This is a genomic window from Vibrio owensii CAIM 1854 = LMG 25443 (assembly GCF_000817815.1).
GTDB lineage: Bacteria > Pseudomonadota > Gammaproteobacteria > Enterobacterales > Vibrionaceae > Vibrio > Vibrio owensii.
The window spans coordinates 1-45,067 of sequence record NZ_JPRD01000054.1; the positions used below are offsets into that span (position 1 = coordinate 1).

Below are 45,067 nucleotides of genomic sequence, written 5' to 3' on the forward strand. Positions count from 1 at the left end.
GTGAACGGCATTAGAGCCGAAGCTCTGGTTTTTTTATGTCTTTAGCAGCGCGATTTAAGCACCTTCGTTGTGCAGTTCTAGGTTTGCTAAATCTTGCTGAATCTCGAGTTGCGTTTTCGCATCATCGTTGCGCAAGCCATCAAGGAAATCTAGATATTGCTGATCGATATCACCTGTCACGTATTCACCGTTAAATACAGAGGTATCGAATTGCGTGATGTCTTGATTGCCAAGACCAACCGCTTCAACCAAGTCATCCAAACGCTGATAAATCAGTGCATCTGCGCCGATTTGCTTACAGATAGTTTCGTTATCACGGCCATGTGCAATCAGCTCTGTTGCGCTTGGCATATCGATACCGTAAACGTTCGGGAAGCGCACTTCAGGAGCCGCTGAAACCATAAACACTTTGTTCGCACCGGAATCACGAGCCATCTCAATGATCTGCTCTGAAGTGGTACCACGAACAATAGAATCATCGACAAGCAGTACGTTCTTATCTTTGAACTCAGAACGAATAGCATTCAGTTTACGACGAACTGATTTCTTACGTTGCTGTTGACCCGGCATGATAAAGGTACGGCCGACGTAACGGTTTTTCACGAAACCTTGGCGGTATGGTTTGTCAATGGCTTGTGCAATTTGCAGCGCAATATCACACGATGTTTCAGGAATTGGGATAACCACGTCGATATCAAGATCTGCGTAATCTTCGCGGATACGGTCACCCAGCTTTTTACCCATTTCAACACGAGCGCTGTAAACCGAGATCTTATCAATGAATGAGTCTGGACGAGCGAAGTAGACGAATTCAAAGATACATGGGTTCAGTTTTGGATTGTCGCCACATTGCTTGGTAAACAACTCGCCTTCAAACGTTGCGTAAATCGCTTCACCTGGTGCGACATCACGAACAAAGTCAAAACCAACCGCATCAAGTGCTACAGATTCTGAAGCCACCATGTACTCTGTTCTGCCTTCGACTTCACGCTTACCTAAACATAAAGGGCGAATACCATGTGGGTCACGGAAAGCAATCATACCATGACCGATGATCATCGCTGCGACAGCATAAGCGCCGCGGATTGTGCGGTGTACATTCGTTACAGCGCGGAAAACGTCATCCGCCGTTACGTTACCTTTTACCGTATCGATCTCATGTGCAAGTACGTTTAGAAGTACTTCTGAGTCTGAAGTGGTGTTGATATGGCGGCGATCTTTTTCAAACAGCTTCTGACGAACTTCATGAGCGTTAGTCAGGTTACCATTGTGGGCAAGTGTAATACCGAAAGGAGAGTTTACGTAGAAAGGTTGAGCTTCAGAGGCACTTGAACTGCCAGCGGTTGGGTAACGAACGTGACCGATACCAACCTCACCTTGTAAGCGTTGCATGTGTCTTGCTTCGAACACATCCTTCACTAAACCGTTCGCCTTACGCAGACGAAAACGATTGCTTTCTATGGTACAAATACCAGCGGCATCTTGGCCACGATGCTGTAACACCGTTAACGCGTCATAAATAGACTGGTTTACAGGCGTTGTGCCCACGATTCCAACAATACCACACATGTCCTAATCCTCGATTTGCGACAGTAGCTGGCACTACTAGATAGTGCCAGACAGAAAACTTGATGTTGCTTTTAAATGCTCGAAGAATGGGGCGATGATACGGCTGAACTCAGGGACCAACTGTGACTCTTTCCACCAATCCGAGCTTGGGAATGCAGTAAACGCATCCATAAAAAACAGCACCGCAGAAACAATCAGTACTCCGCGTAAACCACCAAACACCACACCGAGAATTCGATCGGTACCTGATAGCCCTGTTTTTTGTACCAGTTGACCAATGACGTAATTCACCACTGCACCAACCACTAAGGTTGCGACGAATAACGCCGCAATTGCGGCTCCGTTTCGAAACATTTCATCTTCGATGTTGGTGAAGTACACCGCCAATTTGGCGTAGTAGTTGCTGGAGATAAAAAATGCTCCAAACCAAATCACCAAAGACAAAGCTTCTTTAGCAAAACCGCGAACTAAACTGATCAGAGCTGAAAATCCGATCACACCTAAAATGACAAAATCTAACCAATTCATGTTTTCTTCATCTTAAGTTGGCGCGCATTTTAACAGAAAAAATGCTGACGCAAACGTTTTCTTATGGATTTAATGGCTTAAATTTAAGCAATTGACCTTTTGAGCCTGTAATTTTTTGTAATTCCTTGACCTGTCGTTCAAGTTTACTTTTTGATACATCAGGACCAACAATCACTCGAGTAAAAGCTGTCTCTTTTTTTACATGAGCTTGGTAACCACGCTTCTGTAAATCCTCTACTAATGCAACAGCATTCTCATGATTTTTCAGTGCCATCAACTGAATGATCCAAGCAGAATCTTCATATTGATTTTTTTCTTCAACTGGACGAACCGCAACTTCCACCTGTTCAGGTTGTTTCGTTTCTTCTGGTTGGGTAACTGGCTCTGGTTCTGGCTCCGAAACGGCGACTTGAGGCTCTTCAGATTCATCTACCGTTGCCGTAACCGGAGATTCAGGCAAAGAGACATCATCTTCTACAGGCTCTAGTATCTCGAAGTTCTCCACATCGCTATCAAGTTCAGGTTTGATAGGAATACTGGCAAACTCTTCTTTGTAGTGCAGTTTCTTACCATCTAGTACGTCTGGAAGTACGATGACCCCCACCGCCACTAGAATGATGGTGCCGACTAAACGACTTTGGAATTTACTTGCCATCAAATTACCTTTGATTACTCATTATTTGATTGCCAATGCTCCAACACTTCGCCCACTGTATGGAATGAACCAACCACCAAAATAACATCGGCTTGAGCGGCGTGTTTCTGTGCGCTCTCAAACGCTTCGACTGGGGTTTGGAACTGAACTTGACCTTGAGGTAAGTATTGGCACAGTTCATCTGCTGTCGCCGCGCGTGGGCCAGTTAGCGATGCTGGGTACCATTGTGTTGCAATTGGAGTTAATGCTTCGATTGTTGCCTTGATGTCTTTATCGTGCAGCATCGCGACCACAACGTGGATATTCTTATCCGCGTATTGGCGTTTCACCTTCTCAACTAAGTATTCAGCTGAGTGAGGGTTGTGCGCGACATCAAGAACGATTTCTGGGCCCGTTTGCAGAACCTGCATTCGGCCAGCTAGACGAGCATTATTCAAGCCATTAACGATATTAATGTCAGTGATTTGCAATTCTGAAGCGCCAAGTGCCATTAAAGCTGTTGCTGCATTTGGTAGCGGTAGCGATGGAACTGGTAGGTCTTCTAATGCAAATGCACCACTGGTCCACTTCCAGCCTTTCTCAGTCAATTGGTAATCGAACTGGATGCCAACTTGGAAGAACTCAGCTTGAATGTCATCAGCGTGCGCAGCAACGGTTGCTGGCGGCGTTGGTTGGCCACAAATCGCAGGTTTACCAGCACGGTAGATACCCGCTTTCTCAAAGCCAATTACATTGATGTCATCACCAAGCCAATCCACATGGTCGATAGCCAAGCTGGTAATAACAGAGACATCATGATCCACAACGTTTGTTGCATCTAAACGCCCGCCGAGGCCAACTTCTAGCAGAACTACGTCGACTTTCTCAACTTGGAAAATACGAAGTGCGGCTAACGTACCGAATTCAAACAAGCTTAGACTAATATCGCCGCGTTGCTGCTCAACGTAATCAAACGCTTCACAGTGTTTGCTGTCCTCTGCATCCACGCCATTGATGCGCACACGTTCGTTGTAACGAATTAGGTGTGGAGAGCTGTATACCCCCACTGAGTAGCCTGCATCTAACAGAATGGCTTCCATCAATGCACACGTCGATCCCTTGCCATTAGTGCCGGCAACAGTAATCACAGTAGGAGCAGGTTTGGTGAGGTTGGCTTTTTGCGTTACCGCTTGAACACGGTCTAAGCCAAGGTCGATAGCTGAAGTGTGGAGATTTGTTAAATAATCAAGCCACATCGTTAGAGAGGATGTGGCTTGAGGAATAGAGTTTTGGGTCATCTAACTTTAACCATTAATTTCTTTGGTTTTTATGTTAGCTGATACTTTACCCTTTTTCGTCCGCTTCTGGTACAGAATATGGTTCTTCATTTGGAGATTCGTTAGCCGAAACCACCATAGGAGACTTGTGGTTAGTTAGCTTAGCCACTAGACCACCCACACGCTGACGCATTTCACGACGGTCAACGATCATGTCAATCGCACCGTGCTCAAGAAGGAACTCACTACGTTGGAAGCCTTCAGGAAGGTCTTCACGTACTGTCTGTTCGATTACACGGCGACCTGCAAAGCCGATAAGTGCTTTAGGTTCACCAATATTGATGTCACCTAGCATTGCCAAACTCGCAGATACACCACCCATTGTTGGGTCAGTCAGTACAGAGATGAATGGTAGGCCTTTGTCAGAAAGACGCTCAAGTGCTGCACTGGTTTTCGCCATTTGCATTAGAGACATCAGTGCCTCTTGCATACGCGCACCGCCACTTGCTGAGAAACAAACAAGCGCACAGTTGTTTTCAATTGCTGCTTCTACCGCTTTAACAAAGCGTGCACCAACAACAGAACCCATTGAACCGCCCATGAAAGAGAATTCAAACGCACACGCCACTAATGGCATGCCCAGTAATTCACCTTGCATTACGATCAGTGCATCTTTCTCGCCGCTGCTCTTTTGCGCTGCAGAGATACGCTCTTTGTAGCGTTTAGAATCTTTAAACTTCAGTTTATCTTGTGGCTCAAGTTCAGTGCCAAGCTCTACGCGTTCACCTTCATCTAAGAATGTTTCTAGACGACGACGCGCTTTCATGCGCATGTGGTGATTACACTTAGGACAAACTTCTAGGTTGCGCTCAAGCTCAGCATGGTACAGAACCTGCTCACAAGAAGTACATTTGGTCCACACGCCTTCAGGAATAGAGGCTTTACGTGAACTTACTAGGTTGCTTTTCTCTAAAATCTTTTCAAGCCAACTCATGGAAGACCTTTTCTCTCAACTCTTCCGCTTCATTGCGAAAGATATAAATTCGGGAATATTGCGGATGGATTAAAACATATCTTGCCGCGACTGTAGATAAAAAACTGGTTGTACCTATTTTTGATATCATTAATAACGCACAGTTTCTGCACGTATCCAGTCTAAAGTACCGATATTTTGAAACAAAATCGCAAATTTAGTTCAAATTATCTGGCAAAAACAGCGGACCGATCGGAACTTGTGGCAATCCAAACTCTTCTGGGTAATCCACATCCACTAAGTACAGACCTTCAGCTTTCGCCGTTGCACCTGCTAATTTGCGGTCTTTTGCTTCAAGTAGCCACTTGATCCATTCTGGTTTTTCTTCGCCACGACCTACCTTGATCAGGCTACCAGTAATGTTACGCACCATATGGTGGACAAAAGCATTCGCTTTAATATCAATCACGATGTAATCACCATGGCGGGTCACATTAAGGTGCATCAAGTTGCGGAATGGGCTCAACGACTGGCAATGCGCAGCGCGGAATGAACTAAAGTCGTTCTCACCTAACAGGTACTGACCTGCTTCATGCATTTTCTTCTCGTCTAGCTCACCGTGATAGTGGCTAACGCCAGAATTTAAAATACCAGGACGCAATGCGTGGTTGAAGATGATGTAGCGGTAACGACGTGCGGTTGCTGAGAATCGAGCATGGAAATCATCGTTCACTTCCACTGCCCAGCGGACAGCGATATCACTTGGCATGTTCGCGTTTGCGCCCATGGTCCAAGCCACCATTTTACGACTCACGTTGGTGTCAAAGTGAACGACCTGACCAGTGCCATGTACGCCAGCATCGGTACGACCAGCACACTGTACTTCGACAGGGTGGTTCGCGACCACAGATAATGCTTTCTCTAGCTCTTCTTGGACACTTTTCACGTCTCTTTGGCGTTGCCAACCAAAGTAGTTTGTACCGTTGTATTCGATACCTAATGCGATTCTCATTTTAACCTTCGAACTCTAAAATGGGGCGGGAAGTATATACGTAAGTCCTTCCAGATACAAAAAAGGGCAGCGTTTGCTACCCCTTTTTACTTATCGACCGTTAATCGTGTCGATGAGAGTTTTAGCCTCTCTGCGAATATCGTCCTCACCGTAGACGATCGCTTCCTCTAACAGTTTAATCGCGCCTTGAGGATCGTTCATTTCAAGGTAGATTTTTGCTAGGTCGAGCTTACCTGCGGCTTCTGCATTGGTATCGACATCAACATCACCAATATCGCCAATCACATCCGGAAACTCATTCAAACCCACATCGAGTTTGAGCTCTTGCTCTTCAAACTCACCACCGTCTTTGTCTACCTGAGCCATCAACTCATCAATGGTCATGAATTGATTTTTCTTCGGATCAAAATCGGTTAGGTCGTCTTGCTCACCCCAGTTTTCTTGCGCGATCTCAGGCTGTGCAAGTGCTTCTGATGAACTCCACACTTCACGCTGGTCTTCTGGAACCTCTGCCGTTGATGAGGTGTTTTCTGGCGACAGCTTAAAGCCATCCCAATCGTCACCAACATCCAGCATGGTTTCAAAGTCCATACCTGCACTTGCAATGGTGTCGCTGTCTAACTTGCCATCAAATACTTCAGATTCAGCATTTTCAGACAACAAGTTCGCCATCGCAGACTCTTCAAAGTCATTTAATTCCGACTCTAGGTCATTGCTCGGCTCAGGCTCTAAATCGGCACTGAAAGCTTCTGGTTGCGCGAAGACCTCAAACAGAGCGTCATGGTCATTCTCTGCTTGTTGTACAGCTTGAGAGACTTCTGAGTGCTCTTTAACAACCTCAGGTTCAACAGTGTCAGAGTCAGAACTTGCTGCCTCTTCTGTCACTGATGCCAAAGCATCTTCCTCATTGAACTCTGGTAGTTCAAAGTCATCGAAGTTGAACTCTTCTTCTTCCGCGACTGGCGCTTGAGGCTCAGCGATTTCAGATTCCGCTATCGCAGGCTCTTCGGCCATTGAAGCTAATGCATCTTCTTCGTTGAACTCCGGAAGCTCTAACTCATCGAAGTTGAACTCTTCTTCTGCTTGCGCAACTGGCGCTTCAGGCTCTGCGATTTCAGATTCCGCTGGCGCAGGCTCTTCGGCCATTGAAGCCAGTGCATCCTCTTCGTTGAACTCAGGAAGCTCTAACTCATCGAAGTGGAACTCTTCTTCTGCTTCCGCAACTGGCGCTTCAGGCTCAACGATTTCAGATTCCGCTAGCGCAGGCTCCTCGACCATCGAAGCTAATGCGTCTTCTTCGTTGAACTCCGGAAGCTCTAACTCATCGAAGTTGAATTCTTCTTCCGCTTCCGCAACTGGTGCTTCAGGCTCAGCGATTTCAGATTCCGCTAGCGCAGGCTCTTCGGCCATTGAAGCCAATGCGTCTTCTTCGTTGAACTCCGGAAGCTCTAACTCGTCGAAGTTGAACTCTTCTTCTGCTTCCGCGACTGGCGCTTGAGGCTCCGCGATTTCAGATTCCGTTAGCGCTGGCTCTTCGGCCATTGAAGCTAATGCATCTTCTTCGTTGAACTCAGGAAGCTCTAACTCATCGAAGTTGAACTCTTCTTCTGCTTCCGCAACTGGCGCTTGAGGCTCAGCGATTTCAGATTCCGCTAGCGCAGGCTCTTCAGCCATCGAAGCCAATGCATCTTCTTCGTTGAACTCTGGAAGTTCTAACTCGTCGAAGCTGAACTCCTCTTCATCAATAGCCGATTCAGTCGAGCTTGCCGCTACGGGTTCTTGTTCAATTTTGTTTTCAGGTTCTATCTCATCAACCAGCCAATCTTCCTCTTGAGGAATTCCAAATTCGTTTTCAACCGTATTTGGTGTTGGCGTGAACGCTGGAGCCGGCTCAGTTTCCGGTTCGACCATCGTTTCTTCTTGTGGCTGAGACGCTTCCGTTAAGCTTTCTGCTTGAGGATCTAACGCTTCAGAAACTTCAGCTGAATACTCTTCAATTGTATTTTCTGCTAGTTCGTTACCTTCAACCGATGGTTCAGCCGGAGCTTCTGATTGCTGCTCCGCATTCTCACTTGCTACTGGCTCTTCACCAATTAAAGCATCAAGTTCTGCTGCAAAGTCTGAACGCTCTTGCTCATCTGGTAAGAGCGCTTCGTTGTTACTTTCGAATAGCTCATCAAGCTCCGTCATTAACGGATCATGCTCTTGGGAAACGTCCTCAAGGTCGCCTAAGAAATCTTGGCTATCAAAATCATCAATTGATTCTGGTTGCTCCTGTTCAATCGGCTCACTTGGAAGTTCTGCCTGAGTTTGGTTATCAACTTCAGGTTGGTTCTCACTCAGCAGAGCATCAATATCCAAACCAGAATCGAGACCAAGCGCTGCTTTTTCCTCTTCCAGATCGGCAGCAGGCTCAACATCTGTCATTGGCTGAGGTTGTTGAGCACTCTCTTCAGCTTCTGGCTCTAGATCATCAAAGCCTAACGAAGCAAGGAGATCGTCGTCACTAAGCTTGTTTTCTGCTTGCTCTAACTCGTCATCTTCACGAATCAGTTCATCAAATGGATCGATTTCACTGCTTGTTTCGTCCTGCTCTTCTTCTACACTCTCGTCGCTAAGCAGTTCGTCCAGCAGGTCAACGCTGTTTTCATCAATGTCTTCTAGAGAATCGTCACCATCGAAGCCCGACAGCTTTTCTAGCTCATCAAGCGGGTCAAAGTCATCATCGGATGAATCTTCATCATCGAAACCAATGAGGTCATCAAGTAGATCTGTGCTGTCTTCGTCGATGGTTGGCTCTTCGCTTAAACCTGCGATGTCTTCCAACTCTTCAAGGGGATCAAGTTCGTTAAGTGGTTCGCCATCGTCTTCACCGATCAACTCATCAAGTAACGCTGATGCTTCTTCTTCACTTGAATCGCTTTCAGATAAACCAGATAACGTTTCTAGCTCATCAAACAAATCATCATCAGTGTCTTTTGGCGTTGGCTGTTCATACTGTGCAAGCAACTTGTCGATGTCGTCATCTGTCGCTTCACCCGCAGAGAATGCCGTTTCAGATACCGTTGGCTTATCATCTTCAACGTCTAAGTTGAGATCGTCACCATCAAGGTCAGCAAACAGATCATCGAGCATTGCTTGATCAAGCGTATTACTTTGTAACTCTTCCGCGGGGTCATCAGCCGCGAGTAATTCAGCAAAGGCGTCATCAGACATTGCATCAGAGCCGTCTTCGTCAGAAAGATCGAAGCCTGCATCATCATCGTCATCGAGCACTTCAAGCTCAGGCGTCACCTCATCGAGTGCGCGCTCCATCTCTTCAAGACCAAGGGCTTTTTCTTCGCCATTGACTTTGATGCCATTACTAGAAGAGTCAAACTCATCGAAACCAACATCCAGCTCGCCATCATCGCCAATACCCGCGAATGGGTCTTCGCCATCGTCGCCTTCTAGATTGAAGTCGAGGTCATCGTCATCGAGGTTACCGAAAACGTCCTCTTCTTCAGGCTGTTGTTCTTCTTGTTCGAATAGGTTTTCTGTTTCGTCGTCATCGCCGAACAGGTCATCATCTAGGCTTAGCTCTTCATCTAATTCGTCAGCAGCCGCTAAACCGATTGGCGCCGCAAGAGGATCAACGTTTTGCTGTTCTTGTGCAGCCGCTTCTTCCTCTTTCGCTTTAGAGCGTCGACCAAGTAGCATAACGACTAGCAACGCAATCAAAGCACCAGGAATCAATGCCGCAAGACCGACAAGCCAACCATTCGACAAAATTTTGTCCATGGTGCTTGGTTGCATGCGTTGTTGCTCAGCGACACGCTGGCGTTCCTCTGCCAGCAGTTTTTCTACTTCCGAGCGAATGCGTTCTTCATCGTTGAGCGAGGTTTTTAGCGTTTCGACTTCACTCTGTACTTCAGAAAGCATCAAACGCAGGCGATGATTCTTCTCTTCTAAAGATTCCAATTCACTTTGCGAGCCTTGCAGCTTGTCTTTCAGCGCACTGACTTGCTTCTCGCCTTCTGGTGAGGTGATCACTGCAGGCACTGGCGTCTCAGGTTTTACCACTTTTACCAGATCTGGTTTCGGAGCTTCTGGTTTCGCAGCCTCTGGTTTTGGATCTGGCTTTGCGGTTTCAACCACTGGTTTTGGCGGCTCAACTTTCGGTTTTACAGGTTGAGTAGGCGTTGCTTTTGGCTGAGTGAGTCGAGCTTCATGCGCTTTCATAATGGCAACAGCTTGCGCAGTTGTTGCGCTTTGCACTTGCTCCAGAGAAGGGACACGTAATCGACTACCAGGAATCAGTTCGTGGATATTCTGTTTATCAAACGCTTGAGGGTTGATTCTATAGATGGCGAGCAGCGTTTGTTGTACGGAAACATTTCGAGAAGGTCGCAATTGAGAAGCGATCGACCATAAAGTCTCATTTTGACCTGTCGGGCCAAAGAAGCGCGACGGTTGGTCATTTTTAGGTGGAGCGGGCAACGCTCGTTCAATCTCCTCAGCAAAGCTCGGAGACGCTTGCACTTCACCAGAGGGTCCTACAAGACGAATACCTTCGGCTTGAACCAATGACGATGTCTGAGTCACGCTCATCAGCACAAGGGCTGCTAACAAACGCTTATAATTTTGACGCATAGAAGGCTCAGTTTGGTGCTAGTAACAATTTGAAATAGTGATCGGTTAAATATATCGGATATAGCCCTCAAAACTATAGCTTTGAGGGTAAAAAATGTGTGGCTCTCACCATATTCGTACTAATCTCACACAATTTTACGCTATTCGAACAAAAAAGCCTCGCATAGTGCGAGGCTTTAAGGTTCTTAATGTGGTCGACTTAGTAGTAATCGCGAATCAGAACTTCTGCAATTTGAACTGCGTTGGTTGCTGCGCCTTTACGAACATTATCGGCAACAACCCATAGGTTCACGCCACTGTGATGGCTGATATCGTTACGAATACGACCAACCATTACATGGTCTTTGCCGCCCGCATCACGAACTTGTGTTGGGAAGTCTTCACCGTGGAATACTTCAATACCATCTGTTTGCTCAAGTAAGTTAATCACTTCTTGTGCATCGATTGGTGAGCGAGTCTCAATATGAACCGCTTCTGCGTGACCATAGAATACAGGTACGCGTACACAAGTTGGGTTTACTGTGATTGATGGGTCGTTAAAGATCTTTTGCGTTTCCCACACCATTTTCATTTCTTCTTTGGTGTAGCCGTTTTCCATCATCTGGTCGATTTGTGGAATACAGTTAAACGCGATCTGTTGAGAGAATTGCTTCTTGTCAGCAGGTAGACCATTTAGTAGCTTCGCTGTTTGACCTGCTAGCTCATCAATACCTGCTTTACCTGCACCCGATACAGATTGGTAAGTTGAAACGTTAATACGTTCAATGCCCACTGCATCATGAATTGGTTTCAGTGCCACCAGCATTTGGATGGTTGAACAGTTCGGGTTTGCAATGATATTGCGGTTACGAAACTCTGCAATCGCTTCTGGGTTTACTTCTGGCACAACCAAAGGAATGTCATATTCGTAACGGAAGTTCGACGTGTTATCGATAACGATAACGCCTTCATCAGCGGCAATTGGTGCCCATTTTGCTGACAGTTCGCCACCAGCAGAGAACAGTGCGATGTGCGCTTGAGACCAATCGAATTCTTCTACGTTTTGAACACGTACCGTTTTACCATTGAAGCGGTAAGTCTTGCCTTCACTGCGCTCACTCGCAAGTAGGAAGATTTCACCTACCGGGAATTTGCGCTCTTGAAGCACTTCCAAAATTGTTTCACCGACCGCACCGGTCGCACCTAATACGGCAACATTGTATTGCTGGCTCATTGACTTACCTCAACCTGAAAACCTAGTTCTGCTAATGGTGCAAGATTGCATGTTTCGTTACCCATTAGCGTGACAGCGCTGTACTCGCGGCGATCCCAGTAGTTTTTACGCATCAGGTCAAAAGAGCCAGGCTTACTGATTTCGCGGCGGAAAAGAGCGTCATCTTTACGCACATCATAGATTAACTGCGTGATGTTGTGCAGCGTTGCTTCATCCCATGCTCTGTCCAATACCATAGTCGGGACAGGCGCGGTCGGCAGTAAATCGCTGGCATGCGCACGTAATTCGTTATTTAAGAACTCACAGTAGCTGTTGAAAATCATCGTCGTACCGCGAGCTTTCCCTTCCAGACCATAGCCTGCAACGTGAGGGGTTGCGAATGCTAGCAGAGGCAGAAGCTCCATATCAACCTCTGGTTCAAATTCAAATACGTCGAGTGCCGCTGTAAAGCCGTCGTTTTTCAGCAAACGCTGCTTCAGCGCTTGGTTGTCCACAACGGGACCGCGCGCCGCATTAATAAGAATTTGATCGCTGCGAAGACCATTTAACACCTTCTCATCAATCAAATGATGCGTTGGGTGTGGACCATCTTTAGTGATAGGTGTGTGCAGCGTGATGATGTCAGAACGTTCGATAAGCTCTGCTAATGGAGTGAAACTGCGAGAATCGCCCTCTTCTTGTTTGAATGGGTCATTGATAAGCACGTTGATGCCCATGCCTTTCAAACATTTCTCAAGGTAACTGCCCACTTGGCCCGCACCGATGATGCCAACGGTTTTATCGAAAACGGAGAAGCCTTGCTGTTTTGCTAGCACCATCATGACGCTGAACGCATACTCAGCAACACCCACTTTGTTACATCCTGGTGCAGCGGTGAAGAAAATGCCTTTCTCTTTTAAAAGTGCTTGGTCAACATGATCCATACCTGCCGTTGCTGTACCAACGAACTTCAGCTTGTTTGCTTTGCTGATCAGTTCTGCGTTTACTTTGGTAACTGAGCGAATCATTAGTGCATCTACATCCACTAAATCATCGGCTGTCAGTGTACGACCGGGTTTTAGAATCACTTCACCGAGTTGGCTGAATAGCTCTTCAGCGTACGGCATATTTTCATCAACAATAATTTTCATAGCGCCAGCGTTTAACATCCATTTGTATGAGTTCGTTTATTCGCAAGATGCGAAGCTAAAGCGATTGTGCCCTTTTCTTGAAAAATCTCAACAACTATACCCAAGTGACTTTCAAAAGCAGGTTTCAGAAAAGAAAAAGCCCGGCTAAATTAGCCGGGCAAAGTTCCAGAACAAAAGGATCCTATCCCGCTCTCCTTGGGATAGAGTCTGCGTCTGTTCGATCAGTTTGACTGATCAAGCTCTGGAAACTGGTTTGTTGGTCCGTTTACGCCGTATGGGAAACCACAGTGATATTCCGACCAACAAATTCAGTTAGCTTTGGGTCGCTTACGCTTGGTACTTTTTGATTACCAATGTCGCGTTTGTACCACCAAAACCAAAGCTGTTTGACATAACTGTCGTGAGCTCAGCGTCACGAGCTTCCGTTACGATGTCTAGACCTTGTGCTGCTTCATCCAAGTTAGAGATGTTCACACTTGGCGCAATGAAGTTGTTGTCTAGCATTAGCGTTGAGTAAATCGCTTCGTGAACGCCAGCTGCACCTAGTGCGTGACCTGTCATTGCTTTTGTTGCAGAAATCGCAGGGCTGTTGTCGCCGAATAGCTCTTGAATAGCGCCTAGCTCTTTCACGTCACCTACAGGAGTAGAAGTACCGTGTGTGTTGATGTAGTCGATAGCGTCAACATCTTGCATTGCCATCTTCATACAACGAACTGCGCCTTCACCTGATGGTGCTACCATGTCGTAGCCATCAGAAGTCGCGCCGTAACCGACAATTTCGCCGTAAATTTTCGCGCCACGTGCTAGTGCGTGCTCTAGTTCTTCGATAACTAGCATGCCGCCGCCACCAGAGATAACGAAACCGTCACGGTCTGCATCGTAAGTACGAGAAGCTTTTTCTGGCGTTTCGTTGTACTTAGTAGATAGTGCGCCCATTGCATCAAACATCATAGTTTGAGACCAATCTAGCTCTTCACCACCACCTGCAAATACGATGTCTTGTTTACCAAGTTGGATAAGCTCCATCGCGTGACCGATACAGTGTGCAGACGTTGCACAAGCTGAGCTCATTGAGTAGTTCACACCACGAATCTTAAATGGTGTTGCAAGACACGCAGATACTGTTGAAGACATAGTACGTGGCACCATGTAAGGACCTACGCGTTTTACGCCTTTCGCACGCATCGTGTCAGTTGCTACTGTTTGGTTTAATGCAGAAGCACCACCAGAACCAGCAACGATACCTGTACGATCGTTTGAAACTTGTTCTTCAGATAGACCAGCGTCTTCAATTGCCTGCTGCATTGATAGGTATGCATAAGCAGCCGCATCACCCATAAAGCGCATCTGCTTACGGTCAATAAACTCTGCAGGGTTGATTTTCAGATCACCCCACACCTGCGAACGCAGACCGTTTTCTTTAAACTGCTCAGACGCAGTGATGCCAGATTTGCCCGCTTTAAGAGACGCTAGAACTTCTTCGACGTTGTTACCGATACTTGAAACAATACCCATACCGGTGATTACGACTCGTTTCATTATGACATTCCTATAATTCAAAAATCCGCTAGATAATAACTAAGATAGTCAACAAAAGTGGTCAGCTTTCCCAGAAATTCGTACAATCGCCGAATTCTAACCGCGCCAAATCACATATTTGCACCATTATGACTTCGATTAAAAACGCAGAACTTGGTTGGAACGAAGCTGGTACACCGGTTTCTGACCAATTTGATGATGTTTATTTCTCCAACGTAAACGGTCTCGAAGAGACGCGTTACGTGTTCCTCAAACAAAATCATCTACCAGAAAGATGGCAGGAATTTGACCAAAGACGTTTTGTTATTGGTGAAACCGGATTTGGCACAGGGTTGAACTTCTTAGCCGTGTGGCAATGGTTTACCGAATTTCGTCGCGAATATCCAGAGGCAACGCTAAAAGAATTGCATTTCGTTAGCTTTGAGAAGTACCCACTGAGCAAAGCTGATCTAGAAAAAGCGCATCAATCTTGGCCAGAGTTGGCAGAATTTGCGGAAAAGCTGCAACAGCACTACCCAGCGGCTGTGCCTGAGTGTCATCGCATTGTTTTAGAAGACGGCGCTATCACGCTCGACCTTTGGTTTGGCGATATCAAAGATTGCATGCCGCTTGTTCCTTATGCTGAGCAAGGCTTGATTGATGCTTGGTTCTTAGATGGGTTCGCTCCAAGCAAAAACCCAGAGATGTGGAACCAAAACCTGTTTAATGGCATGGCAAAATTGGCGAAACAGGATTGTACGGTCGCAACCTTCACGGCAGCAGGCTTTGTGCGTCGCGGCTTAAACGAAGCGGGCTTTGTAATGAAGAAAGTCAAAGGCTTCGGCACCAAGCGTGAAATGATCGCAGGTTCGATGGAGCAACGTGAAGCGCACTCAAATCACCTACCTTGGTTCAACCGCACTGCATCGACCAATCATGATTCCATTGCGATTATTGGTGGCGGCATCGCTAGCGCGGCTTTGGCTAAAACGCTGGTTCGCCGCGGTCAAAATGTCACGCTTTATTGCAAAGACGCTCAACCTGCAGAAGGCGCATCAGGCAACCGCCAAGGTGCTGTGTACCCATTACTAAATGGTCCACACAAAGGCGTTTCACGCGTGTTCGCTCCGGGCTTTTTGTTTGCCCGTCAGTTTGTTGACCAAGCAGCGCAAGATATCCAATTTGATCACGATTGGTGTGGCATTACTCAGCTGATGTGGGATGACAAATCCGCAGACAAGTTAGAGAAGATGCTCGCAGGCAATTTCACGCCAGAGTTAATTCACAAACTATCTGCAGAAGAGACGGCGGAAAAAATAGGCTTGCCGATTGATATGGCATCGGTTCATTACCCTCTTGGCGGTTGGTTATGCCCTGCTGAATTGACTCGTGGTTTGATTGCTCAACTAGAAAGCACCGAGCTTTTTGAAGTGAAGTTCGAACATCAAGTTGAGTCGCTCACTTGGGATGAAGCGCGCAAGGTTTGGGTATTGAAAGCGAACGATCAAAGCTTTGAACATTCAACTGTCGTGGTTGCCAATGGCAGTGAGTTCCAAACACTAAGCCAAACTGCCGATCTACCAATGGGTCAGGTAAAAGGTCAAGTTAGCCACGCCCCTGCAACTGAAACGCTGTCTAAGCTGAAAACAGTATTGTGTTACGACGGTTACATGACACCTGTTAACCCGAATAATCAGCACTTGTGCATCGGTGCAAGTTACGACCGCAGTCACCTAGACTACGAGTTTGACGAAGAAGCACAAACAGATAACGCCGAGAAGTTGGTGAAGTGTTTGCCGAACCAAACTTGGACAAAAGAAGTGGATACCTCTGGGAAATTATCACGCCAAGGTATTCGCTGTGTTAGCCGTGACCACCTGCCATTTGTCGGTAACGTAGGCGACTTTGAAACCATCAAAACGCAATATGCAGATCTGCAAAATCAACAAGAACAAGACGTTGAAGCGATTCACCAGTTCCCTAACCTATTCTGTTTCCTTGGCTTAGGCTCTCGTGGTTTGAGCTCTGCGCCTTTAATGGCCGAGGTGTTGGCATCACAAATCTGTGGCGACCCGTTACCACTGCCTGTTGATGTGCTGACTGAGTTGCACCCAAGTCGTATGTGGGTTAGAAAACTGCGTAAAGGTAAAGCGATTACTGAGTTGTAACGTGTTTCGAGTGCGTAAAGAACCCCTCCTAGCCTCCCCTTAAAAAGGGGAGGAACAAGTTCTTAGCTCCGCATTAGTCCTCCCCCTTTCTAAGGGGGAGTTAAGGGGGGTTACAAGTGTTTAGTTCAACGCCGCCACGGCCGCTTTCACCTGCTCTGCAATTTCCGCATTACGGAACTCACCCGCTTCCAAATCAAAGTTATCGTAGAAGCTTGGAATAGATTGCGATGCTTTCACTTCAGCACCAAAGTAAGGCGCAGAGCCTGTCGCCGCAGCGAGTACCGTTTGTGCACCACCAGGGCCAGGTGAAGTCGCTAAGTACACCGCGGGTTTATTTTGGAATACGTTGCGATCAATGCGTGTCGCCCAATCGAATAGATTCTTATACGCCGCTGGGTAAGAGCCGTTATGCTCAGCAAAAGAAATCACCAAAGCGTCCGCGGTTGCGATGTCAGCAAGAAACGCTTTTGCGCCTTCCGCCTGACCGATTTCTTTCTCTTTGTCTTCACTGAACAAAGGAACATCGTAACTATTGAGGTCTAACACTTGAACTTCTGCACCTTCGACAAGGTTAGCAGCGTAAGTTGCAAGGGTTTTATTGATAGAGGTAGAGCTAGTGGAAGCGCCAAATGCGATAATTTTCATGGTTGTAATCCTTTGTTCACGTTTTGTACTAACAAGAGTAAAAGGTGAACGGGTGTGCTACAACCACAAAAATTTTAAGGAGAGATTCGAAAATTTCGAAGGAGTTTATTTCAACTCTTTTTGCTTCAACCAGAAGCTTAGCGCTGCCAATCGAAGCATATATAACTGAATGAGACTTAAGCTTGCGCTTGAAGCTCTTGCCATAGATCACTCACGATCACGCGATCGGCTGGCGTTAGTTCTGAACGTGCTTCTTCAAGACTGTTTTCGATGCGAGATTTAAGCTCAGTTACATCGTTAATGCCTTCTTCTTCACACGCTGCAGCAGACAGAGAAATGTGACCACGTAAATAACCACCAGCAAACAGTTCATCATCCGATGCTGTCTCAATGCGAGCATCAATCAGTTCTAGTAGTTTTTCTTCAAATTCAATAATCATGGCGTTTCTCTGAGGTTATTTAACGATAAAGTCAGATGGTTCCAGCGGCTTGGTTTGGTAAAAGGCACGCAACGCATCCGATAGCATTTTCACGCGAGGCGGAAGACCGTTTTCTAGAATACCCATTACTTCATTGTGCACTTTGTGCATAAAACCAAGACGATCTGGTTCAAAATCGCCGTGTAGATTGTCACAACTGACGTTAAAAGGGAAGTCAGCACTTTTCGCTAGAATCCACTCGTAAGCTTGAGGGCGAATTTCAACTTTTTCGAACTCAGCTTGAACTTCTGCTGTGCGACCATCAGGCTCGTACCAGTAACCAAAATCTTCCAGCAAACGACGCTCTGGCCCTGCTACGCACCAATGGGCAATCTCGTGCAGTGCTGACGCATAAAAGCCACGAGCAAAAATAATCCGATGATGCGGGTGTTCTTCATCTGCTGGTAAGTAAATTGGCTCATCGCCGCCTAGCTCTAACTCAGTGTTAAAAGGCTCAAGAAATGTGTCATTGAAAATAGCGATAAGGTCTTGATATTCGTGGTTCATCATCGATTCTGTACGTCAAATTGATATGCGGTGCGCATTGTCGCTGTTTTTCTTACACAGGTAAAGCCACACAACATGTTTGGTTATTAGCTGAGTTAATCTGAAAGTCGCTTTCTCCATACAATTTCTCATTCGTCACAGATCACATTTCCCACTACACTCACGCCTTATTTTTACGCTTAACGATGGCGACTTCAACGCCACTTGAAGCGAGATTCTTTTTGGGTTTAAGCCTCTCCCCAAGGTTTAAATCTTGTTGGTAAGTTTTGCTGCTGTTTTCCTTAATCTCAAGGACCATGACAGAGCCCCTTTATTTGAGTGTCCCCTTATGCTGCTAAGTGTGTTGTATATCATTGGTATCACGGCTGAAGCCATGACTGGTGCATTGAGTGCCGGCCGAAGAAAAATGGATTGGTTTGGTGTTATGTTGGTAGCCAGTGCAACGGCTATCGGCGGTGGTACGGTGCGCGACATTCTTCTTGGTCACTACCCATTAGGTTGGGTGAAGAATCCAGAATTTTTGGCAATCACTTGTGTAGCTGGCGTTCTGACGACTGGCTTAGCGAAATGGGTGATTAAATTCAAAGGGCTATTTATCCGTTTGGATGCACTGGGCTTGATCGTATTTAGCATCATCGGCACCAAAGTCGCGATTGGCATGGGCTTACACCCTGGTATTTGTATGGTGTCTGCACTAGTAACAGGCGTATTTGGTGGTTTGCTACGTGATTTGATTTGCCGTCAAACACCGCTTGTGTTGCATGAAGAGCTTTACGCCTCTGTCGCACTTATCGCATCAGGTTTGTACCTAGCGCTACTTGAGTTCAACGTACCAGACGTAACGGCGACGATTGTGACTCTGATTACTGGTTACATGCTGCGAATGGCGGCAGTACGATTCAAATGGCGCTTGCCTTCATTCCACTTGGAAACCGAAGGGTCGATTCACTGATTCGAATCGAAAGCTATTGAAAAGAAATGAAAAAGGCTGCTCACTGAGCAGCCTTTTGTGTTTCTATCGAGTTAAGTTTCAAACTTAAATCTTTGGAGTCTCGGTTTGTACGCCATGGTTTTGACCACGATGACGTAGCAAGTGATCCATAACGACAATAGCCAGCATCGCTTCTGCGATAGGCACGGCGCGGATACCCACACATGGGTCATGACGACCTTTAGTGATCAACTGAGTTGGTTCACCTTCTTTAGTGATAGTCTCACCCGGAACCGTAATGCTTGAGGTTGGTTTAAGCGCGATGTTTGCAACAATATCTTGACCAGTAGAGATACCGCCAAGAATACCGCCAGCATGGTTGCTACCGAAGCCTTCTGGCGAAAGCGTATCACGGTGCTCACTGCCTTTTTGGCTCACCACGTCAAAACCGTCGCCGATTTCCACGCCTTTCACCGCATTGATGCTCATTAGCGCGTGCGCAATGTCTGCATCCAAACGATCAAATACTGGTTCACCAAGGCCAACAGGTACGTTCGTTGCCACAACCTGAATTTTTGCGCCAATAGAGTCGCCTTCTTTTTTCAGGTCACGGATAAGTTGATCAAACGCTTCTACTTTGTCTGCATCAGGGCAGAAGAACGCGTTGTTTTCAATTTCATTCCAATCCACTTTATCGATTGAAACGTCACCCATTTGCGACAAGTAAGCGCGGATTTCCACACCAAACTCGTCTTTCAGGTATTTCTTAGCGATTGCACCAGCCGCCACACGCATTGCCGTCTCACGAGCAGACGAACGGCCGCCACCTCGATAGTCGCGCACACCGTATTTTTGGTGGTAAGTGTAATCAGCGTGTCCTGGACGGAACTTGTCTTTGATGTCTGAGTAGTCTTTAGAACGTTGGTCTGTATTCTCGATCATCAGACCAATTGAAGTACCGGTGGTTTTACCTTCAAAAACGCCAGAAAGAATTTTTACTTCGTCCGGTTCACGACGTTGGGTAGTGTAACGTGACGTGCCAGGACGGCGACGGTCGAGATCCGTTTGCAGATCTGCCTCAGTGATTTCCAAACCTGGAGGGCATCCGTCTACGATACATCCTAGTGCGATACCGTGACTTTCTCCGAATGTCGTTACTCGGAAATGTTGTCCGATACTGTTTCCTGCCATTACTTCCTCAAGTTCTTGTCGCCACGCTCTCCATGAGCGCAACTGCTTTTCAATTCTTCGTGGAATCATAGTGGCGGTATTACGTTTTGATGTAAAGCCCGATTTGGCGGAAAAAACAAAACAGCCGAAATTTTCCGAGTTCAGTGCGAAGCGGATAAAAAAACACCGAGCACTGGGCTCGGTGTTTTCATTGTTTTTAACTGTTTTTTTTGACTGACTTAGTCTTTGTACAGTTTGAACTCTTCTGCACACTCAACCAGCTGGTCACGCGTTAGCATGAATACGCCATGACCGCCGTTCTCGAACTCAATCCAAGTGAATGGAATTTGTGGGTACTGTTCCATCATGTGAACCATTGAGTTACCGACTTCACATACAAGAATACCGTCGTCTGTTAGGTAGTCTGGCGCATTAGCAAGAATACGGCGAACCAGTTTTAGACCGTCAGTGCCAGCAGCTAGACCTAGTTCAGGCTCGTGCGTGAACTCGTCTGGCAGGCTGTTCATGTCTTCTTCATCCACGTAAGGTGGGTTAGACACGATCAGGTTGTATTTCTCTTTTGGAAGATCGCGGAACAAGTCAGAGCGGATTGGGAACACTTGTTGCTCCATGCCGTGATCTTGTACGTTTTGCTCAGCCACTTGTAGAGCGTCTGTAGAGATGTCGATCGCGTCAACTTCTGCTTCAGGGAAAGCGTGCGCACAAGCAATCGCGATACAACCAGAACCCGTACATAGGTCCATGATGCGCGTAGGCTCTTCCACCAACCAAGGTTGGAATTCCGCTTGAATCAATTCGCCGATTGGAGAACGTGGCACAAGTACACGCTCATCAACGAAGAACTCAAGACCGCAGAACCATGCTTTGTTCGTTAGGTATGCAGTTGGTGTACGCTCGTTGATGCGTTTTACTACGCGCTCAACGATACGCAGACGCTCGCTTGTCGTAAGGCGAGAGTTCAATACGTGCGGAGGCACATCAATCGGCAAGTATAATGTTGGCAGGATAAGCTGAACCGCTTCATCCCACGCATTATCAGTGCCATGACCGTAAAACAGGTTAGCTGCGTTAAAGCGGCTTACCGTCCAACGAATCATATCTTGAAGGGTATGGAGCTCCGATACCGCCTCTTCTACAAAAATCTTATCCAAAATTGCCTCCGAAAAGCGCTACAATACTGCCATAAATTGTAAAAATGAAATTGTTTACCTAATGAGCAAAAAAGACACCGAACACGATGACGATTTCGCCTTGTTTAAGGATGCAGTACAGGGCGTAAAAAAGTTGCGACAGGATACCATAATCCAGCAACCAAAAAAAAATACTAAGCAAAAAGAAATCACACGCTCAAACCGTGAAGCGAGTGATTCTGAGTTTTACTTTTCTGATGAGTTTGTTCCGCTTCTTAATGAAGAGGGACCAACTCGTTATGCGCGTGACGATGTGTCCACTTATGAAGTGAAACGTCTTCGTCGTGGCGTGTACGTGCCTGACGTCTTCCTAGACATGCACGGCATGACACAGCAAGAAGCCAAGCGAGAACTCGGTGCGATGATCGCGTACTGCGTGAAAAACGAAATCCACTGTGCGTGTGTACAACACGGCATCGGTAAGCACATTCTGAAGCAAAAAGCGCCGCTTTGGTTAGCTCAACACCCAGACGTAATGGCATTCCACCAAGCGCCTCTAGAGTTTGGCGGCGATGGTGCCCTACTGGTGCTGCTGTCCATTCCAGAAAAATAACTCACCGACTTCGAGAAGTCCTTCTCGGACGAGCAAGAACGACAAAGGCAGGTTAAACCTGCCTTTTTGTTTTTCTCGAGCCATTGTCTCGAGAGCTAGTGTTCTATGGCGTGATATGCCAAAGCACTTCACCGCGTTGTGTTTGCGGATCAAATTCAATGCACACCAAGCCAGATGTTGGAAACATTGGTGGCGTCATGTCTTTCACAAATTCCGAGGTAAGGTAGCCCACCAGCGGCAAGTGCGACACAAACAAAAGAGATTCAAGCTTCTCAACTTCAATCAACGCATTAGCGAAATCAAACACTTGGTCGGATTGACCGTAAGGCGTGATATCTTCACACGTTTCGATGCTCTTAGCCGAAAAGTGTGCGCTGATTTCTTGCCAAGTTTGCTGCGCTCGAATGTACGGGCTCACCAGTACTTTGTCGAATTGAGCAAAACCTTGCTCTTTACATGCTCGGGCAACTGCTTCCGATTCAGTTCTGCCTCTTGGGGTCAGTTGTCTTTCTGCGTCGGTGTTCGCAAAATGCTCTGCTTCACCGTGACGCAAGATAAATATTTTCATGTTATTTCCTAGGGATAGCTAACGCTACCAAAAGGTTGACTGCTATCTTTATACGGATAGCGGGCTAACTTTAATAATGTCGAAACAAAAATACTGATATAATTATCGGTTCATTATACCAATTCGCTTGCTAAAGATAGCGACTTTCTTAACAATCTATTAAAAAGAATATACTCAGTTCATCACATTCTACGATGAAGTTATGAACTCAGTGCATTCCTTCAAATAGCTCGAACCCCATAGCAATTTGCTGATGGGCTTATGCAGTACTCTTACGAATAACAAAAATGCGGCAAGCAGTATTTGTCGAAGCGCAAACTTTGCGCCTCCCCGCTCGGGGATCATAATTACTGTAATGCGAAATCTGGAGACGCATCGTGCACCTAAGTCCAAACGATTCAAATCAATACCGCTACATTACATTGAGTAATGCCCTGCGCGTGTTGCTGATTCATTCCGACACGGCTCAACAGTCGGCAGCAGCCCTAGCAGTAAACGTTGGACACTTCGATGATCCGATGGATCGCCAAGGTCTGGCACACTATCTAGAACACATGCTTTTTTTGGGTACGGAAAAATACCCTAAAGTGGGCGAGTTTCAAAGTTATATTAGTCAACATGGTGGCACCAACAACGCTTGGACGGGCACCGAGCACACCTGTTTCTTCTTCGATGTCACACCAACTGCTTTTGAAACCGCGCTTGATCGCTTCAGCCAATTCTTTACCGCACCACTGTTTAACGAAGAAGCGTTAGACAAAGAACGCCAAGCGGTCGACTCCGAATACAAGCTCAAACTGAATGACGATTCTCGGCGTCTATATCAAGTCAACAAAGAAGTCATCAATCCAGAGCACCCGTTTTCAAAATTCTCTGTCGGTAACTTAGATACACTTGGCGATCGCGATGGCAAATCCATCCGCGACGAGATAGTTGAATTTCACCACTCTCAGTATTCTGCTGACTTGATGACGCTGACTTTGTTTGGCCCGCAATCTCTTGATGAGCAGCAAGCATGGGTAGAAGCCATGTTTGCCGACATCCCAAACCACCAATTGCACGGCAAATCGATTGATGTGCCTATTGGCACCGAAGACAGCACAGGCATCTTGGTTCAAGTCGAGCCAATTAAAGAGTTCCGTAAACTGATTCTCACGTTCCCAATGCCGGGAATGGATGCGCACTATAGCGTGAAGCCCCTCTCCTACTTTGCTCACCTGTTGGGTTACGAAGGCGAAGGCAGTCTGATGCTTCAACTCAAAGAGAAAGGCTGGATTACCTCCCTCTCAGCAGGTGGCGGTGCGAGCGGCAGCAACTACCGCGACTTCACCGTAAGTTGCACCCTGACGCCGAACGGCTTGGATCATATCGATGACATCGTTCAAGCGGTATTCCAATATCTCTCCATGATCAAACAAGATGGTATGGATGAGTGGCGCTACTTGGAAAAACAAGCGGTGTTGGAATCTGCTTTCCGCTTCCAAGAACCATCGCGCCCAATGGATTTGGTCAGCCATTTGGTGATCAACATGCAGCACTATCAACCGGAAGACACGGTTTATGGTGACTACAAAATGGCAGGCTATGATGAAGTGCTTCAACGCTCATTACTTCAATATCTTTCGGTTGAAAACGTTCGCGTTACATTGATAGCGAAAGGCTTGGAATACAACCAAACCGCAGAGTGGTACTTCACGCCTTACTCGGTAACGCCGTTTAGCGAAGAGCAGCGCCGTTTCTATCAACAAATCGACCCAAGTTGGCAATTCGTTCTCCCAGAAAAGAACCCATACATTTGCTACGAACTCGATCCAAAACCGTTTGAAAACGGTGGCTCATTGCCGGAGTTGGTGGAAAATGTAGAAGGCTTCCGTTTATGGCATTTGCAAGACGATGAATTCCGAGTACCAAAAGGTGTCGTTTACGTCGCCATTGACAGTTCACACGCGGTGGCATCACCAAAAAACATAGTGAAAACGCGACTATGTGTTGAGATGTTCCTCGATTCTCTAGCCAAAGAGACGTATCAAGCTGAAATCGCAGGCATGGGTTACAACATGTATGCTCACCAAGGCGGCGTCACGCTGACATTATCGGGTTTTAGCCAGAAACTACCTCAACTGTTGGAAATGATTCTGCATCGCTTTGCTGCGCGTGAGTTCAGTCCAGCCCGCTTCGAGACCATTAAGCAGCAACTGTTACGCAATTGGCGGAATTCATCGCAAGATCGTCCTATTTCACAGCTTTTTAATGCATTAACAGGCTTACTCCAACCGAACAATCCTCCATTCGCAACATTGGTTGAAGCATTGGAAGAGATTGAAGTGGATGAGCTGTCAGTGTTCGTTGAATCGATTCTGGCTGAGCTACACGTTGAGATGTTCGTTTATGGCGATTGGCAGCGTCAGCAAGCTCATGACATGGCAAACACATTGAAAGACGCATTGCGTGTGAAAGAACAACGTTACGAAGAGGCGCTTCGCCCACTCGTCATGCTGGGTGAAAACGGCAGTTTCCAACGCGAAGTGAACTGTAACCAGCAAGACTCAGCTGTAGTGATTTATCATCAATGCGAAGACATCTCGCCGCGTAATATTGCACTTTACTCGTTAGCGAATCACTTGATGTCGGCAACCTTCTTCCATGAAATCCGAACCAAACAACAGCTAGGCTACATGGTGGGCACGGGGAACATGCCGCTGAACCGCCATCCGGGGATTGTGCTTTATGTGCAGTCACCGAATGCTGCACCAGCCGAACTGGTTACCTCAATCGATGAGTTTTTAAATGCGTTCTACATGGTGCTGTTAGAGCTCAATGAATACCAATGGCACAGCAGTAAACGCGGATTGTGGAACCAAATTGCAACGCCTGACACCACATTGCGTGGGCGAGCGCAGCGCCTATGGGTAGCAATTGGAAACAAAGACACCGACTTTAATCAGCGCGAAAAAGTGTTGGAAGAGCTTAAAGAGTTAACTCGCACTGACATGATTCGCTTTGTGGTCAATGAGCTTAAACCTCGTACTGCTAATCGTTTAGTGATGCACTCACAAGGCATCGCTCACGCGGACGAACCCCGTATCAATCTCGGTTTAGAAGTGGGCTCGATCGAAGAGTTTCAACTGCGTCCAAAAGACTTCGGTCTCGGGTAAGAGACTTAAGTATAGAAATGGCATGAAATGGTAAAAGTAGTCATTTCGTTTATGCTGTAATTACCTTGTTCAACAATTACGCAAACACGAGGACTAAATGAAAAAGCTACTTTTACTTGCTGCTGTACTTATGCCACTCGCGCCTGTTGCCCATGCAGACATCACAATTAAGGGTGACGATTTCGAACTGAGTGAAGACTGTTTGCGCCTTAATGGTGATAACGTATCAATAAAGTCCGACGATTGCTCCTCAGGTAAGCATGACAAAGACCACAAAGGTAATTCTAGTGTCCACGGTGATAACAACCCAGGCAAAGGTCACGACAAGGACAAAAAAGACAAGAAGAAATAACGTCTCATAATCTCAAACACAAAAAAGGCTTGCATCACGCAAGCCTTTCTATTTTTAGCGCAAGCCATTAATCGTAGAAGTTACGACCTTCACCCGCGCGAGTGAGTAAGCCATCACATGGCGCGTAACGATCACCGTATTTCGATGCGAACTCGTTCATTTTCTCAACCAGTTCTTTCAAACCGAATTGATCCATGTAACGGAATGGACCACCTAGGAATGGTGGGAAGCCAATGCCAAAGATCGCACCGATATCACCATCGCGTGGAGAGCGGATAATACCGTCGTCTAAACAGCGAACCGCTTCGTTTAGCATTGGCAGTACACAACGCAATGCAATGTCGTTGTCGCTCAGCTTAGACTCTGGCGTCAGGTTCAATAGCTTGTAGACGGACTTATCGACTTCTTTCTTCTTACCTTTGTAGGTGTAGAAGCCTTTCCCACTCTTACGACCTTTTCGACCGTCATTCAGTAGTGTGTCGAATACGTCTGGACCTTTAAATCGTTCGCCCAATTCGTTAACCAAGATCGGCATGATCTTAGCACCGATATCCACACCGACTTCGTCCAACAAGGTGATAGGACCTACTGGGAAACCGAAGTCGAGCAGCGCTCCATCAAGTTGTTCGATCGGCTCATTTGCCAACAATATGTGTGCAGCTTCGTTCATGTAAGGCGCAAGAATGCGGTTTACATAGAAGCCTGCTTTATCTTTCACGACAATTGGTGTCTTGCCCTGTTTCTTAGCAAGCGCAACAACCGTAGAAATGGTCTCTTCTGACGTAGTTTCATGAGGAATCACTTCCACCAGTGGCATTTTCTCTACTGGGCTGAAGTAATGCAGACCGACGATGTTTTCTGGACGCTCTGCTTTTTCTGCAATTTTGTGAATTGGTAACGAAGACGTGTTAGTCGCGAAGATAGTCTCTGGTTTTGCGTTCGCTTCAATATCCGCAACCATCGTCTGTTTCAGGTCAAGATCTTCAAACACGGCTTCAATTACTACATCAATATGGTTGAAGCTTGTAAAGTCAATGCCACCAGACAGTTGCAGCATCTTCGCTTGCAGACCCGCTTTAGAGATAATACGGCGCTTACGCTGCTTTTCGAACAACTTGTAGTTGTAGTTCAATGCATTAAGAACGCCATCATTGCTGACATCTTTAATACGTACTGGCACTTTCGCTTTCGCAACAGAAACATGGCTGATGCCTGCCCCCATTAAACCGCCACCCAACACGCCAACTCTGTTGACAGCAGCTGGCTCTGCTTCCGCGCCGTTTTCTTTCTTCATTTCAGTGGTAGCAAAGAAAATAGAACGCAGTGCTTTTGATTCTGAGCTCATCACCAATTCACCAAAGCGCTTCGCTTCAAGTTCTTGACCTTGGGCAAAGCCCTTTTCAAGACCATGCTGAATGACTTCTAGAATCGCAACCGTTGCAGGGTAGTTGCCACGGGTCTTCTCATTGGTTTTCTTCGCAGCTTGCTCGAATACAAACTTACGACCTAAACCGCTGCCCGACATAAACTTCTCTTTTGTCGATTGCTTCTTGTTACCTTTGTTCTTCCCTTTTTCAATAAGCTGCTCAGCTACATCAAGAAGAATCGTCTCCGGTACACACGCATCAACAACGCCCAGTTTTTTCGCTTTCTTCGCACGCAGTTGTTTGCCAGTAAGGATGAGGTCTAGCGAAGGCAACAGGCCAATCAGGCGAGGAAGGCGCTGAGTACCACCAGAACCAGGCAACAAACCAAGTTGCACTTCTGGCAAACCAAGACGCGTTTTATCGGAATCAGTACACACTCGGTAATCACACGCTAGAGCAAGCTCTAAACCGCCACCTAGACATGGGCCGTGAATCGCAGCAATAACTGGGTAAGGCAGATCAGACAGCTGCTGGAATAACTCTTGACCTTGCTTAGCCAATGCTTCCGCTTCACTCGCCGTTGTGCACGCTTCAAGCATGCGAACGTCAGCACCTGCAACAAAGTTATCTGGTTTTAAGGAATGAATGATCATCCCTTTCACGCCACTGGTGCCTTTGAGTTGAGCAAAGATCTCTTTCATCTCATCTGCAAACGCCGCTTGCAACGTGTTCATTTTCTCGTTGGGCACATCGATGGCTAGCCAAGCAATGTTCTGCTCATCAATCTTTAGACTAAATGCTTTTTGCTCGCTCATTACTCAACCTCCAAAATCATTGCTGCACCAAGACCACCTGCGGCACATGCGGTATTCAACGCAAGACCACCGCCACGACGTTTAAGCTCACGCAGCGTTTGCGTCATCATACGTGCGCCAGTTGCGGCAAATGGGTGACCGTAGGCAATGGAACCGCCAAGGACGTTGAATTTATCCATGTCGATTTCACCTATCGCTTTCGAGCGACCTAGGTTTTCTTGGGCAAATTTGTCAGAAGCAAACATCTTCACGTTCGCCAATGCTTGAGCAGCAAAGGCTTCGTGCATATCGATAAGCGTTAGGTCTGAAAGCTCGAGACCAGTATTCTCCAACACTTTTGCCGTCGCGTATGTTGGTCCCATTAGCATGTCCATTTCCACACCAATGGCTGAGAATGCATAACCGCGAATGTAGCCAAGTATTTCCATACCTAGCTCTTTCGCTTTGCCTTCGCGCATTAGCATCACAGCAGCACCGCCATCGGTTAATGGCGTACTGTTCGCGGCTGTTACGCTGCCATATTGACGGTCGAAAGCCGGACGCAGTTTCGCGTAGCCTTCTAATGTCGAATCATGACGAATATTGTTATCTTCAGAGATCCACTTTTTGTAAGGTTCTGGGAAAGCAGTCATCACTTCGTCTTGAATTTTGCCTTCTTTCCAAGCTTGCGAAGCTAGAGAGTGAGAGCGGTGCGCCAAAGCATCTTGCTCGGCACGAGTAATGCCATGTGACTTCGCCATTTGCTCGGCAGTTTGGCCCATTGAAAGACCCGTCGAATACTCCGCTACCGCTGGCGGTACTGGCATTAAATCTTTAAAGCTGAGTTTTTTAAGAATGTTGAGCTTTTGACCCAGCGTTTTGGTTTTGCTTAGCGCAAGCAAGTTCGCGGCAAGTTTCTTAGAGACACAAATAGGTAGAACAGATGAAGAGTCCGCACCACCCGCGATACCAACGTCAATGCTGCCCGCCATAATGCTCTCAGCAACGTTGACTGCAGCTTGGAAGCTGGTCGCACACGCGCGAGTAACACTGTAAGCGTCAGTGTGGATGTGCATTCCTGTACCAAGCACAATTTCACGTGCAATGTTTGGCGCTTCTGGCATTTGAACTACTTGTCCAAATACCACTTGTTCGATGAGTTTCGGATCGATGTCTGTGCGAGCAAGCATTTCGCTCACTACCATTTTGCCTAAATCGACCGCTGGCACCTGGCTAAACTCAGTGCTTTGACGAGCAAAGGGGGTTCGTAGCCCTGCGACAATAGCAACACGTTCACCGTGGCGTGTTTTCACTTCCTGCTTGCCCATTGTTTCTCCTTAAATACAAGAGGTCTGACCTGATGCATTGTAATCAGTTTGTTAAATTTATCAAACATGCGTTTAAATAAACGTGAAGCGAGTAGATCTATTGCTCTAGTTCATTGATTCTTAGGCGATTAAGAATGATTAACTATAGTGAGTAAAACAGCGGAGAAGTGTGCGGAAGGTAAAATTGAAGCAAAAAAAAACCACACAAAACTGTGTGGTCGGAATATCTATAAAACAATTAACATACGCCAATTGTAAAATTAATCAGTTTCCTGATTAGGAGAAAGTAAAGTCAGCCTTCAAAAGGAAGTGTCATCTTGCTCAACATGTTAGTCGTCAATGACTAACTAGATGACAAGATGTACTATAGCCCCTTCACTGCGCGAGATTTTGAAATAGATCAATTTTATGGCGATTTTACGGGTTCCCACCGTATCAAAGTTCGAATAACTTCAAATCGCCCCAAAAAAAGTGTAGGAAAGTACCCCATTAAAACGATATAGAATAAATTATCATCACTTCAAATAAGTGCTTGATCGTAGAAGAAGTATATTGTGCTGCTGCTAAACTACATACAGATGTAGTCAAATCGAACTATGACCTCACAGAGCAAGACGGAGGCTCCTGTGGCAATATTTAAAATGTTTGGAAAGAAAAATTCCAACAGTCCGGTCAACTCTGATATGGACAGACAAAGAAAATACGAAGCTCTTGTTCGGGGCTATCACAGAGACTTGTATCGCTACGCTTACTGGTTGTGCAAGGATAAGGCGGTTGCAGAAGATTTGGTTCAAGAGACCTGTCTGCGTGCATGGAAGTCGCTGGATAGTCTTCAAGATGAAAAGGCTGCAAAATCTTGGCTTATTACCATATTAAGACGAGAAAACGCACGCCGCTTCGAGCGTAAACAATTTGATTTGGTTGATATCGATGACTACGGCAATGATGCTAAAGTCAGCGATGACCCACATCATCAACAGGAATGGCTGCAAGCTCAGATCATGAAGCTCGACGTCGAATACCGTGAACCTTTATTTCTTCAAGTTGTAGGCGGTTTCAGTGGAGAAGAAATCGGTGACATTCTTGATTTAAACAAGAACACAGTAATGACGCGCCTATTCCGTGCCCGTAATCAATTAAAAGAGATGTTGGATTCTCAAGATACTCAGAGAGGACAAAAAAATGGATGATTTAGAATTTCGTCGTCGTATTTTGTCGGATCCAAAACAGAAGGATGAAGAGATTCTGCAAGCTTTAGCTGAGAACGACGCTAACAGCAAGTTTGTTGATGACGTTTTGGATCTCGACCTTAAAATCAAGCAAGCCATGAATGTGGATGTGCCTGAAGACCTTGCCGACAAAATTCTGTTTAGCCAAACGTCAAACGCGCTAGATGACGACAAAGTGGTAAGACCGAATTTTGCTCGTAAAGCGATGGCACTGGCGGCATCGGTTGCGTTTACTGCTGGTCTACTTGTAGGTCAAATCAACTGGGGCAATGTTATTGTTTCTCCAGCGCAAGCAAGCCTAGCTGACACCGCAATGAAGCACGTCGTGGCAGAGAAAGAGTTCGTTAACCAATTAGACGAGAATGTTTCTAATAGGCAAGTAAATGCCAAGATGATGCCTTTCCATTATCAGATCAATGGCGACTTCCCTTACCACGTCTACTACCTGAATCATTGTGGCTTTGGTGAGTCGAACAATGCTCTTCATATGGTCTTCCAAGGAAAAGAAGGCAAAGTAACCATGTTTGTTACTGACGTGAAGAGTGATCAGAAAGTCGACTTTGATAAAGATGGTATGAGCGGCGTTGTGAAACCAGTAGGTAAAGCAAGCATGATTCTTGTTGGTAACAGCGGTGAAGACGTTGAAGCCATCGCAGCGAAACTCGCTCCTATGATGGAACCGATGTAAGAACTTCATCGAAACCACAATACTAAACAGTAAAAAGCCGCTAAATTTCGAAATTTAGCGGCTTTTTGTTTATAAATTCAAAGCAAAACATTCACCCCGCCCATTGAATTTAGAGTCAAAACTCTAAATTATGCACTTTAGGTGCAATTTCCCGACATTTAGACATCATTTCTGCAATTTTTATTCAAATTTATCCAATGGTCGGATTTGTATGGTCCACTCTTAATACTACTATCTGCGCCACTGAGCAAAAGCTCAACTTATCGTCCAAAGAGACGAAACTAATAAGGAATAAATAATGACTCAGAATACGCGTCTGTTTAAAAAGACTCTCCTAGCAGTGACGGTTGCAATGGCATCTGGTCAAGCAATGGCAGCTGGTTTCCAGCTAAACGCACAATCAGCGACTGGTATCGGTCGTGCATTCGCAGGTGATGCAGTAATTGCAGATAACGCATCTGTAATGGCTCGTAACCCAGCAGCAATGGCTCTATTTGACAAAATGGAACTGTCGCTAGGTTTTGAAACGATCACTACTGATATCTCAGCTAAAAATGTGACTTACAAGAGCCCATTTGGTCAAACGCTAGATAACACTAGCTATGATGATATTGGCAGCACATCTGTAGCACCGAACATCCATCTTATCGTGCCAGTGAACGACAAGTTTGCTTGGGGCGTAAACGCATACTCTAACTTCGGTACAAAAACAGAGTTCAGCAATGACCTAACATGGTCTGAGTTTGGCGGTTTAACTGACGTGAAAAGCGTTAACGTTGGCATTGCGGGTTCGTACCGTCTAAACGACCAATGGAGCTTTGGTGCAGGTCTAGACCTAATTTACGGTACAGGTAAGCTACAACGTACTCTTGGTACAGACCTATTGGGCGGTATGATTCCAAAAGGCACTACTCTATTAGATGCTGATGCGGCAGGTTTTGGTGTTGGCTTTAACGTTGGTACCGTATTCGAACTAGATGAAAATAACCGTTTCGGTTTCTCTTACCGTTACAGCCCAGAAATTGAAGCAGAAGGTGACATTGCATTCTTACCAGCAGGTGCGAAAGACTCTAATGGTAAACTAAACCTTCCTCTTCCAGATATGGCGGAGTTCTCTGGTTACCACAAAATTCAAGATACTAAGTTCGCAGTACACTACAGTGTTCAATGGATCGGTTGGAGCGCATTCGATACTCTAGACGGTACTGTAAACGGCTCTAATCAAACATTTAACGATTACGAGTGGCAAGACGGCTGGCACTACGCTATCGGTGGTACCTACTACATGAACTCGGACTGGACACTACGTACTGGTTACATGTACGACACAAGTGCACAAGACCAGAAGACATCAGTATCAGTGCCTGACTCAGATCGTCAATGGTTCTCAGCAGGTGCAACTTACCACATTGATAACGCATCAAATGTTGATATTGGCTTTACATACCTATTAGGTGAAGACGTTAAAGTTAACGAAACGTCTAGTTTAGGTACCTCTATCGAAGCAACGACTCGTGCGGACGCGATTCTATTCGGCTTACAGTACAGCCGCAGCTTCTAAGCATTACGCGACAAGCTAATATAAGTACTCTCTATATAAAAGGCTGGAATTCCAGCCTTTTTTCTTATCTATTGTTTTCCATTCACCGAGATTGGGCGCACACGTGTAATCAAAAGCCATAATTATGACTCACAGGTGTTCGCTGAAATTTTTTCACACAGCCGTTACAGTTAGATAGATCATCTACATATCTCTATATAAATAGATTATAGGACTGAAAACACTGTTTTATTGGCTTTTCATTTTTAAAGTAATAACTCTAGTCGTAAACTTTCGCTCCACGTTATAAATAACTCAGCGAACATTACAATGAAAACCAACAAGACTCTCCTATCAACAGCAGTGGCATTCGGCCTACTTAGTACTTCAGGCGTTGCAAACGCAGCAGGTTTCCAACTTGCAGAATACTCTGCGACTGGTCTAGGTCGTGCATACGCTGGTGAAGCAGCAATGGCTGATAACGCAAGTGCACAATGGCGTAACCCAGCAATGCTAACTTACCTAGAAGGCACACAAGTGTCTGTTGGCGCTATCTATGTTGATCCTAATATTGATATTGATGGTGAAATAACAACCCCATCACTCACTGGTGATAATCGTGGTGCCACTTCAGCGAAAGACATTGCGCATAGTGCTGTTGTTCCCAATTTTTACCTGTCACACATGTACAACGATCAATGGGCTGTTGGTTTCGCTCTTGGCACAAACTATGGCATGGAAACAGAACTAGAAAGCACTTTTAATGCGACTCACTTCGGTGATGAAGCTAAAGTGATGACAGTTGAAGCTCTTACTAGCCTAGCATATAAGATTAACGAGCAATTTAGTGTTGGTGCAGGTATTCGTTACGTCACTGGTGAGGGTCATTTTGGAGCAAGCAACAAAAAGCTTGGCACTCTAAAATATATGGAAGGTGATGACAGCTCTTGGGGCTATCAAATTGGTGCAGCATGGCAAATTAACGATACTAACCGAGTTGGTTTTGCCTACAAGTCTGAAGTGACAATGGATTTTGATGGCTACGCAACAGGTTATGGTTTCAATAATACAAATCCATCGGCCAAGAAAGATGGTAGTCTAGAAATTATTCTTCCAGCTACTGCTGAAATCGCATCATACAGCCAAATTACAGAACAACTTGGTGTACATGCAAGTGTTAACTGGACAGATTGGAGCACATTTAAAGAGCTAAAAGCTAACTTTAAAGACGGTACATCAGACGTAATCAAAACTGAAAATTGGAAAGACAACTACCGTTTCGCAATCGGCACTACTTACCAATGGGATCAAAAATTAACACTTCGCTCCGGTGTTGCGTATGATACGGCCGCAGTGGATCACAAATACCGTACTACAACAATTCCAGAAACAGATCGTACTTGGTTAAGCGTTGGTGCATCTTACGAATTTACTAAGAACCTAACTTTAGATGGTGGCTTTACTTATATTCTAGCTAAAGATGCGCCTATTAAAGAACCTAGAGACCAATCAGATAAACTATCTTCTTTGATTGGTGGCGAATTCCAAGGTGAGATTTCGGGTGACATTTGGCTAATCGGTGTTCAAGCGAACTACACGTTCTAATCTGAACGCTATTTCTCGATAAAAGAAAGTTACCGACAAAAAAGAAAGGCTTGGTGAAAACCAAGCCTTTTTATTTTGCTATTTGCTGAAGCGATTAGAAGTCTTCTTCTAAATACTCGTCCAAGTATGCTTCTTCGTCTTCATCCACTTCATCAACATTGTTGATTTCCGCTTTGAAATCTTGACGCTGCAAGTAAACATCACGCGTTAGCACATATGGATCTGGAGATGCTTCAAGCTGTGCTTCTTGTGGAACCAATAGCGCACGTTTCTCCATGCCCTCTAGTGCCCACTTACCAAGACCCGCCCAGAAGTTAAGGTAAGACAAGGGTACATACATACCATCTACAGTATCTGTCACTTCACGTAGCGTATATGGACCATAACCAGGAATCATAAAGTATGGGCCGTTACCAACGCCATAGTGCCCGACTACGCTGCTGAATTCTTTGTTGTCGTATTTAGTAATACCTGCGGCCGTTGCAATATCGAACAAACCGAAAATGCCGAACGTGGAGTTAATCCAAAAACGGTTAAAGTGATCAACGGCTTTGGTGCCATTGCCCATAACAAGGTTGTTTACCACACTTGCTGGCTCATCTAAGTTTGCTAAGAAATTAGCAATACCAGAGCGAACCGGCACTGGTGTGTAATCCACGTACGCAAGAGAGATCGGACGAACCAAATACGGGTCTAAGTAATCGTAGTTGATGTCCCACATTGCGCGGTTGAAGCCTTCTAATGGATCATAAGCATCAGAAGTCGTTTGATTAGTTTCGTTTTCTTCAGTTACTGCCTCCTCGGGCGCACTTGAACAGCCAACCAGTCCAACTGCGAACAGTAACAAGAAGATGGATTTACCCTTGTTATACATTCTTCGTTCCATAACGACTATTAATATACCTAAGCAACCTTTTGATATATGTACGGAAAGCACCGAAAGAAAAGTCACTTGGGTATATAAATAAAGGCCAGCAATCGCTGGCCTTTTTCATTCTACTCGATAGTTGCTAGTCATACCACAAAACAGAGATGGCAATCACTAAGTGTCAAATATCAGAGACGATTATGCTTATTGATACTGCTTATCGATCATCACTTCAACTGGCTGACCGAAATCAACCACAGCGCTCTCACCGTGCCAATCTTGGTCGCGAGTCGCCACGTTGCCATCAGAGTCGACACGAACACGAACCATCAGCTTCTCTAGAGAAGAAAGCTTCTGTCCGTCCATCATCGCATTACCATCATCCAGTACCACTGTACGAGGGAATGTGCCTAATGGGTAGCGAGCTGCTGCAACTGGCATTGGAGAGCCGTCTGCACGGTGGATTGATACGATCAATACCGCGTTTGGATCCAACTGAGCCTCTGGCGCAACGTTAATCGTCACCGCCACACTCTTGTCTGGAGAAACCGCTTCGCCCATTTGCTTGCGCGCGCTTTCGATACTGCGGCCTAACATTTCGTAGCGGCTGTCTTCTGGACCAATCATTTGCTGCATGATGCCCCAGTATTTGATTGCCGCCGGGAAGTCTTGACGCTCAAATGCATCAAACGCTAGTAGCGAGAATACACGTAGATCAACGTAATCCTGCTGCATCAGTTTACCAAGCAGAGAACGAGCCGTTGCTTGATCCATCTCGTCTTGAGAAAGCATCAGTGCCTGTGCATAACCAAGTTGAACATCTGGGTCTTTTGGCTCTAGCTTGTACGCTTTCTCCATTGCATCAATAGAAGTCGTTACGTCACGGTTAGCTAAAGCGATACGACCTAGTAGCAACCACCCCGTTGAATCTTCAGGCTGGTAATGCAAACGAGTACGCAGTGCTAAAGATAGGTCAGCCATTTCATCTTCACTCAAAGGTTCAGATGACGCAGACATTAGCTTTTTAGAAAGCTCTGGTAGGTTCTCGTTGACTTCTTGCCACTTGATCACATCTTGAGATGCACCAAATTTGTAGTATAAACCGTAGCTTAAAACTACTGTCAGAATGACTGATGGGATTAAGACTGCAATAGGAGAAACCTTTGTTTCTGTTTGCGCTTTATCACCCGGAATATCGTCAAGTAGCGACTGCTTTAGATCCGAGATCAGATCGTCTTCGCTTTCCACCAGACCTTCGTCTGTTTCTTCAGCAAGCTCAGATAGACGGTCTTTATAGAACGCCTTGTTTAGCTCATCACGTAACACTTCATCGTTGTTGGCTTTTTGCTTTAGCAGTGGCAATGCAATCAATGCGCATGCCACAAGCGTAAGAACAACGGTTGAAACCCAAAATAGTGTCATTATTTCTTATCTCCGTTGTTCTCTTCATCAAGTAATGATTTGAGGCGCGCTTCTTTCTCTTCGTCCCATTGCTCATTGCTTGCTTGAACTGCTTTTGCTTTGGATTTACGGCTACGTAGCACAATCAAACCAAAACCGCCTAATACCACTGCTAGTGGGCCTAGCCACAAAATTGCAGTCGCAAAGGTAAACGGAGGATTGTAAGTTACGAAGTTACCGTAACGAGCAATCATGTAATCCACGATCTCGTCCTTCGACTTACCTTCTTTGGTCATTTCGTACACCTTGTGGCGTAGGTCCTGAGCCAATTCCGCATTCGAATCTGAGATAGTGTTGTTCTGACATTTTGGACAACGCAGAGTATGGCCTAGCTCTTTGAACTGCTGCTCTTGCTCTAGGTTATCAAACTCATACACTTCAATCGCTGCGTGGGCAGCAAGAGAGAATGTCATTGCAGCCAATGCCGCTAAGATAAACTTTCTCATTGCTTCGCCTCCTCAACCAACTTGGTGTAAAGCGGCTCTAGTTTTTCCGCCCAGTTGCGAGGGTTTACGTCACCGACATGGCGGTAGCGAATCACGCCATTTGCATCGATGATAAATGTTTCAGGAGCGCCGTATACGCCAAGGTCTAGACCTAGCATGCCGCTGCCATCAAACAAGTTGATTAGGTATGGGTTGCCTAGGTCGTTTAGCCAACCCACTGCTTTGTTGCGATCATCTTTGTAGTTCATACCGATGATCTTCACACCTTTACCAGCAAGCTCGTTTAGGTATTTATGCTCTGCATAACACGTTGGACACCAAGTCGCCCAAACGTTAAGTAGCAGAGGCTCACCTTTGAAGATCGATTGATCGTATTGCTTGCCCGGCTCCGCCAAATCTTCCAGATGGAACTCAGGTACAGGCTTACCTACTAGTACTGATTCCAATTTTGTTGGATCGTCACCCTCTTGGTTACGAACCAACTGAGTTGCGAAGATACCCGCCAGTACCATGAACGCCACCAACGGGATAAATAGGACTTTCTTATTCATTTCTTATGCCTCCTTCTCCGCTAGCTTTGACTTTTCGTCTTTCTTAGCCGTTTTGCGGAAGCGGTAACGTCTATCAGAAATAGCAAGCGCACCACCTAAAGACATGATCAACGAACCAGCCCAGATCCAACGAACAAATGGTTTGTAGTAAATACGTACTGCCCAAGAGCGGTTATCGTCTAGACGCTCACCCATTGCAATGTATAGGTCGCGAGTGATGCCACGGTCGATAGCCGCTTCTGTCATCATTGACTTCGCCGTGCGGTAGAAACGTTTTTCAGCGTGTAGCGTGTTCACGTACTTACCGTCATTGGTGATTTCAAAGTCCGCGATGTAACCATCGTAGTTTGGACCATCTTTGTCACGTAGACCTGAGAAGTAGAAATCGTAACCGTAAATCTTGAAGTGCTCTCCTGGCGCCAAACGCACGTCACGTTCGATGCTGTAGTTTTGCACCATAGCAATACCAATCACAGTAACGGCTAGACCGATGTGACCAAGCATCATTGCCCAGTGGCTGCGTTGAAGTTTACGAACACCTTCACCGAAGCTATGACGGTGAGTAGCACGCTCGTACAACTCAAAGCCGTGCATTGCAATGATCCAGATTGCCATTACCCAACCGATGTAAGCCATCGCTGAGAAGAAGTCTGCGAATAGGAATACGCACACTGCACCTAGTGTGAAAGCAAGCACACCAGAAACAATCATAGGCTTAATAAGCTTAGATAGATTGTCGCGCTTCCAACGAATCATAGGACCAATACCTAATAGGAAGGCGAACGGCATCATCAGCCATGCGAATAGCATGTCGAAGAATGGCGCACCGATAGATACTGAACCAAGACCAATTTGTTTGTGAACCAATGGCAACAATGTACCAACCAATACGACGACTAGCGCAGCAATCAGAAGCACGTTGTTAGCAAGTAGCGCGTTCTCACGCGACACCAAATCGAAATTACCACGTACGCGAACTGCTGCCCCTTTCACTGCGAATAGCAGGAGTGAGCCACCGATTACGAAGACTAGGAAACCTAGAATAAACATACCGCGTGACGGATCAGACGCGAACGCGTGCACCGATACCAAAATACCGGAACGAACCAAGAAGGTACCCAACAAACTTAGTGAGAATGCCGAGATCGCCAGTAGAACTGTCCAAGCTTTAAATGTACCGCGTTTTTCGGTTACCGCTAGAGAGTGCATCAGTGCTGTACCGGCTAGCCAAGGCATGAATGATGCGTTTTCTACTGGATCCCAGAACCACCAGCCACCCCAGCCAAGTTCGTAGTAAGCCCACCAAGAACCTAGTGCGATACCTAGTGTTAGGAATACCCAAGCTGCGGTTGTCCAAGGACGAGACCAACGAGCCCAAGCGGTATCAAGACGACCAGTCATCAAAGACGCAATTGCAAACGAGAACGCAACCGAGAAGCCTACGTAACCCATGTAAAGCATAGGTGGGTGAACGATCAAACCTGGGTCTTGAAGAAGTGGGTTCAAGTCACGTCCATCTACCGGGAAGAACGGCAACGTGCGTAGGAATGGGTTTGACGTCAGGATGATAAACAGCAGGAAGCCCACTGAGATCATGCCCATTACCGCAAGTACACGTGCAACCGATTCTTGTGGCATGCCACGACTGAAAGTAGCAACCGCAACTGTCCATGCAGCTTGGATGAGTACCCAAAGCAATAATGAACCTTCGTGCGCACCCCAAACCGCAGTTAGACGGTAGTACCAAGGCAATTGGCTGTTTGAGTTACTTGCTACGTATTGCAGCGTGAAGTCGTTGGTGTAGAAACCCCAACACAGAATAACGAAAGAGAAAAACAGCATGATGAACATCGACCACGAAAGCGGTCGTGCTGTGTTCATCAGCATGGTGTTGTTGTTTGATGCACCCCATAGCGGCAATACGCTGAGCAACAATGCCATTGCTAGCGAGAGTATGAGGGCAAAGTGACCGACTTCAGCAATCATTGGCCGCTTCCTTGTTTTTGTTCAGTTGTGTACTGCAAAGGCTCATGAGTTTTCTTCATTGCTTCTGCAATCTCAGGTGGCATGTATTCTTCATCGTGTTTTGCCAACACTTCAAAAGCTTTTACGGTTGTTGCGTCTTCAAGAACACCTTGAGCAACAATACCTTGACCTTCGCGGAATAAGTCAGGAAGGATACCTTCATAAACGATGGTCACTTCAGGACCGACATCGTGCAGTTCAAAGCTTACTTTTAGAGATTCAGGATCACGACGAACTGAACCTTCAACAACCATACCACCGATACGTAGACGCTGGCCTACCTCAGGCTTTGTGCCGTCTGGCTTACCGTTTACCAATTCCGTCGGCGTGTAGAATAGATCCATGTTTTGGTTCAGTGCGTAAAGCATCAAACCGATGGTTGCACTAATACCGATAAAGATCGCTAAAACAATGCCTAGCCTCTTTTTACGTCTCGGGTTCATAACGTGTTCTCCATATTCTTCGCCGCGTCGATACGCGCTTGACGATCAATTTTCGCTTTCACTTCTTTTAACAACGCATCCCCACGGCGGATACTCGAAATCAAAAGAATGAGCATAGATAAGAAAGTAATACCAAACGCGCTCCATACGTAACCTGCGTAGCCACCCATGGCAAATAGTTCGCTCAGAGAATCAAAATGCATAATCAATTACCTCACTGAGTTTTTTCAGCTGCGAGTTTTTGCACCCAAGGGCGATGACTCTCTTTGCTGATAATTTCGTTACGGAAGCGCACCATCGTTACCGCGCCAAAGAAGAACGCAAAACCAAAAATGTTCAGCAACAAAGGCCAAAGCATGTTGGATGAGATCGATGGTTTTTCAAATTTGGTGATAGTCGCGCCTTGGTGAAGCGTGTTCCACCACTCAACTGAGAAGTGGATAATTGGTAGATTCACCACACCGACGATAGCCAAAATACCTGCGGCTTTTGCGGCGGTCTTTTGGTCATCAAATGCGTGGTAAAGTGCAATAACACCAAGGTACAAGAATAGAAGAATTAATTCGGAAGTAAGGCGTGCATCCCATACCCACCAAGTACCCCACATAGGTTTGCCCCAAACGGCACCCGTTAGTAGAGCAATAAAGGTGAATACTGCACCGATCGGCGCCATAGCCAATGCTGCCATGTCAGACAGGCGCACTTGCCAAACCAAGCCGATAAACGCGGCAATGGCCATCGACATGTAAACACCCATCGACCAAATAGCCGAAGGTACATGGATGTAGATAATTCGGAAACTGTCACCTTGTTGGTAATCAGAAGGCGCAAATGCAAGGCCCCAGACAGTACCAACTGTTAGGCATACGAGGGCCAATACAGAAAACCAAGGTAGGAACTTACCACTCAGGTGATAAGCTGCTTCAGGCTTGGCATAAGGATGTAGCCATTTCCACATGTTAAGTTCTCACTCTTACTTCAGGGACACTGTCCAGAGGGCCGAGACCGTAGCAGTGCTTTAATAATAATTCTTTGATCAAACGTCGCTTAAATCGCATTTATTGAGTTAGTTAACACTAACTCGCAGTGCCGCGCTGATAGCAAACGGTGTGAGGGTGACAGCCCCCATCAACATTGCGCCTAAAATCGCCAGTTGTCCGTTATACGTCATACCTAGTGCTGCAGCATCAATCGCGGACGTAGCGAAAATTAGAATTGGGATGTAGAGCGGAAGAATGAGCAAACTCAAAAGAACGCCGCCTTTTTGCAACCCAACCGTCAGTGCCACACCAATGGCACCGATAAAACTCAACGTCGGCGTACCAATCACTAAAGTCAGTACGACAGACAGCCAAGTGTTGAAATCAAGAGAAAGCAGAATTGCCAACAATGGGCTGATTAAAATCAGAGGCAATCCCGTTAGCAACCAGTGAGCTATGACCTTAGAAATCACAACAAGTTGCAATGGAATTGGCATTAGCATCATTTGCTCTAGTGCGCCATCTTGAAAATCATCACGGAATAGACGCTCTAATGATAATAAGGCGGACAGCAGAGCAGCAACCCAAACAATGCCAGCTGCAATACGTGCTAACAAATTAGGCTCAGGACCGATGCTAAGAGGGAAAAGTGTGATCACAATGATGAAGAACCACAATGGGTTCAAAATGTCCGCTTGACGACGAAATGCGATCAGAAGCTCACGGCGAATAATGGTTGTCATGGCCGAAATCATATCAATCACCCAGTTTTATTTTTCTAAGTTTCGGGCTGTCTGCAAACATATCTTGGTGCGTGGTTAGCACGACGATGCCGCCATTGTCAGCATGGCTAACAAACAGTGCCTCTAGCACTTTCACGCCTTGTTTGTCGATTGCAGTTAAAGGTTCGTCCAGAATCCATAGAATTTGATTGCTTAGCCAAAGCCTTGCCAACGCCACACGACGCTGTTGGCCAGCAGAAAGCTGTGCTACAGGCACATCTTCTCGACCCGCAAGCCCTACTTGGGCTAAAGCAGCAAAGATTTCTTCATCGGAGGAGCGATTATTATGGATAGATTGGTAAAAGCGCAGGTTTTCAAACGCGGTAAGTTCGCGTTTAACGCCAGTTTGATGCCCTAAGAACAGAAGGTCTTGATGGAAAACGTCACGAGATTTTTCAACCTCTTCGCCTTTCCATTTGATTGTGCCTTCTTCTCTGTCCCCTAACCCTGTCACGATACGAAGCAGTGTGGTTTTGCCTGTGCCGTTGCGTCCTTCAATCTGGACCAATTCACCAGGCTTGATTTCGAATTGCAGGTTTTCAAACAGGACCCTGTCATCACGGATCGCAGTTAGGTTAGAGACTTCTAACATAGGGCTTCAACTAAAAAATGAACGAGCCGCTATATTAGCACAGCTTAGTTGTGACAAAACAGGATAAGAAAGCGATGATGTATGTAAGCTCGTGAGTTTTTGTTAACTTATAGTCACATTTTAATAAAAATAACCATAAGTGATTATAAGTTTTTATTTTAAAAATAAAAAAAGAAGCCGAAGCTTCTTTTTTAATCTTTATCGACGTCTTCCACGGGGTGGATAAGTCGGGTCATCAGAGGGTTGACTGCTTAGCGGTGGGATTTTCTCTTTCCCTGCCAATTTTTTCTGCAGCGAAAGCATCAATTCTGCTTCTGCTTTTGGCAATTCACACTCTTCAATCAACTCATTGATGTCGGCACCAAGTTGAACCATTTTCGAAGCGCGGCTGTACAAACGACCGTCTGTATCTGCGTGTTCAAGTTCACGAATGCGTTCATTAAGATGTTGAATCACATCTTGTTGTTCAGTCACTTTTTGACCTAGGCCTACCACCACTGAACGCACTTCCAACAGTTGCTTGTTTAGTTTTTGTGTTTCTTTGTCAGCATGGCGTGACTGTGCACGTTGCTGATCCATCTGCTTTTGCAAACCCGCACGCACGCGTAGTTGAAGCAAAAGCAGCACTAAGAATACAAACGCTAGGCCACCCAATATGAGCGGCAAAGATAGCAAGGTTTCTTCAGCCATGATTCATCAGCCAATTATAGGTGAGCCATCTCATCCCATTCGTCATCAGTTAGCAGCTTGTTCAAATCAACAAGGATAAGCAGTTTACCATCACGGTTGCTTACGCCTTGGATGAACTTCGCGCTTTCGTCAGTACCTACAGAAGGTGTTGTATCGATCTCAGAAGAACGTAGGTAAACCACTTCAGCAACGCTGTCTACTAGGATACCGATAACTTGACGCTCAGACTCAATCACGATGATACGCGTGTTGTCTGTTACTTCGCCTTCCATTAGGCCAAAACGTGAACGTGTATCGATAACCGTTACAACGTTGCCACGTAGGTTAATAATACCTAGCACGTAATCTGGCGCACCTGGAACTGGAGCGATTTCTGTGTAGCGAAGAACTTCACGAACTTGCATTACGTTAATGCCGTACGTTTCTTCTTCTAGTTGGAACGTCACCCACTGAAGAACTTCGTCGTTCGATGTATCTTTCTTCACTTCTACTTCAAAAGCTTGAGACATAGTTAATCCTCGTTAATGTCGTTCCCGACCAAAAATCTAATTCAGTGATTTTACATCTAAACCCGCGTTTAGCATGTCTATGAGTGCTTGGACATGAATTAAAGCACACATTTTTTCTTTCACCATGCCCGCTAGCCAAGGGCGTTTGCCCGCTTGTTCACGCCAACGGACTTTGTCGATATTGAGCGTTTCAGTCCCCATCAATTGGTTACTGGCCAACCCCCACATGCTTTCACCAAGCATGACGACGTATTGGTAGTTATCTTTGTAGTTTTCGTCGCGAAGCTTATCCGCCATCACCCACTTTGCAGTGTCGACGACATCAAATTGTTGCTCACGACTGGTTTGCAAACCCAAGTACCATGCAGGGCGACCAATCAAGTGGTTCAGCTCTGTGATGCGGTGAATACCACCTAACTCATCAAGCGGCACCGCAAAAGTCACACCATTTACATCAAAGTAAAGCACTTGAAAATCAGCGCTACGCTGCGTGCTCTCCCAAGTATTGGGTAACTTTGCACCCGCTTCAGTTTCCAGTTCTGTTTCAGTGTGCTGTTCAATCTCCACTTCAACATCAACTGTGGGTTTAACCATTTCAATTTCTGGTTGTTCCCAAACTGGCTCAGGTTTTTCAACCTCTACAGTCGGTGCCGGCTCTTCGTCGATCACCCACTCTTGAATTTCTTCAACGGTTTCCACCGCTGTTTCGACTTCAACTTCTGGTTCCATTGCTTTTGCTTCAGTCGCAATATCAATGGTGTTTTGTTCCAGAATGTCATCGATATCCAACTCTGCCACCACGTTGGTGGACTCAAGCTGGCTGAGCAATCGCTGAACGTCTTCCAGATTAGGCGCTTCTAATTCTGGCGAGTACGAATCACTGTATTGATACGACTCCGGTTCTGCGTATTGCAGCTGTAATTTTGGCTCTGGCTCTGGCTCTG

Annotated in this window: 40 protein-coding genes; 9 read left to right on the forward strand and 31 right to left on the reverse strand. The window is 46.1% G+C overall.

Translation table 11 applies throughout. From position 1 onward, the window contains the following. Positions 1–54: 54 nt before the first annotated feature. From purF to fabB, 10 genes are all read right to left on the reverse strand, one after another. The gene (gene purF, locus H735_RS24540) at positions 55–1,569 is read right to left on the reverse strand and encodes an amidophosphoribosyltransferase (protein ID WP_005439792.1); all 1,515 of its coding nucleotides are present in this window, start codon (positions 1,567–1,569) and stop codon (positions 55–57) included. A gap of 36 nt (positions 1,570–1,605) precedes the next feature. Continuing rightward, the gene (locus tag H735_RS24545) at positions 1,606–2,097 is read right to left on the reverse strand and encodes a CvpA family protein (protein WP_005432921.1); all 492 of its coding nucleotides are present in this window, start codon (positions 2,095–2,097) and stop codon (positions 1,606–1,608) included. Between the two features lie 61 nt (positions 2,098–2,158). Continuing rightward, complete coding sequence (locus tag H735_RS24550) at positions 2,159–2,752, reverse strand: SPOR domain-containing protein (protein WP_009707340.1); 594 nt, start codon at positions 2,750–2,752, stop codon at positions 2,159–2,161. 14 nt (positions 2,753–2,766) lie between these two features. Beyond that, positions 2,767–4,029 (reverse strand): bifunctional tetrahydrofolate synthase/dihydrofolate synthase, encoded by a 1,263-nt coding sequence (gene folC, locus H735_RS24555; protein ID WP_020197105.1) that lies wholly within the window; start codon positions 4,027–4,029, stop codon positions 2,767–2,769. Positions 4,030–4,075: 46 nt separating this feature from the next. After that, entirely contained in the window at positions 4,076–5,002 is a 927-nt protein-coding gene (accD, locus tag H735_RS24560; RefSeq protein ID WP_020197104.1) for an acetyl-CoA carboxylase, carboxyltransferase subunit beta, read from the reverse strand. 196 nt (positions 5,003–5,198) lie between these two features. Then, the gene (gene truA / locus H735_RS24565) at positions 5,199–5,993 is read right to left on the reverse strand and encodes a tRNA pseudouridine(38-40) synthase TruA (protein ID WP_005439796.1); all 795 of its coding nucleotides are present in this window, start codon (positions 5,991–5,993) and stop codon (positions 5,199–5,201) included. Between the two features lie 90 nt (positions 5,994–6,083). Continuing rightward, on the reverse strand, positions 6,084–10,625 hold the full coding sequence (locus H735_RS24570; protein ID WP_020197103.1) for a FimV/HubP family polar landmark protein: 4,542 nt from the start codon (positions 10,623–10,625) through the stop codon (positions 6,084–6,086). Between the two features lie 199 nt (positions 10,626–10,824). Next, positions 10,825–11,838: an aspartate-semialdehyde dehydrogenase gene (locus tag H735_RS24575; protein WP_005448028.1), complete on the reverse strand. Its 1,014-nt coding sequence runs from the start codon at positions 11,836–11,838 to the stop codon at positions 10,825–10,827. Further along, positions 11,835–12,968, reverse strand: coding sequence for a 4-phosphoerythronate dehydrogenase (locus H735_RS24580; protein WP_027726782.1), 1,134 nt, complete (start codon positions 12,966–12,968; stop codon positions 11,835–11,837). Before H735_RS24580 ends, H735_RS24575 begins: the two co-directional genes overlap by 4 nt. Positions 12,969–13,295: 327 nt before the next feature. Next, positions 13,296–14,507: a beta-ketoacyl-ACP synthase I gene (gene fabB, locus H735_RS24585; protein WP_005433116.1), complete on the reverse strand. Its 1,212-nt coding sequence runs from the start codon at positions 14,505–14,507 to the stop codon at positions 13,296–13,298. A gap of 128 nt (positions 14,508–14,635) precedes the next feature. Between fabB and mnmC the strand changes: the two genes are divergently transcribed. Next, positions 14,636–16,654 carry a bifunctional tRNA (5-methylaminomethyl-2-thiouridine)(34)-methyltransferase MnmC2/FAD-dependent 5-carboxymethylaminomethyl-2-thiouridine(34) oxidoreductase MnmC1 gene (gene mnmC / locus H735_RS24590; protein WP_020197101.1) on the forward strand — a complete coding sequence of 673 codons (2,019 nt, stop codon included), beginning with the start codon at positions 14,636–14,638 and terminating at the stop codon, positions 16,652–16,654. 120 nt (positions 16,655–16,774) lie between these two features. Here the strand turns inward: mnmC and H735_RS24595 are convergent, their stop codons facing one another. From H735_RS24595 to H735_RS24605, 3 genes are all read right to left on the reverse strand, one after another. Continuing rightward, entirely contained in the window at positions 16,775–17,299 is a 525-nt protein-coding gene (locus H735_RS24595; protein ID WP_020197100.1) for an NADPH-dependent FMN reductase, read from the reverse strand. A gap of 176 nt (positions 17,300–17,475) precedes the next feature. Continuing rightward, entirely contained in the window at positions 17,476–17,739 is a 264-nt protein-coding gene (locus H735_RS24600) for a YfcL family protein (protein WP_005433127.1), read from the reverse strand. A gap of 15 nt (positions 17,740–17,754) precedes the next feature. Further along, entirely contained in the window at positions 17,755–18,285 is a 531-nt protein-coding gene (locus tag H735_RS24605) for an elongation factor P hydroxylase (protein WP_020197099.1), read from the reverse strand. 328 nt (positions 18,286–18,613) lie between these two features. Between H735_RS24605 and H735_RS24610 the strand changes: the two genes are divergently transcribed. Continuing rightward, positions 18,614–19,237, forward strand: coding sequence for a trimeric intracellular cation channel family protein (locus H735_RS24610; protein ID WP_009707348.1), 624 nt, complete (start codon positions 18,614–18,616; stop codon positions 19,235–19,237). An 84-nt stretch (positions 19,238–19,321) separates the two neighbouring features. On the opposite strand, the gene aroC is transcribed toward H735_RS24610, so the two are convergent. Together aroC and prmB are read right to left on the reverse strand one after the other, a co-directional pair. Continuing rightward, complete coding sequence (gene aroC, locus H735_RS24615) at positions 19,322–20,407, reverse strand: chorismate synthase (RefSeq protein WP_020197097.1); 1,086 nt, start codon at positions 20,405–20,407, stop codon at positions 19,322–19,324. Between the two features lie 218 nt (positions 20,408–20,625). Continuing rightward, positions 20,626–21,558 (reverse strand): 50S ribosomal protein L3 N(5)-glutamine methyltransferase, encoded by a 933-nt coding sequence (gene prmB / locus H735_RS24620; RefSeq protein ID WP_005433096.1) that lies wholly within the window; start codon positions 21,556–21,558, stop codon positions 20,626–20,628. 61 nt (positions 21,559–21,619) lie between these two features. Here prmB and smrB point away from each other — a divergent pair, with 61 nt between their 5' ends. Further along, on the forward strand, positions 21,620–22,150 hold the full coding sequence (gene smrB / locus H735_RS24625) for an endonuclease SmrB (protein ID WP_009698558.1): 531 nt from the start codon (positions 21,620–21,622) through the stop codon (positions 22,148–22,150). Positions 22,151–22,253: 103 nt separating this feature from the next. Here smrB and sixA read toward each other — a convergent pair whose 3' ends face one another. Continuing rightward, positions 22,254–22,718 (reverse strand): phosphohistidine phosphatase SixA, encoded by a 465-nt coding sequence (gene sixA / locus H735_RS24630; RefSeq protein WP_005438776.1) that lies wholly within the window; start codon positions 22,716–22,718, stop codon positions 22,254–22,256. Between the two features lie 377 nt (positions 22,719–23,095). On the opposite strand from sixA, the gene H735_RS24635 reads away from it, so the two are divergent. After that, positions 23,096–25,873, forward strand: coding sequence for an insulinase family protein (locus H735_RS24635; RefSeq protein WP_020197096.1), 2,778 nt, complete (start codon positions 23,096–23,098; stop codon positions 25,871–25,873). A 97-nt stretch (positions 25,874–25,970) separates the two neighbouring features. After that, complete coding sequence (locus H735_RS24640; protein ID WP_020197095.1) at positions 25,971–26,225, forward strand: hypothetical protein; 255 nt, start codon at positions 25,971–25,973, stop codon at positions 26,223–26,225. Positions 26,226–26,292: 67 nt separating this feature from the next. Here the strand turns inward: H735_RS24640 and fadJ are convergent, their stop codons facing one another. Next, positions 26,293–28,407 (reverse strand): fatty acid oxidation complex subunit alpha FadJ, encoded by a 2,115-nt coding sequence (fadJ, locus tag H735_RS24645; protein ID WP_020197094.1) that lies wholly within the window; start codon positions 28,405–28,407, stop codon positions 26,293–26,295. Then, positions 28,407–29,714 carry an acetyl-CoA C-acyltransferase FadI gene (gene fadI, locus H735_RS24650; RefSeq protein ID WP_020197093.1) on the reverse strand — a complete coding sequence of 436 codons (1,308 nt, stop codon included), beginning with the start codon at positions 29,712–29,714 and terminating at the stop codon, positions 28,407–28,409. Before fadI ends, fadJ begins: the two co-directional genes overlap by 1 nt. Positions 29,715–30,355: 641 nt before the next feature. Here fadI and H735_RS24655 point away from each other — a divergent pair. The 4 genes from H735_RS24655 (at position 30,356) to H735_RS24670 (ending at position 34,776) form a co-directional block, all read left to right on the forward strand. Then, the gene (locus tag H735_RS24655; protein WP_020197092.1) at positions 30,356–30,904 is read left to right on the forward strand and encodes a sigma-70 family RNA polymerase sigma factor; all 549 of its coding nucleotides are present in this window, start codon (positions 30,356–30,358) and stop codon (positions 30,902–30,904) included. After that, positions 30,897–31,631: a DUF3379 domain-containing protein gene (locus H735_RS24660; protein WP_020197091.1), complete on the forward strand. Its 735-nt coding sequence runs from the start codon at positions 30,897–30,899 to the stop codon at positions 31,629–31,631. Before H735_RS24655 ends, H735_RS24660 begins: the two co-directional genes overlap by 8 nt. Before the next feature lie 298 nt (positions 31,632–31,929). After that, complete coding sequence (locus H735_RS24665; RefSeq protein ID WP_020197090.1) at positions 31,930–33,192, forward strand: outer membrane protein transport protein; 1,263 nt, start codon at positions 31,930–31,932, stop codon at positions 33,190–33,192. Positions 33,193–33,501: 309 nt separating this feature from the next. Further along, on the forward strand, positions 33,502–34,776 hold the full coding sequence (locus H735_RS24670) for an outer membrane protein transport protein (protein ID WP_020197089.1): 1,275 nt from the start codon (positions 33,502–33,504) through the stop codon (positions 34,774–34,776). A 94-nt stretch (positions 34,777–34,870) separates the two neighbouring features. Here H735_RS24670 and H735_RS24675 read toward each other — a convergent pair whose 3' ends face one another. The 13 genes from H735_RS24675 to H735_RS24735 all read right to left on the reverse strand — a co-directional run. Beyond that, the gene (locus H735_RS24675; RefSeq protein ID WP_009707358.1) at positions 34,871–35,650 is read right to left on the reverse strand and encodes an MlaA family lipoprotein; all 780 of its coding nucleotides are present in this window, start codon (positions 35,648–35,650) and stop codon (positions 34,871–34,873) included. A 198-nt stretch (positions 35,651–35,848) separates the two neighbouring features. After that, positions 35,849–37,066: a c-type cytochrome biogenesis protein CcmI gene (gene ccmI, locus H735_RS24680; RefSeq protein WP_009707359.1), complete on the reverse strand. Its 1,218-nt coding sequence runs from the start codon at positions 37,064–37,066 to the stop codon at positions 35,849–35,851. Further along, on the reverse strand, positions 37,066–37,551 hold the full coding sequence (locus H735_RS24685) for a cytochrome c-type biogenesis protein (protein WP_005433110.1): 486 nt from the start codon (positions 37,549–37,551) through the stop codon (positions 37,066–37,068). The genes ccmI and H735_RS24685 overlap by 1 nt, the downstream gene beginning before the upstream one ends. Continuing rightward, positions 37,548–38,102, reverse strand: coding sequence for a DsbE family thiol:disulfide interchange protein (locus H735_RS24690; RefSeq protein WP_020197088.1), 555 nt, complete (start codon positions 38,100–38,102; stop codon positions 37,548–37,550). Before H735_RS24690 ends, H735_RS24685 begins: the two co-directional genes overlap by 4 nt. Before the next feature lie 3 nt (positions 38,103–38,105). Next, positions 38,106–40,088, reverse strand: a complete 1,983-nt coding sequence (locus H735_RS24695) for a heme lyase CcmF/NrfE family subunit (protein ID WP_020197087.1) — start codon at positions 40,086–40,088, stop codon at positions 38,106–38,108. After that, a complete protein-coding gene (gene ccmE / locus H735_RS24700) occupies positions 40,085–40,570 on the reverse strand; it encodes a cytochrome c maturation protein CcmE (RefSeq protein WP_005438749.1) in 486 nt (161 codons plus the stop codon). The genes H735_RS24695 and ccmE overlap by 4 nt, the downstream gene beginning before the upstream one ends. After that, positions 40,567–40,773, reverse strand: a complete 207-nt coding sequence (gene ccmD / locus H735_RS24705; protein WP_005433154.1) for a heme exporter protein CcmD — start codon at positions 40,771–40,773, stop codon at positions 40,567–40,569. The genes ccmE and ccmD overlap by 4 nt, the downstream gene beginning before the upstream one ends. 11 nt (positions 40,774–40,784) lie before the next feature. After that, a complete protein-coding gene (locus tag H735_RS24710; protein WP_009707361.1) occupies positions 40,785–41,528 on the reverse strand; it encodes a heme ABC transporter permease in 744 nt (247 codons plus the stop codon). 108 nt (positions 41,529–41,636) lie between these two features. Continuing rightward, on the reverse strand, positions 41,637–42,305 hold the full coding sequence (ccmB, locus tag H735_RS24715) for a heme exporter protein CcmB (RefSeq protein WP_020197086.1): 669 nt from the start codon (positions 42,303–42,305) through the stop codon (positions 41,637–41,639). Position 42,306: 1 nt separating this feature from the next. Further along, the gene (gene ccmA, locus H735_RS24720; protein ID WP_020197085.1) at positions 42,307–42,924 is read right to left on the reverse strand and encodes a cytochrome c biogenesis heme-transporting ATPase CcmA; all 618 of its coding nucleotides are present in this window, start codon (positions 42,922–42,924) and stop codon (positions 42,307–42,309) included. Between the two features lie 198 nt (positions 42,925–43,122). Next, positions 43,123–43,614: a DUF2802 domain-containing protein gene (locus tag H735_RS24725; protein WP_005438735.1), complete on the reverse strand. Its 492-nt coding sequence runs from the start codon at positions 43,612–43,614 to the stop codon at positions 43,123–43,125. A 14-nt stretch (positions 43,615–43,628) separates the two neighbouring features. Next, positions 43,629–44,123 carry a chemotaxis protein CheW gene (locus tag H735_RS24730; RefSeq protein WP_005438733.1) on the reverse strand — a complete coding sequence of 165 codons (495 nt, stop codon included), beginning with the start codon at positions 44,121–44,123 and terminating at the stop codon, positions 43,629–43,631. A 36-nt stretch (positions 44,124–44,159) separates the two neighbouring features. Next, a partial coding sequence (locus tag H735_RS24735) for a chemotaxis protein CheW (protein WP_042980547.1) occupies positions 44,160–45,067 on the reverse strand: 908 nt, incomplete at its 5' end.

Coding starts and splice junctions, on each gene's coding strand:
- purF (WP_005439792.1), bottom strand. CDS start 1,569: ATGTGTGGTATTGTTGGAATCGTGGGCACAACGCCTGTAAACCAGTCT.
- H735_RS24545 (WP_005432921.1), bottom strand. CDS start 2,097: ATGAATTGGTTAGATTTTGTCATTTTAGGTGTGATCGGATTTTCAGCT.
- H735_RS24550 (WP_009707340.1), bottom strand. CDS start 2,752: ATGGCAAGTAAATTCCAAAGTCGTTTAGTCGGCACCATCATTCTAGTG.
- folC (WP_020197105.1), bottom strand. CDS start 4,029: ATGACCCAAAACTCTATTCCTCAAGCCACATCCTCTCTAACGATGTGG.
- accD (WP_020197104.1), bottom strand. CDS start 5,002: ATGAGTTGGCTTGAAAAGATTTTAGAGAAAAGCAACCTAGTAAGTTCA.
- truA (WP_005439796.1), bottom strand. CDS start 5,993: ATGAGAATCGCATTAGGTATCGAATACAACGGTACAAACTACTTTGGT.
- H735_RS24570 (WP_020197103.1), bottom strand. CDS start 10,625: ATGCGTCAAAATTATAAGCGTTTGTTAGCAGCCCTTGTGCTGATGAGC.
- H735_RS24575 (WP_005448028.1), bottom strand. CDS start 11,838: ATGAGCCAGCAATACAATGTTGCCGTATTAGGTGCGACCGGTGCGGTC.
- H735_RS24580 (WP_027726782.1), bottom strand. CDS start 12,968: ATGAAAATTATTGTTGATGAAAATATGCCGTACGCTGAAGAGCTATTC.
- fabB (WP_005433116.1), bottom strand. CDS start 14,507: ATGAAACGAGTCGTAATCACCGGTATGGGTATTGTTTCAAGTATCGGT.
- mnmC (WP_020197101.1), top strand. CDS start 14,636: ATGACTTCGATTAAAAACGCAGAACTTGGTTGGAACGAAGCTGGTACA.
- H735_RS24595 (WP_020197100.1), bottom strand. CDS start 17,299: ATGAAAATTATCGCATTTGGCGCTTCCACTAGCTCTACCTCTATCAAT.
- H735_RS24600 (WP_005433127.1), bottom strand. CDS start 17,739: ATGATTATTGAATTTGAAGAAAAACTACTAGAACTGATTGATGCTCGC.
- H735_RS24605 (WP_020197099.1), bottom strand. CDS start 18,285: ATGAACCACGAATATCAAGACCTTATCGCTATTTTCAATGACACATTT.
- H735_RS24610 (WP_009707348.1), top strand. CDS start 18,614: ATGCTGCTAAGTGTGTTGTATATCATTGGTATCACGGCTGAAGCCATG.
- aroC (WP_020197097.1), bottom strand. CDS start 20,407: ATGGCAGGAAACAGTATCGGACAACATTTCCGAGTAACGACATTCGGA.
- smrB (WP_009698558.1), top strand. CDS start 21,620: ATGAGCAAAAAAGACACCGAACACGATGACGATTTCGCCTTGTTTAAG.
- sixA (WP_005438776.1), bottom strand. CDS start 22,718: ATGAAAATATTTATCTTGCGTCACGGTGAAGCAGAGCATTTTGCGAAC.
- H735_RS24640 (WP_020197095.1), top strand. CDS start 25,971: ATGAAAAAGCTACTTTTACTTGCTGCTGTACTTATGCCACTCGCGCCT.
- fadJ (WP_020197094.1), bottom strand. CDS start 28,407: ATGAGCGAGCAAAAAGCATTTAGTCTAAAGATTGATGAGCAGAACATT.
- fadI (WP_020197093.1), bottom strand. CDS start 29,714: ATGGGCAAGCAGGAAGTGAAAACACGCCACGGTGAACGTGTTGCTATT.
- H735_RS24655 (WP_020197092.1), top strand. CDS start 30,356: ATGTTTGGAAAGAAAAATTCCAACAGTCCGGTCAACTCTGATATGGAC.
- H735_RS24660 (WP_020197091.1), top strand. CDS start 30,897: ATGGATGATTTAGAATTTCGTCGTCGTATTTTGTCGGATCCAAAACAG.
- H735_RS24665 (WP_020197090.1), top strand. CDS start 31,930: ATGACTCAGAATACGCGTCTGTTTAAAAAGACTCTCCTAGCAGTGACG.
- H735_RS24670 (WP_020197089.1), top strand. CDS start 33,502: ATGAAAACCAACAAGACTCTCCTATCAACAGCAGTGGCATTCGGCCTA.
- H735_RS24675 (WP_009707358.1), bottom strand. CDS start 35,650: ATGTATAACAAGGGTAAATCCATCTTCTTGTTACTGTTCGCAGTTGGA.
- ccmI (WP_009707359.1), bottom strand. CDS start 37,066: ATGACACTATTTTGGGTTTCAACCGTTGTTCTTACGCTTGTGGCATGC.
- H735_RS24685 (WP_005433110.1), bottom strand. CDS start 37,551: ATGAGAAAGTTTATCTTAGCGGCATTGGCTGCAATGACATTCTCTCTT.
- H735_RS24690 (WP_020197088.1), bottom strand. CDS start 38,102: ATGAATAAGAAAGTCCTATTTATCCCGTTGGTGGCGTTCATGGTACTG.
- H735_RS24695 (WP_020197087.1), bottom strand. CDS start 40,088: ATGATTGCTGAAGTCGGTCACTTTGCCCTCATACTCTCGCTAGCAATG.
- ccmE (WP_005438749.1), bottom strand. CDS start 40,570: ATGAACCCGAGACGTAAAAAGAGGCTAGGCATTGTTTTAGCGATCTTT.
- ccmD (WP_005433154.1), bottom strand. CDS start 40,773: ATGCATTTTGATTCTCTGAGCGAACTATTTGCCATGGGTGGCTACGCA.
- H735_RS24710 (WP_009707361.1), bottom strand. CDS start 41,528: ATGTGGAAATGGCTACATCCTTATGCCAAGCCTGAAGCAGCTTATCAC.
- ccmB (WP_020197086.1), bottom strand. CDS start 42,305: ATGATTTCGGCCATGACAACCATTATTCGCCGTGAGCTTCTGATCGCA.
- ccmA (WP_020197085.1), bottom strand. CDS start 42,924: ATGTTAGAAGTCTCTAACCTAACTGCGATCCGTGATGACAGGGTCCTG.
- H735_RS24725 (WP_005438735.1), bottom strand. CDS start 43,614: ATGGCTGAAGAAACCTTGCTATCTTTGCCGCTCATATTGGGTGGCCTA.
- H735_RS24730 (WP_005438733.1), bottom strand. CDS start 44,123: ATGTCTCAAGCTTTTGAAGTAGAAGTGAAGAAAGATACATCGAACGAC.